A 55650-nucleotide genomic window follows, 5' to 3' on the forward strand; every position below is an offset into this window, starting at 1 on the left:
CGAGATGGGCCTTTCCCCAGTCGGCGATCAGATCGTAGTCGTCGCAATCGCAGATCGTGCCGCAGACGACCAGGAACAGCACTTCGCTCAGCGGATGGGCGACTCGCCACGGCTCGCGCGGGTCCTCTATGGCGGCAAAATGGTCCAGAAGCGCCTTCAGGCGCGGCTTCTCGAACCCCTCGAGGGCAGCAATGGTCATGGCGGGCGCTCCGAATCAATGAGCGCCCATGGAATCAGCCAATCGACAACAGCGAAAGCGCGTTAACCTGAGTTCGGAGCCCTGGCCCCTTGCCCGACATGGTTGACAAAACCTTTCGTTCATCCTCCGTTCAGGCGGGAAGTTCCATGAATGGCGTTCTTCCTCGGGGTGTTCCGGGCGTGGGGCCTGAAATCTCATGGAGAGTGCAATGAACTCGCTCTTTTCTTCCACAGTCAAATCCGGGCTGATAGCCCTGGGTCTCATCTCCGGTATCACCGTACCGTCCACCGCCGGCCCGATCATGCAGGCGGATCTCTCGATTCCCGCCAGCGCCGCTGCGCCGACGATCACGCCTGTCCGCGACAGCTGGGCGGGCGGCAATGACCGGCAGTTCAACAACTGGCAATGGCGTCGCCATGACGGCCGCCGTTTCTCAAGGTCGGGCAATTGGGACCGCGGTAACTGGAATCGCAGACACTGGAATCGCGGGGATGACTGGCGTTGGCGCCATCATCGCCGCCATTACCGCGGTGGCTACTACGACAATGGTGCGGGCGCCGCGATTCTGGGCCTGGGCCTGGGGCTCGGCCTCAGCAGCATGTACAACAATTACAACTACTACGACGCGCCGGCACCGCGCCGCTACTATCGTGCAGGGTCCAGCGCTCACGTCCGGTGGTGCTATAATCGTTACCGCTCGTATCGCGCCTGGGACAACACTTTCCAGCCTTATGGCGGTCCGCGCCGGCAGTGCTGGTCGCCCTATAGCTGATCGACTGATGCATTCCAAACGGCGCCGCCCTCGCGGCGCCGTTTTCCGTTCGGCCGGGCCCCGCCAAATTGTTTTCGCCGCCGCCGATGATAACGCTATGTTTAGCAGGCAGGCCTATTCATCTTGCCAATACGACCAGATATGCGACGATCGCCCGGGAATTGTGCGCGATGGCTGAAGAGGAAAACAGGAACAAACGCAGGCAGCGCGTCTTCAAGGGCGCGACGATCCTGACCGGCATGACCCATTCCGAGGTCACATGCACGGTGCGCAACATGCATGACGGCGGTGCCGAACTGAGGGTGTCGATCGATGCACGCGTGCCCGACGAGTTCCTGCTCTATGTGCCGACCGACGGCATCGCCTACAAGGCGGTGGTCCGCTGGCGCCGAGAAGACCGCGTCGGCGTGATGTTCACCGGTACGGAACGGAAGCCCCACTGGCACTACGGCTGAACACAGTGTTGGCGCCAGCGGGTCGCCCACCGGTTTGATGCTTCGACACAGGAAGCCCGCGCGCCCGCGGGGCGAAGCCCGAGGACGCGCAAGGAAACGAACGATCAGTTCTTGGCCTTGTCGACCAGCTTGTTCTTCGAAATCCACGGCATCATCGCGCGCAGTTTGGTGCCGACTTCCTCGATCTGGTGGCTGTCGTTGATGCGGCGGATGCCCTTGAAGCGCGACATGCCGGCACGGTATTCCTGCATCCACTCCGAGGTGAACTTACCGGTCTGGATGTCCTTCAGCACGCGCTTCATCTCGGCCTTGGTATCGGCGGTGATGATGCGCGGGCCCGAAACGTATTCGCCCCATTCGGCGGTGTTCGAGATCGAGTAGTTCATGTTTGCGATGCCGCCTTCATAGATCAGGTCGACGATCAGCTTGACCTCGTGCAGGCACTCGAAATAGGCCATTTCCGGGGCGTAGCCGGCTTCCACCAGCGTCTCGAAACCGGCGCGGATCAGCTCGACCAGACCGCCGCAAAGCACCACCTGTTCGCCGAACAGATCGGTCTCGCATTCCTCGCGGAAATTGGTCTCGATGATGCCCGACCGGCCGCCGCCGACGCCGCAGGCATAGGACAGGGCCAGATCGAGCGCATTGCCCGAAGCGTCCTGGTTGACCGCGACCAGGCACGGCACGCCGCCGCCCTTCTGGTATTCGCCGCGCACCGTGTGGCCAGGCCCTTTCGGCGCGATCATGACGACGTCGACCGAGGCCTTCGGCTCGATCAGGCCAAAGTGCACGTTGAGGCCGTGGGCGAAGGCGATCGCCGCGCCATCGCGGATGTTCGGCGCAATCTCATTCTTGTAGATGTCGGCCTGCAGTTCGTCCGGCGTCGCCATCATCATCAGGTCGGCCCATTTGGCGGCCTCCGCCACGCTCATCACCTTGAGCCCGTCGGCCTCGACCTTCTTGGCGGTCGCCGAGCCAGCCTTGAGGCCGATGGCGATATCCTTAGCGCCGGATTCCTTGAGGTTGAGCGCGTGCGCCCTGCCCTGGCTGCCGTAGCCGATGATGGCGACCTTCTTGCCCTTGATCAGGTTGAGATCGGCGTCGCGATCGTAATAGACACGCATTTTTCTTCCTTCCCGTTTTGAATTCAGAGGCCTTGCGGCCCGGTTTTTGCTCCGTAAAGAGCGAGAAACTGCTGCGTTGCCCGGACGGCATCGCCGCCGATCGCCGCATCAGTCAATTCCAGCCGATCGCCGAGCAGAAGGCGAATCTGCACGTCGCGGGCGACCAGTCCGAAAAAGGTGCGGAACGCCGCTTCGGCATCCGAAAATTCGAGAAGTTCGGCTTGCCGACCGGCCTCCAGCACCGGCTTCAGGCGCCTGGCCAGCGCGAAGCGGCCGTTCTCCAGCACGATGGCGCCGAGATCATCCTTTCCAGAGCTGGCATGACTAACCGCCACACGGTTCAGCGCGATCGACGTGTCGCTTGAAATCACCTTGAGCCAGTCGGACGCAAAGCGTTCGAGGCTCGCCGTCAGCGAAGCAAGGTCGAGCCCCTTGCGGTCGACCGGCATCACCCGCACCTTGGAGGCCTGCCACTGCACCGTTGCCGTCAAAAGCCCGTCGCGATCGCCGAACCATTTGTAGAGCGTTTCCTTGGAACAACTCGCCCGCCGAGCCACCGCGGTCATGGTCAGGTGATCGCCCTCTTCGACCAGCAGGCGAAGTGCGGCGTCGAGGACGACTTTCTGCCGCTCCGTCAGCGCTTCGCCAGTGTCGATGTCGACGCTTGCCTGCAACAAACTCTTTTTCCTGCTCGATGACGGCAGCGCCCGCCCGTGCGTACCGTACGTTACGGTTCGGCTTATTGCGCAATCCGGTTCCCGGCGCAAGAGGGTCGACACACAAAATAGTCGGGAGCAGACGTGTAACACATGCCCAGGCAGGCTTTAGGTCAATCGCTGGCGGTTGGATGGCGAAGCCGCCTAAGCAGCCTCGATAATGCGTCGAGCTCGCTTGTCGAAAGCCTGGCGCCGACCAGTTCCGCGATCGATCGTCCGTAGACGGCCCACATGCGGCGGCGCGTCTCGCGCCCCTTCCCTGTAATGCGGATTGTCTGTCCTCGCCCGTCATCAGCAACCCTGAGCTTCTCGACCAGCCTGTCCGCTTCGAGCCGCGCCAGCAGCCGGGAGATATTGTATTGCGCAAACAGTGTGCGCTCGATCAGCTGGAATGGCCGCAACCCGCCCTCGCCCGCTTCGGCAAGCTCATGCAACACGTCGTACCAGGCAAGCGGCGGCAGGCCGCCGTCCTTCAGCGCGTCTTCGGCCCTTTCCACGAGCTGGCGCGAAACGCGCATCAGGCGGGCCCACGCCTTGATGGCTTCGGGCGAAGGGGTGGCTCTCTCCGACATGGTTGCAGCATAGGCGATAGATGCAGTTGCATCAAGATTGACAACTAGATGCAGATGCATCCATATGTAGATGCAATTGCAACTATATGCGGGAGAATGAAATGACCGACAAGCTCGTTATCGTCAGCCATCATCTCTGTCCCTACGTGCAGCGCGCCGCCATTTCGCTCCGCGAGAAGGGCGTGCCGTTCGAGCAGATCACCATCGATCTCGCCAACAAGCCGGCCTGGTTCAAGGCGATATCGCCGCTCGGCAAGGTGCCGCTGCTGCGCGTGCAGCAGAATGGCGAAGAAACGGTGATCTTCGAATCGGCGGTCATCCTCGAATTCCTCGAGGAAACGCAGGCCAGCCCACTCCACCCTGCCGACCCGCTGGCCCGCGCCCGGCATCGCGCCTGGATCGAGTTCGGCTCGGCCATCATCAACGCCATCGGTCGGTTCTATTCCGCACCGACCGAGGCCGCCTTCCTTGCCGAAAGCGAAGGTCTGTCGGCAATGTTCGATCGTCTCGAAGCGGAACTGGCGGCTGGCCGAACCGGACCATGGTTCGCCGGCGAAAGCTTTTCACTGGTCGATGCGGTCTATGGCCCAATCTTCCGCTATTTCGACGCCTTCGACCGGATCGGCGATTTCAGCATCCTGAGCGGTAAGCCGCTTGTCGAGGCCTGGCGGAAGGGATTGCACGAACGCAAGTCGGTGAACGACGCTGTCACCCCGGACTATCCACGGCGCCTTCATGCATTCCTGCAAGCGAAGGGTTCGCATCTTTCGAAAATCATCCGCCGCAACGATGCGGCCACTGCGCTTCCTTGGCCCCGATCCGCCTGAACGGATCGACCACCGTTCCAGCCACCATCGAGGCAAGGATACTTGGCATTGATGGTTTCACGCTTGGGTGTTGTCAAAAGCGGCGCGCGCGTCGCGCACGGCACCATGATTGCGCTCGGCCCACTGGAGCAGTTGATGCAAGGGCCCGAACATCGAACGGCCGAGATCGGTCAGACTATACTCGACGCTCGGCGGTTTCGTCGGGAACACCTCACGATGGACGTAACCGTCGCGCTGCAAATCATGCAGCGTCTGGGTAAGCATGCGCTGTGAGATGTCGGGCACCAGCCGCCGCAATTCGCCGAAGCGGTACGGCTTTTCGGCCAGCGCCATCATCAGCAGCGAACTCCATTTGTTGTTGATGCCCTGGATCACATCGCGAACCGGACAGTCCGCAATGTTTCCCCCGCCGCTGTCCGCTTTGTAGATCTCGAGCTTCGATCTCAGATTGACGATCTTGCTGTCCATCGCTGGTTCCCTGCACCTGCCTACCTCCCGCAAAACTGCCTTCTTTACGAGGGTCGGTCAATTCCTATTTTAGTGCTGGTCTCTTTTTGAGACTTATATAAGCACCCGCCGCTCCGGCGCAACGACAGGACTTCCCATGACCGAAACCCTTCTCGTCACCGGCGCCTCCGGCCAGCTCGGCCGCGGCGTCATCCATCATCTACTGGAAACGCTCAAGGTTGCGCCCGCGCGCATCATCGCCACCACGCGCAATCCGGAAAACCTCGCCGACCTGGCGGCGCGCGGTGTCACCATCAGGCAAGCCGATTTCGATGACACAGCGTCGCTCGTCGACGCATTCAACGGTGCCGACAGGGTCCTGATCATCTCGACCGGCGAGATCGACCTCGGGGGCAAGCGCCTCAAGCAGCATGAGAATGCAGTCGCAGCTGCCAAGAAGGCCGGCGTTTCGCATCTGCTCTACACCTCGATGCCCAATCCTGAGCCGGGATCGCCGGTGCTGTTTGCCGGCGATCACTACGGCACCGAGCAGGCGATCAAGGCGAGCGGCATCCCCTACACGATCTTCCGCAACGGCTGGTACCAGGAGAACCTGTTCATGTCGCTGCCGCACGCCATTGCCTCTGGATACTGGTATACATCCGCAGCCGACGGCCACATTGCCCATGGCGCCCGCGACGACATGGCCGCAGCGATCGCCGCCGGTCTTGCATCGGGCGCTGTCGAAAGCACCACATACACGCTGACGGGTCCGCAGGCCCATACGGTCGCCGAGATCGCGGCCCTGGTGACCGACGTCACCGGCAAGCCCATCGAGGTCGTCCAGCTTTCGGATGAAGCGCTGACCGAGGGACTGATGGCGGCGGGCATTCCCGAAGGGTTCGCCCCCATCATCGTTTCCTTCGATACCAACACGCGCTCCGGCCGTATCGGCATGGTGACCGACGCGATCGAGACGCTTTCAGGCAAGAAGCCGCAATCGCTCAGGCATTTCCTCGAGGCGAACAAGGCAGCTCTGGCTGGCTGAAGACGCAGAGGTTCTGACAGAGGCCGTGTCTTTCGACGGGCACGGCCTCTCGTCTATATAGCCACCTGCGTTCCTATCTCGACCACACGTCCGGTCGGGATCTGGAAATACTCGGTCGCATCCGCCGCCGTGCGCGCCAACCCGATGAACAGCTTGTCCTGCCACACCGGCATGCCGGAATTGGGTGACGCCTTGAGTGAGCGCCGCGACAGGAAAAAGGAGGTCGTCATGATGTCGAACTTCCAGCCTTGCTTGCGGCAGATCGCCAGCGCACGCGGTATGTTGGGCTGCTCCATGTAGCCGAAGGTCAGCGTCACCCGCATGAACAAATCGTTGATCGTCTCCATCTTGACCCGGTCGCTGTCTGGCACGAGAGGCTGCTGCGCAGTGACCACCGACAGGATGACATTCTGTTCGTGCAGCACCTTATAGTGCTTCAGGCTGTGCATCAGCGCGGTCGGCGCGCTTTGCGGGTCGCTGGTCAGGAACACGGCCGTGCCGGATACCAGCTGCGGCTTCTTCTTCAACAGATTGCCGGCAAGGAAATCGAGCGGAATCTCGTTCCTGCGCGTCTTGTCGAACAGATAGCGGCTCCCACGTATCCAGGTTCCCATGATGAGCCCCATGATGCAGGCAACAGCGATCGAAACCCATCCGCCCTCCACGAATTTCACGGCATTTGCCAGGAAGAAGCCGGTATCTATCGTGCCAAAGAGCAGCGCGAGCGCTGCGGCGAGTGCGACCTGCCATTTCCATTGCCACCGCATCACCACGAATAGCAAAATAGTCGTCATCAGCATCTCGCCTGTCACCGAAATTCCATAGGCGGAAGCCAGGGAGCTCGAACTGCCAAAGCCGACGACCAGCAGCATCACGCCGAGCGCGAGAATGAGATTCACGCGCGGCATGTAAATTTGGCCGAGCTGCATCTCGGACGTATGCTGAACCTCGATTCTGGGCAGAAGATTGAGCTGCACCGCCTGCCGGGTCAGCGAAAACGCCCCAGAGATAACGGCTTGGCTGGCGATGACGGTCGCGGCTGTTGCGAGCGCGACCATCGGTATCAGTGCCCAATCTGGCAGCATCTGGAAAAACGGATTGTCGGGCAGCCCACCATGAGCAAGAACGAATGCGCCTTGCCCAAAATAGCTGAGTAGCAAGCAGGGGAAGACGATCCAGAACCAGGCGAGCACGATTGGACGGCGACCGAAGTGGCCGAGATCGACGTAAAGCGCTTCAGCACCGGTGACCGCCAGAAAAACCGCGCCGACCGTAAGAAATGCGCCCGTTTTGGCTTCGGCAAGGTAGACGACCGCATAGTAGGGGTTAATTGCCAAAAGTACCGACACATCGTCAAGAATATGCACCAATCCGGCAATGCCGATCGCCAGAAACCAGAGTGCCGTCACCGGCCCGAAAACGGAGGCCACTCTACCGGTCCCGAAGCGCTGCACGGCAAACAGGATGGCAAGAATCACCAATGTAATGGGAACCACGTATGGATCGAACGCCGGCGTCACGACGCTCAGGCCTTCCACCGCTGAAAGCACCGAGATGGCCGGCGTTATGATCGCGTCGCCGAAAAACAGTGCGGCTCCGCAGAGACCAATGCCAAGAATGATGCTGGAACCAGCCGGATAAGCTTTCCGGGCCAGCGCCATAAGCGACAGGGTACCGCCCTCACCCTTGTTATCCGCCCGAAGCACGAAGGCGACGTACTTGATTGTCACGATAATCGTCAGTGCCCAGACGATCAGCGACAGAATGCCCAGAACGGCGCTGCGCGGATCGGTGCCGGACGAAGCATGCAGCGCTTCGCGAAGCGCGTAGATCGGGCTGGTGCCGATGTCGCCGTAGACAACGCCCAGCGCGCCCAGCATCAAGACCTTGGTGCTGTGCTTTTCGACCTCAGGATGGCTCGATTGTTCGACGGGTTCTGCCTCACTACCAGTGTTGGTAAGGGCCATAGGCGACACTCCGATAAGCGGGCGGTGCTCTACGCTTGCTGCGATGCAATATCAAGTGCCCCAACGTGATGGCTGCCATGTCCGCAATGCGAGGCTTCCATCTCTACCACCCACAAGCCTTCAGGTATCTCTTGACCGTACCTGCCATGCCATACTCCAACGCATCGGCTGTCAACCCGTGTCCGATCGACACTTCGGCCAATGCCGGGATGCGCTTTGCCAGTGCCGGCAGGTTCGCCACCACCAGATCGTGGCCGGCATTGACCTGAAGTCCGGCGGCAAGCGCGGCGTCAGCGGTTTTTCCCAATCTTTCCAGCTCTTTCTCCGCTTTTGCAGAATCGGAATGATAGCTGCCATACGGCCCCGTGTAGAGCTCGATCCGGTCGGCGCCGGTGTCGCGCGCGGCCCTCACGCCTGCCGGATCCGCATCGGAAAACAGCGACACGCGAACGCCGCCTTTCTTCAGGCGCTTGACGATCGGTTTCAGGAACGCAGCCTCGGCGGCGAAGTTCCAGCCATGGTCCGAAGTGGCCTGGGCGGGGTCATCGGGCACCAGCGTCACTTGCTCCGGCTGGTGCTTTTCCACAAGCGCCAGGAATTCCTCGCTCGGATAGCCCTCGATGTTGAATTCAGCCTTGTGGAATTCGTCATCGATCAGCGCCCTGATCTCCGGCAGGTCGGAATGCCGGGTGTGCCGCTCATCGGGCCGCGGATGCACCGTCAGCCCATGCGCCCCCGCGGCCAGCGCCAGACGCCCGAGCCCGATGACGCTTGGCCACGGCAGGTCGCGCCGGTTGCGCAGCATGGCGATGGCATTGAGATTGACGGAGAGTTTTGCGGGCATGGCTTTTCGGGTCCGGATGTATTTGCGGCCATCTATACCGCCTTTGGCGGGAACAGACAGGGGGTTTCCGGTGTTCCAGAAGGGCGGATAATGTCCAGCAAGAGGAAGGCCCCGTGAATTATCTTGAAGAAGTGCCGGCCGTTCGCCGCATCGACACCGACCGCGACGACCTTTTCGCCATCGACGTGGTTGGCCATGTCGCGGCGGCCGACGCGGAAAACCTGTTCGGATTGCTGGAGGCGGCTTATGCGCTGCACCCGAAAATCGACGTGCTGGTGCGCCTGATCGACCATGACGGCGTCGATTGGGCCGATGTGTCGGACGAAACGCTCGAACAGGGCACGGCCCATGCCGTGGAGCATGTCGGCCGCTGCGCGGCGGTCGGCGAACCGAACTGGGTGCCCGACGCGCAGGGTTTGCTGCCTGCTTCGTTGCCCGTCGAACTCAGGCATTTCGAGAGCGAGGATGAAGCGGCCGCCTGGCAATGGCTCGAAGCCAGGCCGATAGTCCCGCGGTAACGCAGTCGATCGGCCTATCTGACAATCGTCAGCCGCTCGGCCGCGCGTGTGATTGCGGTGTAGAGCCAGCGCTGGCGGGTTTCCTTGAACGCCCAGCTTTCGTCGAAAAGCACGATCTCGTTCCATTGCGAGCCTTGCGCCTTGTGCACGGTCAACGCGTAGCCGTAGTCGAAATCGTCGAAGCGCTTTTTCTGCTGCCAGGGAATGTCAGCGTCCGGATCCTCGAACGCCGCCTTGAGCAGCTTGATCTTGGCGACGCCGCGGTCCGGGTCGTCCTCCTCCGGCGAAACCAGGAGGTTGATGCCGGGCTTTACCGTCTCGCGCGACGAGGTCATCACCTTCCACAGCGAGCCATTGAGCAACCCCTTGGCCGGGTCGTTGCGCAGGCAGACGAGCTTGTCTCCGGCCTGCGGGTAATCGGAATTGAACCCCTTCAGTTCGCGCAGCCGCTGGTTATAGCGACGCCGCGTCCTGTTGGTGCCGACCAACACTTGGTCCGCCTTCAGCACCAGTTCCTGGGTGACGTCTTCCTTGCCGATCACCTGCGCCGTGCCGTAGTCGCCGCGCATGAATTCGCGGCCCTCGCGCACGTCGAGCGCCAGCCGGATGATCGGATTGTCGCGCGCCTGCCGGTGGATTTCGGTGAGCAGGATATCCGGCTCATGGTCGGTGAAGAAGCCGCCGCCCGAGATCGGCGGCAACTGGCCGGGGTCGCCGAGAACAAGGATCGGCGTGCCGAAACTCATCAGGTCGCGGCCAAGCTGTTCATCGACCATCGAGCATTCGTCGATGACCACCAGTTTCGCCCGCGAGATCGGGCTCTGCCGGTTGAGCGAAAAGGTTGGCGACATCGAGGTCTTGCCGGTCACCTCGTCCGACACCGATTCCTCACCCTTCGGCCGGTAGATCAGCGAATGGATGGTACGGGCGTTCACCGCGCCCTTGGAACGCAGCACTTGCGCCGCCTTGCCGGTGAAGGCTGCGAACTGCACCTGGCCGTCGACATGCTCGGCGAAATAGCGCGCCAGCGTCGTCTTGCCGGTGCCGGCATAGCCGAACAGCCGGAAGAGCTGCGGCCGGCCTGTCTTGAGCCAGTTGGCGACCGCTTTCAGCGCATCGTCCTGTTGAGGAGAGAATTCCATCAGCGCGAGAGACCGGATTCGCGAGGGAAAGACAAGGTCGGCCGTCACCATCGATGCTATCGTTCGCACCATGGCACCGCGATAAATCAGGCTATCAGGCAAGGATCGGAACGTAAAGAGAACAAAAGATCGGTCTCGCCACGACCTATCCGATCCGGCCGCCTCGACCTTCGGTCGGGCTGGGATCGTTCTGCAGCAGGACTGGCTTGCCATGCGGTGTTGCATGCGCGGCGCGTTCCCAGGCAGCGGCAAGCGCATCGACGTCGCCCTTGCCGGCAACGCCTTTCGCCGACAGCAATTTTTCCAGCGCCGCCAGCCAGTGTTCGTAATAGTCATGGCCGTCGCTTGCGGCACCGGGCCTCTTGACCTCGGCGGACAAGGCATCCGCCCATTCGCTCCAGGAAAACAGACCCTTGTCGTGCAGCGCGACCGTCATGGCGAAGGCTGTCGCTTGCCATGGCTCGGCGAACACCGGCGCATCGACGCCCGCCGGCAGCATGGCAGCGTGTGAGTTCGCCTCACGCCGGTTCAAGATAGCTCTCCCAGGCGTCGATCGATATTGTCAGCGTCGGGTCGGCGCCCTCGCCCCAGATCTCCGCGCCGTCGAAGACCACCGTATAGACCCATTGCGGGTTCTCGCCCTGGCCGTGCGCATTGTCATCGGGAAAGACAAAACCGTCGCGCACCGCCTCGACGACGCCTTGCTTGCCGCGTGCGTAGCGTGGCAGCCGCGTATGGCCGGTCGGATGAAAATTCTTCGTCCGCACGAGGTCGCCTGGCCCAAATCGCGCCGGCGTGGCAACCGGCCGGTCGCATGGGCCGCCCTTGGCCAGCACATCAGGCACATTCTCCGCCTTCAGCACCCGCTTTGGCGTCGTCGCTGGATCGACTGCCTTGCCCGCGGCCAGATCGCGTTCGCTGACGAAACCATGGCGCTTGAGCAGGGTTTCCAGCGCCTTGATCCAGATCTGGTAGTAGCTCGAGGAATAGTAGTCGGCGGGGTGCAGCGATTCGCGCGCATGCCGGCTTTCGTCGATATTCCAGGCGCCCATGGCGCCAGCGCACAGCGTCACGCCAAGCGCCCGCCTTTCCCAGGCGGCATGGAAATACGGCTCGTCCTTTTCGGGCGCGACCGAACCGAACCCCATCTGCCCGCCGAGATCCTGCGGCCCGTTCATGCCGGCACCCGCGCCAGTCCGGTGCCGATCATCGCGTCGCGCGTCACCAGATCCGCCAGCCGCTCCTCGCTCCAGTCCTCGGTGCCCTTCGGCCGCATCGGCACGACCAGATAGCGCAGCTCGGCGGTCGAATCCCATACCCGGATTTTTGTCGTTGCCGGCAAGGTCAGCCCGAATTCCTCGAGCACGCCGCGTGGATCGATAACCGCGCGCGAACGATAGGGCGGCGCCTTGTACCAGACCGGCGGCAAGCCGAGCACCGACCACGGATAGCACGAGCACAGCGTGCAGACGACAAGGTTGTGCGTGTCCGCCGCGTTGAACACGGCCTGCATGTGCTCGCCCTGCCGGCCGGTGTAGCCGAGCGAACCGATCGCAGCCGTCGCGTCGCGTTTCAGCCAGGTGGCAAAGTCAGGGTCGACCCACGCCTTCGCCACCACCTTGGCGCCGTTGCGCGGACCGATTTTTGTCTCGTAGGTGTCGACGATCACGTCGATCGCGGCCGGATCGATCAGCCCTTTCTGGGTGAGGATCGTCTCCAGCGCCCGCACCCGTGCGGCAAAAGGATCAAGCTCGTTGTCGTGGTCGTGATCATGGGACATGGGGTCAAATTACGATCGCGAGCCCCCGGCCGCAAGCGCGACGGCTTGGGCCAGCATAGGGCGAAACCAACGACCTCGCGGCGGCATGTTCCGCGGCCGCCTTCTGCGGCTCGTTCAGCGTTCAGGTGTGTTGAGATTCAAGGTCAGGCCGAGCCAGTTTCGAAGACAGGCGCGAAGCGGCCAAAATGATGGCTTCCGAAACGAAACGGAACGGAGCGTATAGTTTGGTACCAGAGTACCGTAAGCGCATTGCAGGCCGGCATCATCTGATATCAATGCACCTAGCGCAGCATCGGCCATAGCGTCGCCGCCAGCAATACGCCCATGGCGATGTTGAACCATTTCAGCCGCGCCGTATCCGACAAAAAACCGCGCAGCGCCGTGCCGAAACCTGCCCACACCGAAACGCTCGGCAGATTGACGATGGTGAAGGCTATCGAGATCAACGCCACCGACAGGAACGGGTGCTCCGGATTGGCGTAGACGGCCATGGCGGTGATCGCCATTACCCATGCCTTGGGATTGACCCACTGGAAAGCCGCCGCGTCGATGAAGCGCATCGGTCGCGCCTTGGTCTCGCCCTTACCACTGAGCGAACGCGACCTGGCGATCTTCCAGGCGAGATAGAGCAGGTAAGCGCCACCCGCGATCTTCAATCCGGTATGAAGAACCGGAAATGCCGTCAGCACCGCACCTAGACCAAAGCCCACGGCAAGCAGCAGCACGAGGAAGCCGATGCCGATGCCGAGCATGTGCGGAATGGTTCTGGCGAAGCCGAAATTCACGCCGGAAGCCAGAAGCATGAAGTTGTTCGGGCCCGGCGTGATCGACGTCACGAAGGCGTAGACCAGCAGAGCGAAGAATGCGTCGGGGGTCATGGCTTCCTCTCAATTAGGTCAGCATTATTGTCCTTTTACGACAGGCGTACAAAAGCCACCCCACGGCTGCAGCTGGGCCAGACGATCAGGATCTCAAGCGAGAGATATGCGCCGCGCCAGGGCGTCGTTTGGGAGAACCCAACGCTCGAAAAAAGACGGGCGCAGGACGACTACATCCCCTGCGGACCGCGGTTCATCGCCGCCACGCCGGTGCGGCAGATCTCCACCAGGCCGAGCGGCTTCATGATGGCGATAAACTGGTCGAGCTTGGAGCCCTTGCCGGTGATCTCGAAGATGAAATGCTCGGTGTTGGCGTCGATGACGCTGGCGCGGAAGGCGTCGGCCAGCCTCAGCGCCTCGACGCGGGCTTCGCCGGTGCCGGCTACTTTCACCAGCGCGAGTTCGCGCTCCAGCGGCCGTTCCTGGCCGAGCTCATGCGAGCGCACGGTGAGATCGACGACACGGTGCACCGGCACGATGCGCTCGAGCTGGTGCTTGATCTGCTCCAGCACATGCGGCGTGCCGCGCGTCACGATGGTGATGCGCGACAGGTGCTTCTCATGCTCGGTTTCGGAGACCGTCAGGCTCTCGATATTGTAGCCGCGTCCGGAAAACAGGCCGATGACCCGGGCAAGCACGCCCGGCTCATTGTCGACCAGCACGGAAAGCGTGTGGTTTTCCGGTCTTTCCGTCTCCTTGGCGATGAAGTAGGCGGAACCGGTGGGTTGAAGGTGCTGTGCGTTCATGACATGAGTCTCGATTTCAAACTTTTGAGCTAATTCTCTGTTTCCGCACGGCTTCTCCCGACAAGCCCTGCCTCGGCTTGGGCGTTACACCAGTTCCCTGCCCTTGGCGTCGATGGCGTTGGCCACCGCCTCGTCCGTCGCCTCGTCGGGCAGCAGCATCTCGTTATGGGCCTTGCCTGACGGGATCATCGGGAAGCAGTTGGCGAGCGTGGCCACGCGGCAGTCGAAGATCACCGGCTTCTTCACCGAAATCATCTCCTTGATCGCGTCGTCCAGCTCGTCCGGCTTCTCGCAGCGGATGCCGTGGCCGCCATAGGCTTCGGCCAGCTTGACGAAGTCCGGCATCGCCTCGGTGTAGGAATGCGACAGCCGGTTGCCGTGCAGAAGCTGCTGCCACTGCCGCACCATGCCCATATACTGGTTGTTGAGGATGAAGATCTTGATAGGCGCTTCGTGCTGCACCGCCGCGCTCATCTCCTGCATCGTCATCTGCACCGAGGCGTCGCCGGCGATGTCGATGACCAGCGCATCCGGGTGCGCGATCTGCACGCCAAGCGCCGCCGGCAGGCCGTAGCCCATCGTGCCCAGCCCGCCAGAGGTCATCCAGCGGTTCGGCTTCTCGAAATGATAGTGCTGCGCCGCCCACATCTGGTGCTGGCCGACCTCGGTGGTGATGTAGGTGTCCATGTCCTTGGTCAGCGCATAGAGCCGCTGGATGGCGTATTGCGGCATGATCACGTCGTGATTCATCTTGTAGGCGAGCGAATCCCGCGCGCGCCATTTCGCGATCTGCTCCCACCACGGGTGGAGCGCCTTCTTGTCGGCCTTGGCGGTCGCCCGCCACAGCCGCACCAGATCCTCCAGCACCCGGCCGACATCGCCAAGGATCGGCACGTCGGTATGGACGTTCTTGTTGATCGACGACGGATCGATGTCTATATGGATCTTCTTCGAGTTTGGCGAGAACGCGGTGAGCCGGCCGGTGATGCGGTCATCGAAGCGCGCGCCGATGCAGACCATCACGTCGCAATCATGCATCGCCATGTTGGCCTCATAGGTGCCGTGCATGCCGAGCATGCCCATCCAGTTCTTGCCCGACGCCGGATAGGCGCCAAGGCCCATCAGCGTCGAGGTGATCGGGAAGCCGGTCAGATCGACCAGCTCGCGCAGCAAATGGCTGGCCTCCGGGCCGGAATTGATGACACCGCCGCCCGTATAGAGGATCGGCCTTTTGGCGCCGGCCATCAGTTCGACCGCCGCTTTGATCTTCTCCAGATCGCCCTGGACCTTCGGCTGGTAGCTCGTGCGCGGCGCCGTCTGCGGCGGCACATAGATGCCCTTGGCGAACTGCACGTCCTTCGGGATGTCGACGACGACCGGACCGGGACGCCCGGTCGTCGCGACATGGAAGGCCTCGTGGATGATTGCCGCGAGCTCGTTGACGTCCTTGACCAGCCAGTTGTGCTTGGTGCAGGGGCGCGTGATACCGACCGTGTCGCACTCCTGGAAAGCATCCGAGCCGATCAGCGAGGTCGGTACCTGGCCGGTCAGGCAGACCAGCGGGATCGAATCCATCAGCGCATCCTGCAGCGGCGTCACCGCGTTGGTGGCGCCCGGCCCCGAGGTCACCAGCATGACGCCGGCCTTGCCGGTCGAGCGCGCATAGCCCTCCGCCGCGTGGCCCGCGCCCTGCTCGTGACGGACGAGGATGTGCTCGACCTCGTCTTGTTGGAAGATTTCATCATAGATCGGGAGAACCGCGCCGCCCGGATAGCCGAAAACATGCTTGACGCCATTGTCCTTCAGCGCCTGCACCACCATTTCGGCGCCAGTCATTTCGGATCTTGGCATTTCGCGCCGCTCGTTCTGTCCACTGCTCATCGGTCTGGTCCCGTACTGTCCGCCATCGGCGATTGCTGGTCGTTTAGTCGTGTTTCGGGCAATAAAAAAGGCCCCCAAGGGAGCCTGTGTCTTGCGCATGGGAGGTTTTCGCCCGGCGGTTACACCGCCTTGCCCACGCGCCTTCCTACTACGAGAATGAGTGCCGTTTTCATTGTGGCGGACAATAGAATTGGTTTTGCGCCGCTGTCAACGGCGAATGTACGCTTGGCTCACCGCTTGTGGGCCAACTCAAGACCCACATCCGCCCTTGAACAACCCGCGCGGCCTCTCGGCCGCGCGGGTCTTCCGTTTCAGGCCCTGAGCACCACGCCTCTCGCCTTGGCCCAGCGCTCGACGATCTTGCGCTCCTCCAGCGAGGCGAGACGATTGCTAAAACCACGCATCTGCACCGCACGGTTTTGCGGGTCGAGCTCGATCGTCAGCAACCGCTCGATCTTGCCGAGCGCTGTGCGTCGCAGCACCCAGATCGAGGCGTTGCCGGCGATGCATTTGGCCGCATACATCGAGACGCAATGATGCATCGCCCGGCTCTCGGCAACTAGATCCTCGGCTGTCTTCAACTGGCGAACAAAGAAACGCTCGCCATGCGCCTTCGCCTCCTTGGCCGATGGCTGCCAGTCCCAGTCCTCGAGGCGCGAGCCATCCCAGGCGCGGCCCTGCGACTGCATTGCGGCAGTACGCGGAGCCCGCCCGGCAGCGCGGCGGCGCATTGCCTCGATGCGTTCGATCGCGGCAATGTCGCGGTGCAATTCCAACATCTGCCGACGCAGCGAGGCGAGTGTGCGACCCTTCAGGCTGTACGCTGCATCGCGCTGGTGCATCGCGCCGATATAGTCGCACAGATCGTCGATCTCCTCCTTCGACGCCGGATGCCCGCAGAAAAATCGCGTCACCTCGCGCCAGAAGACCAACTCCCCGCGCGGCGTGCGCGCGATTTTGGTCCGCGCAAGTCGGGCCGCCAACCCCGGATCTTCCGTATAGGACCGGGCGATCGCCAACCAAAACGCCTCGTCGAAGGTGAAATCGCCGGACACGTTCAGGAAGCAATGCACCTCCTTGCGGGACAGCCAGGCATTGGCACCCGCCTTGTAGAGCGAGTCGCCACGTGCAACCGCGATATACCACGCCTTACGGAGCGCAATCCCATCGGCATCCAGCCCCGAACTGTCCAGCCAGATGCCCTCGAGCGCGGCCGAAACCGGGTAGCGCGCATAGAGATGGCGCGCCGCAGCCAGTCGCAAGCGCGCGCGGTCGCGCGTCTTCAGCTTTGGACGCCACAGCGCGCCGTCGCGGATCGCCAGACCAGCAAAGCCCCGGCGTGCTTCGTCAAGCGCCCGCTCGAAATCCGGAGCGGGACGCGGGACGGCAGAAACCCGCCGCAGCGTTACGGCATATGCTTCAATGCGTTCGCGCTCGGCTTCCTGCCTGCGCTGGATCATGGACTTCGCCATGGCCGTTCTTCCTGATTGGGCCCCTGTCAGCCGCACGCAATTCCAGCGTCGGCACGGAATGTGTCGATCTGGATTGCCGGGTCATTGACAGGTCTCCTTTCAGGACGAAGGGTTAGAATGGGCGGCTTCCATAAGCTCACAGCAAACTTGAGGCAAGGGCCATTCTTTCAACATTTACGATGGTGTGATGGGGTGTTGCAAAGGTGCATCTTTGGTCTTCAGGCAGCCACGATCGTCGCCGGAGAACTCTCGGCTCCCCGGTGCGCGCGAAATGTGGGCGAATGGTTCGCCGCCGCACGGACCAGCGCATGCCACAGTTTTTGCGATAAGCCATTGAAACCGCGCCAGACTATTTGACGACGTGACGCGGCGCTTTTGCCGCGATACTCCGATCGACGGGCTGGGAGGGTCCGGCAAAGCCACAATGACGACCAGGACTTCACGGGAGGAAATTTGATGCTCGACAAGGCTCCAGCCAAGAAACTGTCCGACCTGCTCGACCAATTCGGCGCAGCGCTTAGCGCCGGCGACATCGACAAGGCGGTCGGGTGCTTTCAGGAAGACTGCTACTGGCGCGACCTGGTGACCTTCACCTGGAACATCAAGACCATGGAAGGTCGCGACCAGGTGCGCGACATGCTGGTGAGCCAGTTGGCGAAGACAAAACCTTCGAATTGGGCGCTCGCCAAGGGCGAGGACGCCAGCGAAAGCGGCGATCTGCTGGAGGGCTGGATCAGCTTCGAAACGGAAGTTGCGCGCGGCTTCGGCCATATCAGGCTGAAGAACGGCAAAATCTGGACGCTGCTCACCACCATGGTCGAGCTGAAAGGGCATGAGGAAGCCGCCGGCTTCGCCCGGCCGTTGGGCGCCAAGCATGGCCACGGAAAAAACCGACCGACCTGGAAAGAAGAGCGCGAGAAAGAGGCGGCTGAACTCGGCTTCAAGACGCAACCCTACACGCTCATCATCGGCGGCGGCCAGGGCGGCATCGCACTCGGTGCCCGGCTGAGGCAGCTCGGCGTGCCGACCATCATCGTCGAGAAGAACGAGCGTGCCGGCGATTCATGGCGCAAGCGCTACAAGTCGCTCTGCCTGCACGACCCGGTCTGGTACGACCATCTGCCCTATATCGACTTCCCTCGGAACTGGCCGGTCTTCTCGCCCAAGGACAAGATCGGCGACTGGCTGGAAATGTACACCAAGGTCATGGAGCTGAATTATTGGTCCTCCACCGAGGCAAAGAGCGCCACCTATGACAACGAGAAAAAGGAATGGACGGTCGTCGTCCATCGTGACGGCCAGGACATCACGCTGAAGCCCAAGCAGTTGGTGCTGGCCACCGGCATGTCGGGCCGGCCTAACCTTCCGAAGTTCAAGGGCATGGAGAATTTCAAGGGCGATCAGCACCATTCCTCGAAACATCCCGGTCCGGACAAGTATATCGGCAAGAAGGTCGTCGTTATCGGCTCGAACAATTCCGCGCATGACATCTGCGCCGCACTCTGGGAAGCCGGCGTCGACGTCACCATGGTGCAGCGATCGACCACGCACATCGTCAAATCAGACACGCTGATGGATATCGGGCTGGGTTCGCTCTATTCGGAGCAAGCCTTGCAAAACGGCATGACCACCGCCAAGGCCGATCTCATCTTCGCCTCGCTGCCCTACAAGATCCTGCACGAATTCCAGATCCCGCTCTACCAGGAGATGAAGAAGCGCGATGCGGCATTCTACGAGGGACTGGAAAGGGCCGGCTTCATGCTCGACTGGGGTGACGACGGTTCCGGCCTATTCATGAAGTATCTCAGGCGCGGCTCCGGCTACTACATCGACATCGGCGCCTCACAGCTGATCATCGACGGCGCCATCAAGCTGAAGAGCGGCGTCGATGTGGAGGAGATCAAGGAACATTCGGTCCTGCTCAGCGACGGCACCGAGCTGCCGGCCGATGTCATCGTCTATGCCACCGGCTATGGCTCGATGAACGGCTGGGCGGCGGAGCTGATCTCGAAAGAGGTCGCCGACAAAGTCGGGAAGTGCTGGGGCCTCGGCTCGAACACCACCAAGGATCCCGGCCCCTGGGAGGGCGAACAGCGCAACATGTGGAAGCCGACGCAACAAGAGGCGCTCTGGTTCCACGGCGGCAACCTGCACCAGTCACGCCACTATTCGCAGTTCCTGTCGCTGCAGTTGAAGGCACGGCATGAGGACATCGAGACGCCGGTCTACGGGCTGCAGCGGGTCCATCACAAGGGATAGGACGCGACGCCTAGCTTGGCTTGTGGCTGATATCTTTATCTGGAGCGGCGGCGCTTACGGGCCGCCTTGATCTCGGTGATGCGCATGGCATCTTCTTCCTGCAGGTGGTGCCCGCGCTCCAGCAGTTCGAGCGTGTATTCCTCATAGGTCAGGCCCAGCCGCTCGGCCTTGTCCAGCCGCATCAGCATGACGTCACGGCTTGGCGCCTTCCAGGCCTTGGCATGAGCAGCCTGCCAGGCAAGGAAGATGTAGGCGTCGCCCTCGCCCCATGGCGGGCCATCATAGTCGTCGAGAGGCGGACCGCCATTGTCGGTGCGTTTCGGGCGACGCACCATCGCCTCAGCCTCTGGCCAGTGCGACCAGGTAGTCGGCGGCGTCCGGTCCGGGAGCGTGGAAGGCGCAATCCGACGGCGCGCCAAGCGCCAGGCAGTCGCCGGGTTCAAGACTGTGCACGATATCACCCTCGGTGAATTCCAACCGTCCGGAAATCAGCCAGATCTGCTGTCTGATGAAGGCATAGGATGCTGCCGGAAAACTTACCTTGGCTCCCACCGGCAACTGCACTCTGATCAGCTCGAGCGGCATGTCGGAGACCGGCGAAAGATGCCGCCTGATATAACCCGTGGCGGGATCGCGCCAGACCGGCTGATCGCTTTCGCGAAGCAGCCCACCGCCTTGCAGCTCGGCCCGTGCGATGAGGGTGGAAAGCGTCATGCCGAAGGCCGCCGCGATGCGCACGAGAAGCGCTGCGGTCGGGCTCGTCTTGCCGCGCTCTATCGTGCTGAGCATGGCTTTCGACACGCCGGAGCGATCCGCGAGCTCCGCCAGCGACCAGCCCCTCAAGGCTCTTTCGGAGCGTATTCTCCTGCCGATGGTCGAGGAGATATTGTTCGCTATATCATTCATTAATCCAGTATATTGAATTCACGGAGTCGAGCAAGAGGCCCGTTTGAGTCAATTTTCGCGAATGGCTTAACGGCCCCTACACCATCCGACCTCACCCCACCTTAACCCCGTCGGCGTAAAGTCGATCGCCTGGGGAATGGGAACACAGCCTGGCCATGTTCATCGACCGCGAAGTCTCCGTCGGAGAGCCGACATCGCAGGAGCGCCGCAAGGCCGACCAGAGCGACAAGCGCGTTCTGGGCAATGTCGTGCAGTGCGACGGCGCGCGCGCGACCATCAGCGCCTATGCCGACGATGTCGAAGGCACGGTCACCGGCCTTTGGACCGTCGGCAAGATGATCTCCATCAATCTTGGCACAACGCGAACCGTCGGCCTGGTCTACGAGATCGGCAAGTCGGATCGCGCCTGGAGCGATGAGGGCCAGAACCCGATCGAAGTCAGCATCGAGCTCATCGGCGAAGTGCGCGACGGCGCCGAGCCCGGCACCCAGCCGATCTTCGATCGCGGCATCACCACCTATCCGCATATCGGCGCCATCGCTCACCGCATCCGCAGCCGCGACCTGCAAGCGGTCTATGATCTCGCCGGACGTCATTCGATCACCATCGGCACGCTTTCACAGGACGAGGCGATCGACGCCAACATCGCCATCGACGACACGCTGGCGCGCCATTTCGCCATTGTCGGCACCACCGGCGTCGGCAAATCCACCGCCGTCTCGCTGCTTTTGCGCAAGTCGATCGCCGCTCGACCCGACCTGCGTGTCCTCATCCTCGATCCGCACAATGAGTTCGCCGCGTCCCTGCCCGAACACTGCGTCAAGGTCGATTCGACGACGCTTGACCTGCCCTTCTGGATGTTCAGGCTCGAGGAATTTGCCGAAGTGCTGTTTCGCGGGCGCGAGACGGTGCCGGAAGAGGTTGATGCCTTGCGCGATCTCATTCCCGCGGCCAAGAACCTGTATCGCAACCCGAATTCGGCTACCTATCTCAGGCGCGGCGTCGATGCGCTGACCGCGGACACGCCGGTGCCCTATCGCGTTGTCGATCTCATCAAGCAGATCGACGAGCGCATGGGATTGCTGGAAAGCAAGAACGACCGCCCCACCCTCAAATCGCTGAAGACGCGCATCGAGTCGGCGGCCTCGGATCCGCGCTATCGCTTCATGTTCAACTCGCGGCTGATCGAGGACACCATCCACGAGACGATCGGCAATATTTTCCGCGTGCCGCACCACGGCCGCCCGGTGACCTGCTTCGAGATGGCCGGTATGCCGTCGGAGGTGGTCAATTCCGTCTGTTCGGTGCTGGCGCGCCTGGCCTTCGACCTTGCGCTGTGGAGCGAAGGCCGGCTGCGGCTGCTTGTGCTGTGCGAGGAGGCGCACCGCTACATGCCGGCCGATCCGCGCCTCGGTTTCGCGCCGACCCGGCACGCGCTGTCGCGCATCGCCAAGGAAGGCCGAAAATACGGCTGCTACCTCGGCGTCGTCACCCAGCGTCCGGGCGAGCTAGATCCCACCATCCTGTCGCAGTGCTCGACCTTTTTCGCCATGCGGCTTGCCAATGAGCAGGACCAGGCGATCATCCGCTCGGCGATCGCCGATTCCTCGGCCTCGACGCTGGCATTCCTGTCCTCGATGGGCCAGCGTGAAGCCATCGCCTTCGGTGAAGGCGTGGCGACGACCATGCGGCTGAAGTTCGAGAAGCTATCCGAAGGCCTGATTCCCGGAACGATCAAACGGGAAGAAGCCAAGCCGTCCGAGGACGGCAACGATGTCGACCTGGCGGCGATCGTCGAGAGGCTGCGCAACGTGCCGAAGCCGCAACAGGCGATGGCTTTCGCCGAAGTCGTTGACACCAGCAGGCAGGCCGGCGATCCCGACTATCGTAAGCCGCCCGTCGCGCGCGTCCAGCCCGACGACGATTTCGACATGCGCTATGGCCTCAAGCCGGCGACCTTCGGCCTGCGCCCGCAAAACGATTGAGCGCCGCGTCAAACTTCTGAGATTGCGGCCTCGCTGGCCTACTTGGGTAAATCCCGCCAGGAAATTCGTCAGGCTGAGTCGGATGCTGCCATTTTCGAGAACCGGAGCGGAGCCTACTTAAAGTACGCGAGCACCGGCCTACGCCGGCCGCAGCCTTAGCTGCCACGACGCTCATTAATGGCTTCGGCCGGCGAAGGCCGGAAGCGCAGAAAACGGCGGCAGGCGGCCAGCCTCACGAATTATTTCCTGGCGGGATTTTAGGCGCAGACGCGGTTGCGGCCCTGCCTCTTTGCTTCATAAAGCTGGCGGTCGGCGCGGCGATAGAACTCCTCGGCCGTTTCCTTGCGGTCCCAGACGGCAAGACCGACGCTGGTGGTGATCTTCAGGCGAACATTGCCTGACAGTATCGACATGTTGGCGATCGCCTTGCGGATGCGCTCGGCGAATTTGGACAGAAGGTCGGCATCCATGTTGGGCGTGACCACGGCGAACTCCTCGCCACCCAGGCGCGCCACCACGTCGTGATAGCGCGTCATGTCCTTGAGACAGTTGGCGACCGCCCGCAATACCTCGTCGCCGACATCATGTCCGTGGGTGTCGTTGACCTGCTTGAAATGGTCGAGATCAAGAATCATCAGCCCGACCGGCTTCTCGATACGACGGAATTCCTCGAGATACTCCCTCAGCGCATCGTCGAAATAGCGCCGGTTCTGCATACCGGTCAGGCCGTCGGTCAGCGCCGCATGCTCAAGCGTTTCCGAACGGGCGCTGAGCGAAACCGTCATGGCGCGAAGCTTGCCTTCTTCCGTGGCCTGCTTGCGGATCAGCGGGTAGATGAAGAATACGCCGAAGAACAGCGCGGTTGCCAGAAGCACGCCGGTCGCGAACAGCAACTTGTTGAGGTAGGAGATCTGCTCGACCCGGTCCGGTGCGCTGACGCCGTCGGCGAAGGCTTGCAGAAGCGCATAGGCGTGCAGCGTCACCAGGCCAGCGGCAAGGATCACAAAAATGAAGACAAAAAAGGCTGATTCCGCCTTGTGGAAACGCATCTGCCCGCCGTTGGAAGATTCCTACGGACGTTATGGCATGGAGGGCCTTACGGACGGTTAACTTTGGACAACTTGGGCGGGAGTCTCCCCGCAAGATCAACTTTTTAGGTTGCACTAGAAAGAAGATTCAAGATCGTGGATTCCGCACGATCTTCGGGGCGCAATCGCAGCCATTCCGGACCCAATTGATGCCTGAACCAGGTCGCCTGCCGCTTGGCATATTGTCGCGTCGCGATCTTGGCGCGCTCGATCGCTTCGGGAAAACCCAGCTCCCCGGCCATTGCGGCCTGGAGTTCGCGAACGCCGATCGCTTTCATCGCCGGCAAGTCGGGATCGAGCCCAAGATCGGTCAACCGCCTGACCTCGTCGAGGGCGCCCTTGTCCAGCATGCGGTCGAACCGCGCCTCGATCCGCTCCACCAGCGCCGCCCGGTCCGGTTCGATCACGAAGAAGTGCGTGCTGGCCCTGTCGATCATGGGCCGGCCGCGCGCCGCCTGCCATTCCAGGATGGAACGGCCGGACGCGTCCAGCACCTCCAGCGCCCGCACGATGCGCTGGCCGTCGGTCGGCTTCAGCATCATACCGGCCGCGGAATCCTCGCGCAGCAGGATGCGGTGCAGCTTGGCCGCGCCCTGCTCCTGAAGCTCGTAGCGCCAGCGGTCACGGATCGACTGCGGAATGTCGGGCATTTCCGAAATGCCCTCCGCAAGCGCCCGGAAATAAAGCCCGGTGCCGCCAACGAAAATCACCGGCCGTTCGAAGAACGTGCCATCTGGCCGTTCGAAGAACGTGCCGCCTGGTCGTTCGAAGAACGTACCATCGTCGATGAGCTTCATCACGTCGCGCAGCCAGGCGCCCGTGGAATAGGCGGTGGAGGGTTGGACATGCCCGTAGAGATAATGCGGGACGCGAGCGAGTTCGGCGGCGGTCGGCCGCGCGGTCAGCACGTCGAGCACCGAATAGCCTTGCATGGAATCGGTGTTGACGATGACGCCGCCCTTGCGCTCGGCGATATCGAGCGCAAGGGCCGACTTGCCGCTGGCAGTCGGCCCGGCTATCAGGATCGCGTTCTTTACGCGGCCCTCGCCCGCCTGCCCGCTGGAATTTTCGATGCCCCCGCTTACTACGCCCTTGATCGCCACGCTTGTGTCCCATCCCGCCGGTCGTGCATTGTCGCCGGCGCTTGCGAATATGGCGTCACGGTCGGTCGGCGCAAGCATTGTTCACTGGCTGGCCGAGGGCATTGCCTGCGAATTCGTTTTGCCCGAGGCGGCCGAAGCCGCTGAAACGACCGCCAGCCTGCGCGCCGCGCTTGCTACCGAACCGGTCGACGTGATCGTGCAGCAGGCCGAGGGACGGCGAAAGAAGATCCTCATGGCCGATATGGATTCGACTGTCATCGACCAGGAGTGCATCGACGAGCTTGCCGACGAGATCGGCGTCAAGGATTACGTCGCCGCCATTACTGCGCGATCGATGAATGGCGAGATCGCTTTCGAGCCGGCCTTGCGCGAGCGGGTGGCGCTGCTGAAAGGCCTCGACGCTGCCGTGGTCGAACGCATCATCGCCAACCGCCTGACGCTGGCCTCCGGTGGCCGCGCCCTTGTCCAGACCATGCGGACCAACGGCGCATGGACTGCGCTCGTGTCGGGTGGCTTCGACGTCTTCACCTCACGCATCGCCGCCATGGTCGGCTTTCAGGAGAACCGCGCCAACCGCCTGATCGAGCAGGACGGCCGCTTCACCGGGCTGGTTGCCGAGCCGATCCTGGGGCGCGCCGCCAAGGCCGATGCGCTGCTTGAGATTTCGGCGCGCCTCGGGCTGGCCACCGCCGACGCCATCGCTGTCGGCGACGGCGCCAACGATCTCGACATGATCCGCCTTGCCGGCACCGGCGTGGCACTTCATGCCAAGCCGGCCGTGGCGGCTGAGGCAAGGTTCCGCATCGACCACGGCGACCTGACCGCGCTTCTCTATCTGCAGGGCTACCGGCGGGAGGAGTTTGTGGGGTGAAACCGATCCGCACCGAACGCCTGATCCTGCGCAACTGGGAGGATCGCGACCGCGAGCTCTTCCACCGGATCAATTCCGACGAACGCGTCATGGAGTTTTTTCCATTTCGCCGCGACCGCGCCCAGGCCGACGCCAAGATGGATGAATTGCGCGCCGTCATCGACCATGACGGTTTCGGCTTCGCAGCCGCCGAAATCGTCGCAACCGGCCAATGCATCGGTTTCGTCGGCATAACGCCAACCGATTATTTGCCTTTCTTGCCTGCCGGCACCATCGAGATCGGCTGGCGGCTGGCTCCCGAATTCTGGGGCCGTGGCTACGTCACCGAGGCAGCCGAAGCCTGGCTCGGCTATGGCTTCGAAACCCTTGGCCTCGACGAAATCGTGTCCTTCGCCGTCAAGGACAATCGCCGGTCCACGGCCGTCATGGAGCGTCTGGGCATGATCGCCGACCCGGCCAGCGATTTCGAGCACCCCGGCATTCCGGACAGCCACGCCAGACTCAAGCGGCATGTGTTCTTCAGGCTCTCGCGCAGGGAATGGCAGGCAAGAAAAAAGGCAGCTCGCTAGCCGCCTTTTTCCTTAAAATCAAAGAGCTCCAGACTTTACCGGACTCAATCCATCCGGATCGTCACAAACCGCAATTCGCCGGTCTTCGACGCCAGCATCAGCAACGCGTTCTTGCGCCCCTGCTCCTTTAACGCACCAATCCTGTCCATGACATCCTTGGGCGTAGCGACCGATTCCTGCGCGATCTCGGTGATCACCTCGCCGGCCTGGATGCCGCGTTCGGCAGCGGCCGAATCCTTGGCGACTTCGGTGATGACGACGCCGGAAACTTCGGCGGCGATGCCGAATTTCGTCCTCGTCTCGTCGTTGAGCTCGCCAACCGTCATGCCAAGCACGGAAGCCGCCGAAACGGCAGGCGCCTCGTCGCCATTGTCCTGGTCGGCGTTGCCGTTCTCGCCGCTGGCAAGCTTTTCGCCATCTTCGAGCCGACCGAGCGTCACCTTCACGGTTTGCTCGACACCTTTGCGCACGATGACCACGTCGACAGCCTTGCCGACCGTGCTTTCCGCGACGACGCGCGGCAGGTCGCGCATTTCATTGACGTCCCTGCCGTCGAACTTGATGATGACGTCGCCCGCCAAGATGGTGCCATTATCGACGGGCCCGCCCTTGATGACGCCAGCGACCAGCGCGCCCTTGGCGGTAGCCATGCCGAGGCTTTCGGCAATGTCGTCCGTCACCGGCTGGATGCGCACGCCGAGCCAGCCGCGCCGCGTCTCGCCGAACTGGCGGAGCTGGTCGACGACGCCCAATGCGAGCTGCGAGGGAATGGAAAAGCCGATGCCGATCGAGCCGCCGGACGGCGATATGATCGCCGTGTTGATGCCGATCACCTCGCCGTCGCTGTTGAATAGCGGTCCGCCGGAATTGCCGCGGTTGATCGCGGCATCGGTCTGGATGAAATCGTCATAGGGTCCGGAATTGATATCGCGGTTGCGGGCCGAGACGATGCCGACCGTCACGGTGCCGCCAAGGCCGAACGGATTGCCGATCGCCATCACCCAGTCACCGACACGCATCTTGCTGGAATCGCCAAATTTCACCGCCGTCAGCTTGTGCCCTTTCGGATCGACCTTCAGCACCGCCACGTCGGTCTTGGTGTCGGTACCGACCAGCGTTGCCTTCAGCGTCACGCCGTCGGAGAAATTCACCTCGATGTCGTCGGCATCGGCGATCACGTGGTTATTCGTCACCACGATGCCCTGCTCGGCGTCGACCACGAAGCCGGAGCCCAGCGACTGCACCTTTTGCGAGGGATTGCCCTGCTCGCCGGGACGGTTCTTGAAGAAATCGTCGAAGAAATCCTGGAAGGGCGAGCCTTCTGGAAGCTGCGGCATCGGCACCGCGCCCGGACCTTCCGTGCCCTTCACCCTCTGCGAGGTCGATATATTGACCACGGCGCCGAGCAGGCCCTGCGCGAGATCGGCGACCGATTCCGGGCCATCCGCGGCTACCGTCGGCGACACCAGCGACGGGACGGTAAAGGCGGCGATGAGAAATGCCGCAGCACCCGCGGTGGCCGTCCGCCGCGCCGCGCGCAAAAAGCTGTTGGATGTCATCGAGAAGTCTCCCGGTGTCTCTGAAAAGAAAAGCGCTCGCCGAAAACGCTGCGTCGAGTCATGTTGGCAAGAAATACGGCACGTTTGCGGCTATGGCTATCGGCATAGGATAAATCCTGCGTTATCCCGAAATCACAGACCGACCATGTCATCCACCGCGCACCAGCCAGACGACGCCGACGCCAACGGCGATTGCGATCAGCCCGGCAATCCGCAGCGCATTCTCCGGCATCGACAAAACTTCGCCGGCTAGCTTCTTGGCGAGGCCGGGAAAGCCGCCATAGACCAGGCCCTCCACGACGAGGACCAAGCCTATTGCCGCCAGAAAGTCCTGCATCGGCCGTTACTGGCCGGTGCCTGGCTGCGCTGGTGCTGCCGGTGCAGCAGGTGCTGCCGGCGTGTCCGCGCCGGCGGGATTGCGGAAGAAACGGAAGAATTCCGAATTCGGCGACAGCACCATCGTCGTCCCGGTATTGTCCAGCGCCGTGCCATAGGCATTCATCGACCGGTAAAAGCCGAAGAAGGCCGGATCGCGCTGGTAGGCGTCGGCGAAGGTGGCGCTGCGTTGAGCTTCGCCTTCGCCACGCAGGATTTCAGATTCCCTCCGTGCCTCGGCGACGATCTCCACCACTTCACGGTCGGCGCGAGCCTTGATGCGCTGCGCCGCCTCGTTGCCGCGCGCCCTCAGCCGCTCGGCTTCGGCCAGACGCTCAGCCTTCATGCGGTCGTATGTCTGTTGCGAGACTTCCGCCGTCAAATCGGTTCGGCGAATGCGGACATCCTCGATCTGCAGGCCGAGCGACGTGGCGTCGGGCCTCAGCTGATCGCGCACTTCACGCATCATCACGGCTCGCTCTTCCGAGAGCGCCGCCTCGAAGTCGCGCAGGCCGTAAACACGGCGCAAGGCGGCGTCGAGGCGCGTCCTCAACCGTGCCTCGGCCAGCTCGATCTGACCGGACACTGCGGAGCGGAACACGCGCGGATCCGAGATGCGATAGGCGATGAAGGCGTCGACCTCATAGAACTTGCCGCCCGAAACCTGGACGCGGATGTTGTCGAGGTCGAAGCGCAGCACCCTGTTTTCGATCAACTGCACGCTGTCGGCATCGAAGAAGGCGAACGGCGCCTTGAAATAGATGCCCGGCTGGCTCTTGACGTCGACGATCTCGCCGAACCTGAGCACCAGCGCCTGCTGGCGCGCATTGACAACGAAGACCGACGAATAGAGCAGGAACAGGATGACCGCGGCGATGACTGCGATGACGGGAAGACGGTTGGCCATCACTGGTTTCCTCCGAGGACCGGCGCTGGCGCCGGCGCCTTCTGCTGCAACGCCGGCAGCGGCAGATAGGGAATGACCCCTTGCCCGTTGCCTTGCTCGACAATGACCTTGCTGGAATCCCTCAGAACCCTCTCCATCGTTTCCAGATAAAGCCGCTGGCGCGTCACGTCCGGCGCCTTGGCGTATTCGTCATAGACCGAGATGAAGCGCTGCGCCTCGCCTTCGGCCTCCTGCACGACCCGATTCTTGTAGGCGGCCGCGTCCTCGCGGATCTGTGCGGCCTCGCCGCGTGCCTGACCAAGCTTCTGGTTGGAATACTGGTTGGCCTGCTCGACGAACTTGTCCTCGTCCTGTTCGGCGCGCTGCACCTCGTCGAAGGCGTCGGCCACTTCGCGCGGTGGTGCGGCATCCTCGATCGAGATTGCGTTGACGTTCAGGCCGGCCCTGTAGCCGTTGAGCGTCGTCTGGATGAGTTCGCGCACGGACGCAGCAATGCCCTCGCGATCGTCGCGGAAGATGTCCTGCGCCGGTCGCCGACCCACCGCTTCGCGCATGGCGCTTTCGGCGACCTGCCGCAGCATGCCGTCGGGATCGGACACGTCGAACAGATAGGCCCTCGGATCGGAAACCTGATAGGCCACCGAGAACTGGACGTTGACGATGTTCTGGTCGCCCGAAAGCATCAAACCGGAGCCGTTGCCGGTGGCCGTGCCGCCGCCGATGTCAACGAGCTGTTCGGAGATGTTGGCCGTCTCGACCGTTTCGACGGGCCACCAATGGAAATGCAGGCCCGGCTGCGAGAACTCCGCCTTTGGCACGCCGAATCTGAGTTCGACCGCAACCTCGTCGGGCTGCACGGTATAGACCGCCTTGAACGCCCACAGCGCGACAAGCGCTGCCGCGATCAGCCCGAACACGGCGGGGCTGGCGCCACCGCCGCCCGGCAAAGCACGCCGCAACCTGTCCTGGCCGCGCCGAATGATGTCTTCGAGATCGGGGGGCGAGCCCTGCGGGCCGCTGGGTCCCCTTGGCCCTTGCCCCCAGGGACCCTGATTGCCGCCGCCGCCCCATGGGCCGCCGCCTCCGCCACTCTTGTCATTCCAGGGCATGAATGTCCTTTCGCTCCCTCACGCGCCGGCCTGACGACGCAAAAATCCAGTATCGTCCTTCTATAGGGACGCAATGGCGCGCTTTCAACGCGATCGGTCGTCGACGCAGTCCGTTTTGGACCGTCGCGACCCCTTTGTCGTCTCTCAATGCACGTTGCGGCGTCGCTCGTAAACCGAATAGCGTGTCGCATGGCTGTCCTTTTCACCAGCCGGAACGTCCTGAGAGCGGACCGTGCGCCACAAATCCGGGTCGATCGGCGGGAAATGCGCGTCGCCGTCGACGGGACCAAGGATATGGGTGACATGCAAGCGGTCAGCCAACGGCAGCGCCTGGGTATAGATCTCGCCGCCACCGATGACGCAGATTTCGTCGGCGCCGGCCATGCAGCGCCCGCGCACCTTCGCCAGCCTGATCGCCTCGTCGAGCGAATGCACGACTTCGACGCCCTCGGCGCGCCAGGCCTTGTCGCGAGTCACCACGATGTTGAGCCTCCCCGGCAGAGGCCGGCCGATGCCTTCATAAGTCTTGCGGCCCATGATGATGGGTTTGCCCATTGTGTCGGCCTTGAAGCGCTTGAGGTCGCTGGAAAGCCGCCACGGCAACCCGCCATCGCGCCCGATCACGCCGTTTTCGGCGATGGCGACGTAGATCGCGACGTCCATCAGCCGCCGCTCCCGCTGTCGCTGTCCGACGGCACCACCAGGAGTATATCGATGTCGCGTTCGGGATAGAAATCCTGCGCCGTCATTTCGAACGTCGTCGGCCCAACCTTCTTGACGTTGTCGCCGCAGAACGAGACCAGGCTCTTCGGATTGCCCTTGTCGACGGTCAGCTTGAACTTGCCGATAGTGCCCGCTGCCCAGTTGCCGCCCGTGGTCAGAATGTAGGAGATGCGGCTCTCGAAATATCTCGGGGTGCCGTCGGGATCCTCCTTGACTGCCTTGCGCACTGCGTTTTCGAACGAGTGGTCCATGCAGTAGCGGGTCTTGTAGGCGGCGTATTGGCCCTGGCCGTCAGAGAAGGAGCTGACCGAGGACGTGCCGCCGACGCTGGGCTTGTAGCGGTGGGCGACGTGGACGGCCTTGTTGGCTGTAAAGGTCGAGCGCCACCAATAGGTCGAGCGCAATTGCCAGAACGGCGCATAGACGGTCTTCATGCCCGTACCGTCGTCGGCGGTGTCCTCGATGATGATGCCGCGATCGACCCAGTCGTCGGCAACCGCTTGCGGCAACTTTGCCAATGCCGCCTTGGCCGCGTCGCCGAACGGATAGAACGGCACGTTCTGCGCCTTCAAATCGGCGCCGATATCGATGCCGAGCGCGAAAACCTTCTGCTCGAGCTGTGGCTTTACCGCGACGCCGTCGATCGTCACCTCGAAGCCAAGGAAGTTGTCGCTCTGGTCGTCGGGAATCGCCAGCATCTCGTAGGGATCACCTTCGATATCCGGCATCGGAAAGGCAACGATAGCATCGACGTCCTTGTCGGTATTGTTGCGGAAGACATAGTCGACCGTCACCTTTTCCGACGAGATGTAGAGGTCCTCGCTCTCCATGGCGATGGCGTCGCTGCGTGACAGGATCAGTCCGCCGGTACCCAATTCGGCGATCGAATCATTGGCGAAGACGGGCGTGGCCAAGAGTGCCAGCGCTGCAGTCAGGACATAACGTAACATGGACGCTCCTCGGCAGAGAATGTCCTATGACCCTAACCGTTTCGATGTGGCGTTCAAAGCCCTTCCGCGCGCCGCGGAAGCTTGCCCACCGTGCCAGGCTTGTCTGGACACCGACGTTGCGATCGGGCAGGAGTTCGCCCATGCGCAAGCTTCTCGTCATCGGCATCGGCGCCGGCAATCCCGACCACATGACCGTCCAGGCCATAGACGGCTTGAACCGCGCCGACGTGCTGCTCATTCCCGACAAGGGCGCGAAGAAGAACGATCTCGCCGAACTGCGCCGTCATATCTGCGACCGCTTCGTCACCAACCCGAACTCGCGCCGCGTCGAATTCGACGTGCCGGTGCGAGCCGAGCCGGCGCCCTCTTATCGCTCGACCGTCGATGACTGGCACGAGGCGATCGCCGCGATCTATGAAGACCTGATTCGCGACGAGCTTTCGCAAGATGGCTGCGGCGCTTTCCTGATCTGGGGCGACCCCTCGCTCTACGACAGCGCGCTGCGCATCCTCGAGCGCGTGCGCATGAGGGGCAATGTCGACTTCGAACTGGAGGTGATCCCCGGCATTACCGCTGTTCAGGCGCTTGCCGCCGGCCACAAGATGGCATTGAACCGCATCGGCGATGCCATTGCGATCACCACCGGCCGCCGGCTCACCGAGGAAGGTTTGCCCGACAATGCCGGCAGCACCGTCGTCATGCTGGACGGCAAATGCGCCTTCAACACGCTGGACGACAAGGACCTCGTCATCCACTGGGGCGCCTATCTCGGCACTCCCGACGAAATCCTCATTTCCGGCCGCCTTGGTGACGTCGGCGACGAGATTATGAAGACACGCGAAGAGGCCCGCCGGAAAAAGGGCTGGATCATGGATACCTATCTGCTGCGCAAGCCCGGCGAGCCGGAGGATGTTGATTCATAGCTCAGCCTAAGAGTCCGTTCGAAAATTCGCTCCGCCGCGATCGATGGCGCGATTTTCGAGAACCGGAGCGGAGCGGACATTCAAGTCCGTGAGCACCGGAAGCGCAGAAAATCACGTCAGGCATCCGGCGGAGTAGAGTTTGCGTAGGCCTCTTACCCGGCGTCGATTTCCGCCTGTAATGCCTCCATATGCGTCGCAGCCGCGGAAGCCGCGGCCCGTTCGATGGCGCGAAAGCGGCTGACCACCGCAAGCCCCACCGAGGTCAACTGGGCGCCACCGCCCTTTTTGCCGCCAGTCTGCGCCGCAACCAGCGGCTTGCCGAACACCCGGTTCATGTCCTCGACCAGATCCCAGGCGTGTTTGTAGGACATTTCCATGCCGCGCGCCGCGGCCGAGATCGAGCCGAAGGCGGCGATCTGCTCCAGAAGCTCGACCTTGCCCGGCCCGATGCGGCCGTCTGGATCGAGGTTTATCCGCAAGCTCAGCGACGGCATTTGCTCCTCCGCAGTCACGCCACGTCCATACTAAAAGCTCTCCGGCGATACCGCTATTCCAAAATGATATAGCGACAATCATCCGCCACTCATCCATCCGCCTCGACAGGCAAGCCGGCGCTCGTATTCGCTCGGTCGAAGCTCACCGTCTTGACCACGGCATAGACGTTTCGACCGAGCCCAAGGTTCAGCGTCTGCCGCGATTGCTCGGTGATCCGGGCAAGCACGGTCGCGCCATTGCAGTCTACAGCGATCTCGACCGTCGGCCCCTCGCCAGGCTCTATCGCCACGATCGTGCCCGGCAAGATATTGAGCGCGCTCAGGCCCGTCGGCTGCTCGGTGGCGATCATCACGTCGCGGGCACGGATGCGGAGGCGGACCGGCGCACCGGCCGGCGTTGCCAGAAGCGGCACGCGGATGTCGCCCGCCGCCGAGCCAAGCACGGTCATGCCAAAGGCTTCGTCATGGCGCAGCACCGCGGTATCCAACACCGCGCCGCCCTCGCCGCGTTCTTCCGTCGGCAACAGGTCGAGCCGCTGCATGATCGTCCCGGTCGGGCCGGTGGCAGCGACCTTGCCTTGCGCCAGCACAACGACGTCGCTTGCCAGCCGCACCACCTCCGAGATCGAATGACTGACATAGACGATCGGGATTTTCGTCTCGTCGCGCAACCGCTCGATATAGGGCAGGATTTCGGCCTTGCGGGCCTCGTCGAGTGAGGCCAGCGGCTCGTCCATCAGCAACAGCCTTGGACTGGCGAGCAGCGCCCGGCCGATCGCCACGCGCTGTTTCTCGCCGCCGGAAAGCTTTGCCGGCCGCCGGTCGAGCAAAGGACCGATGCCGAGCAGGTCGACCACGGCACTCATGCTCGCATATCGTTCCACCGTCGGCGTGAACCAGCGACCGTAGCGCAGATTGCTGGCCACGCTCATGTGCGGAAATAGCCGCGCGTCCTGGAACACCATGCCGATGCGGCGCTTATGCTTCGGCACGAAGAGGCCGGCATCCGTATCGACCAGCACGCGGCCGTCGGCCTCGATCCGCCCCTTGTCGGGCCGGATCAGTCCGGCAATCATGTTGATCAGCGTCGTCTTGCCGGAGCCCGAGGGCCCGAACAGCGCGGTCAGCCGTCCGGCGCTTTCGAAGCGGGCGTCGATCTCGAAATCGCCAAGCCGATGGCTGATGTCGACCACGACCGTCATTCGATATCCATCCGCTTGCCGACGCGACGCGCCAGCACCTCCGACGCGATAAGTGCCGCCATCGAGATGACGATCGAGATCAGCGTCAGCCTGAGCGCGCCGGCATCGCCGCCCGGCACCTGCGTGAACGTGTAGATCGCCGACGGCAGCGTCTGCGTCTCGTTAGGGATGTTGGAAACGAAGGTGATCGTCGCGCCGAATTCGCCCATCGCCTTGGCGAACGAAAGAATTGCACCGGCGATCAGGCCGGGCAGGATCAGCGGCAGCGTGATCGTCCCGAATACCCAGAGCGGATTGGCGCCAAGCGTTCCGGCCGCCGCCTCGATCCTGCGGTCGACCGCCTCGATCGACAGCCGGATCGCCCGCACCATCAGCGGAAAGCCCATCACGCCGCAGGCCAATGCCGCACCCGTCCAGCGAAACGAGAAAACAATGCCGAAATGTTCGGCAAGGAAGGCACCGGCCGGACCGCGCCTGCCGAAAGAGAGCAGCAGCAGATAGCCGGTGACCACCGGCGGCAGAATCAGCGGCAAGTGAACCAGCCCGTTGAGCAGCGTTTTGCCCCAGAATTGTCCGCGGGCAAGCACGAGCGCGATCAATATGCCGGGCGGCAGGCTGGCGATCATCGCCACCGTCGCCACCTTGATCGACAGCCGGACCGCATTCCATTCGTCGGGAGTGAGGTCCAGCAGCCAGTTCATCTTTTGGCGTCGTGCCTCAGTTGCTCGGCGTAAGGACCGTAAAATCCTGTGCCTTGAAGAGCTCGCCTGCCTTAACGGACTGCAGGCATTTCAGGAATGCCGGCGCATCCTTGTCCTTCGAATCCGCCGTCTGGGCAACCGGGTAGACGATCGGCGGATGCGAATCCTCCGGGAAGGTGCCGATCACTTTCACGCCGGGCTCGGCGTGCGCGTCGGTAGCGTAGACGATGCCGAGTGCTGCTTCGCCTGTCGAGACCAGCTTGAGCGCGGCGCGCACATTCTCGGCCTGTGCCACCTTGCCTTCCACCGAGGACCAGACGCCGAGCTCTTCAAGTGCCGCCTTGGCATATTTGCCAGCCGGCACCGCCTTGGAATCGCCCATGGCAAGCCTGCTCTCGCCGATCAGCCTGGCAAGATCGAAACGCTTTTCGATCTTGGTTTCGGCCGTCGAATCCTTCGGCGCCACCAGCACGATCTCGTTGCCGAGCAATTTCACTTCCGTGTCCGGCTTGATCAGCTTCTTGTCGGACAGATATTTCATCCAGTCGAGATCGGCCGAGATGAAGATATCGGCCGGCGCGCCGCCCTCGATCTGCTTGGCCAATGCGGAGCTTGCCGCATAGGAAATGGTCGCCGCCTCGCCGACGTCGGCCTCGCAGGCGGTGTTCACGGCGTCCAGGGCGTTCTTCATGCTTGCCGCGGCGAAGACGATCAGCCTGTCGTCCGCGTGGGCAGCCGGCATCGCGGCGATCAACATTGTCGCGAGGCCGCCAATGGCGGCCGCCTTCAATCCAAAACCCTTGCGCACCAGCATGAAACTCTCCTGGACTTGAAATCCGATCGGCGCAAGGCCTGCCAATCGATATATCCGCAAGAATATAACAAGGGAAGGATTTTTGCCAGACTTAGCCCGGATAATGGCCCAGCCAATGGCATTGTGTATCGCTGCCACCGCTCGCGATCAATTGAGGTGGATACAGCGCAACGTTGTGGGCCGATGCCGTAGGTCAACGCATCGGATATCGCGGTCGGCATCGACGAGCGGACGGCATCCGAGCGATTTTGAGACAGGGTGGGTAGAAGCCCAATGTTTGCGGCTCACACCGCGATCGGCGCCTTGATCGTCGCGTCGGCGAGATAGTTTTCCAGCCGGAAATCCTCGAAGCGGAAGGCAAAGAGGTCCTTCACCTCCGGATTGATCCATAGCGTCGGCAGCGCCTTGGGCGTGCGCCGCAACTGTTCGCGGGCCTGCTCGAAATGGTTCGCGTAAAGATGCGCGTCGCCCAGCGTATGGACGAAATCGCCAGGTTTGAGCCCCGTCACCTGCGCCACCATCAGCGTCAGGAGCGCATAGGAAGCGATGTTGAACGGCACGCCGAGAAAGATGTCGCCGGAACGCTGATAGAGTTGGCAGGACAACCTGCCTTCCGAGACATAGAACTGGAACAGGCAATGACAGGGTGGCAGCGCCATGGCTTCCACTTCGGCCGGGTTCCACGCCGAAACGATCAGCCGTCGGGAATTAGGATTCTTGCGTATCTCCTTCCGAAGATTCGCAATCTGGTCGATGGCGCCGCCATGGCCGTCCGGCCATGAACGCCATTGTTTGCCATAGACCGGGCCAAGGTCGCCATTCTCGTCGGCCCATTCGTCCCAGATCGAGACGCCGTGGTCGTTGAGGTATTTGATGTTGGTGTCGCCGGCCAGGAACCACAGAAGTTCATGCACGATCGACTTCAGGTGAAGCTTCTTTGTGGTGGTGACCGGAAAGCCGCGCGCAAGGTCGAAACGCATCTGGTAGCCGAACACCGAGCGCGTTCCGGTGCCGGTGCGGTCGCCGCGATCGGCGCCATTTTCCAGCACGTGCTTCAAGAGGTCGAGATATTGGCGCATCGGCTTCGGCTCGATTCGGGTTACGTCCATCATAACCGACTGGCTGCCGGCCGAACATATCAAAGCGCAGAATGTTCCTACAAGCGGCTACACTCTGGGCTGGCGCGGAAATAGCGCCAGCATTCCGCCTGATGCAGGATGATTGTCAAAGGCTGGCAAGCTTGCCCAGGTCCTTGGCGACCAGGTAATAGAAGGTCACGCGGCTCTTGGTGTTGTCGGCCTCCATCGCCTTGCAGGTCTTTTGGATGGCCGCGTCCGCCTTGCTGCCGTCGGCGATGCCGAGCTTCTTGGCAACCCAGTTGTCCTTGACGCGCTCGAGTTCCTTGGGATCCGTGCAGGACACCAGCGAGGAATCGCGGTTCCTGAGCGCAATGCCCAAATGCTTCACGATCTTGGCGACCGCGTCGGCATCTGCCGCGGAATCGTATTTCTTCACGTCTGCGAGATAGTCGGCCATCAAATTTCCCCTCGTCGGCGCCACCGGATCCGGTCGATGAGGGTTGTGGCGCGCTGCCGCAAAATGTGCGCTAGGTCGGTAACTCCTCACCGCCGCAAAGCTTCGGTTGAGACCGTTCACAAGTCAACCCTTGGCGGTACTGTTTGACACAGCGACAAAGCGCCGTTGAGGCCTTTCATTTTCCACGATCGATCCCTATATTCGCGTTGTCGGCTTGACCGACTATGGCGATAAACAGGCGATGAAATAAGCCGTTCGGACCCGGGGGCGGTACCCGGCGCCTCCACCAAAAACCGCTCTTCGAAGAGCGGCTTTTGCTGGGGGCGAAATAGGATCGACGAAGGTGTAAAGATCGTACTTTTGCCCGGCATTGTACCACCGTTATCGGGCTAAACTTATAGTTGCCAACGACAACTATGCGGAAGCACGTCTCGCCGCGTAAGCGGTGCGATAGCTTCAATTCAAGCCCTAGTGGTTCGCACTTCTAGGCGGGGTTCGGAGGTACCTGGCAACAGAAACCTCCACTTCCCCTCTGATCCCCATCTCCCCTCGATATTGTAGCGGCAGCAGGCTTGCTGGCCGCGCTTCTTGCGCTGCGTCCATCGCGACGCTGTCTTGCCGGCAAATGCGGGCGGCCGCATCCATCCAAAGGACTGAAAAATGCAAAACGATTCCGATCGATTCTTCGTGCTGACCGGCGGTCCGGGTTCCGGCAAGACCACGTTGATCGAAGCCTTGCGGTCGGCCGGCCTTGCAACCGCGCCCGAAGCCGGACGCGGCATCATCCGCGACCAGTCGGCGATCGGAGGGCCGGCCCTGCCCTGGCACGATCCGGCGCAGTTCGCCGAACTGATGCTGTCCTGGGAACTGCGCTCCTATCGAGCCGCCCTCGAACGGAACGGTCCCGTCTTCTTCGATCGCGGTGTGCCGGACACTCTTGGCTATCTGCGCCTCACCGGCCTGCCGGTGCCCGACCATGTCAGGAATGACGCCGAATGCTTCCGCTACGCCGGTCAAGTCTTCATCGCACCGCCGTGGCCGGAGATCTTTCGCCAGGACAGCGAGCGAAAACAGACCCTCGAGGAGGCCGAACGCACCTATCACGCGCTGACCAGCGTCTACACGGAATTGAGCTATAAGCTAGTCCCGCTGCCCTTGGCGCCGGTCGAGGCGCGACTGCGATTTATCCTCGCCGAGGCAGGCTTGTAGTTTGAGCCCGGACATGAAAAGGCCGGGACTAACCCGGCCTTTTCATGCTCTCGTTGGACGGCATCTATTCCGCCGGCGCTTCGACAACTTCCCGCCCGCGGCCGAGCGTCACCTTGGCCAGCATGAAGGAGATCACCGCGCAAAGCGTGATGCCGGCCACCATCGGCAGCGGCGTGCCGTCGAAGAACACGCCGGCGATGCCCATGGCGACCGCACCGATGGCGAAGTGCAGCGTTCCCATCAGCGCCGAGGCCGTGCCGGCGATCGCGCCATGCTCCTCCATGGCCAGCACCGAAGTCGTCGGGATCACCAGACCGAGGAACCCGTAGCCGACGAACAGCAGTACCGCCATCACGTCGAGCCGGTCGACGCCGGATGCCATCACCGCGAACAGCACCACCATCGTCGTCGCATAGCCGACCACCGCGACCCGCACCACGGGCCTCAGCCCGAACCGTTCGGACAGTACCCCCGTCAACTGCGACATGCCGATGAAGGCAACCGCGTTGATCGAGAAGAACACGCTGTAGACCGACGGCGACAGCCCATAATGGCCGATCAGGATGAAGGAGGAACTCGACAGATAGACGAAGAAGCTCGCGATCCCGAAGCCGGCGATAGCCGTCAGGCCAAGGAAATTGCGGTCGCCCATCAGAAAGCGGTAGGCCGTGAGCGCGGTACCGAACGAACTGCCTGCACGCGCCTCGACCGGCCGCGTCTCCTTGAGCGAGGTCGCCAGCAGGATGGTGGCGAGCACCGCCCCACCCGTCACTGTCCAGAACACGGCACGCCAGCCGAAATTCTCGATGATGACGCTGCCGGTCAGCGGCGCCAGGATCGGCGACACCGAAAACACCAGCATCAAGAGCGACATCAGCTTGGCAGCGTCGGTGCCGGTGTGCAGGTCACGCACGACGGCGCGCGGCACCGCCATGCCTGCGCTGGCGCCGAGACCTTGCAGGAAACGGAAGGCGATCAGCCATTCGATCGAAGGCGCCAGCGCCGAGCCGATGCCGCCGACCATGAACAGCGCGAGACCGCCATAGAGCGGCAGCTTGCGCCCGACCATGTCGGAGATCGGCCCGACGACGATCTGGCCAAAACCCATGGACAGAAAGAAGATCAGCAAACTCATCTGCACGGCAGCGGTGCCGGCCTCCAGATCCGCGCCGATCGAAGGCAGCGCCGGAAGATACATGTCGATGGCGAACGGGCCGATGGCGGTCAACAGGCCGAGCACGACCGCGATGCGGAGGAATTGGGGACTCATGATAGCAGGCTTCTTTCAAGTCTGGTTACCGCCGTCGACCGGCGTAAACCCTAGGACGTTCCATCCCGTGAAATTCAGACTCTACTACCGAGTCGAAATCCCTTCGTGTTAAGTCCACAAATTTAGACACTCTTGTCTAATTCGTCAATCACCTCTATATAGTTTTCATGAAGCTCAACGTTTCTCCTGACACGATCCCGCCACGCGGCCATGAGGCCAAGCGCGTCTCCATCATGGACGCTGCCGGCAAGGTGTTCTGCCGCGAGAGCTTCGCCGGCGCCAACATCGACATGATTGCCGCCGAGGCCGGCGTTTCGCGCCAGACGATCTACAACCACCATGGCGACAAGGAGAACCTCTTCGTCGCCATCGTCCGCGACCTCACCGAACGCTGCAATGCCGGCATCTTCGCCACCATTTCCACCTTTCCGGACCAGCCGAAGGATCTCGAGGCCGATCTGATCGCCTTTGCCGTGCGCATGAACCGCAACTGTGTCTGCAACCGCGATGGAAAATTCCTGCGCAAGCTGATCCAGACCGAGGGCGAGCGCTATCCCGAGCTCTTCGCCGAATGGCGCGAACAGGGACCGGGCAGGACATGGCCGGCGATCGCCGCCCGTTTCGCCCGCCTCGCTCATGCCGGTTTCCTCGACATCGAGGATCCCGATGTCGCGGCTCGCCAGTTCCTGGCTCTTGCCAATGCCGAACTGCAGACGACCTTCATGCTCGGCGGCACGCCTGATGACGATGAGGTGCTGCAATCCGCGACGCATGGCGTCCGCACCTTCCTGCGCGCCTTTGGCAAGCGCCAGCAGGTGGCCGATGCACAAAAGCACAGCCCGCCCACTGGCGCCTGAGCGATCAAATCTCGGACATTGCCCCTTCGCATCTGCGCGATCGGCTTCTATATCCGGTTTACGCCGCCCTCAAGCTTGATTACAGCTATGCGGGACGATTCAACGGAACCCGACAGCCACATGGCCGACGACCATATCCGCTACGACATTTTGGCCCAGGAGGCGTTGCGCGGCGTCATGCGCAAAGTCCTGGCCGAGGTCGCACGCACCGGCCTTCCCGGCAACCATCATTTCTTCATCACGTTCCTGACCGGCGCCCCGGGCGTGCGCGTGTCTTCGAGGCTGCGCGAGCGTTATCCCGAACAGATGACGATCGTCATCCAGTTCCAGTATTGGGACCTGAAGGTGAGCGACACCGGCTTCGAGGTCGGGCTGTCTTTCTCCGACGTGCCGGAAAAGCTGGAGATCCCGTTCTCGGCGGTACGCGGCTTTTATGACCCGTCCGTTAATTTCGAGCTCGAATTCGACGTGAAGACGGAAACCTCGGCGGACGAGGAACCGGCCGGCGGGCCCGCCCCCGAAGCGCTGGCCGTCGTCGCCGAGAAAAAGCCTGACAAGAAGAAGGCCACCGAGGCCGAAAAGAAGCCTGCCGTGGCCGACGCCGCCGCCAAGGGCGCCGACGTGGTATCGCTCGACGCCTTCCGCAAGAAGTGAACCGACGGGCCGCGCGGCATGGCCGACATCGTCAATCTCCGCCAGGCCCGCAAGCAGAAGGCTCGAGCGGAGAAGGAGCGCCTGGCCGAACAGAACCGGACGCTGCACGGCCGCTCCAAGGCCGACCGGGAGCGTGACCGTCTGATCGCCGACAAGGCGGAAAAATTCGTCGCCGGCCATCGCCGAGAAACCTCGGGCGATCCGGATTCCCCGAGCATCGGACCGAAAAGTGCGTTGCGGTTTTCGGATAAATCCGATGCCTGAGATTGAATGAGTCACGTCCGGTGAGCCCGGTCGAGAAACGCTCGGTGACCATTCGCGGCCATCGCACCAGCTATTCGCTCGAAAAGCCCTTTTTCGACGATCTCGTCGCCATTGCGGCTGCGCGAAAACTGACGCTCGCCGCTCTCGTCGCCGAAATCGACGAGGCCCGGCCGCGCGATGCCAACCTGTCCTCGGCACTCAGGCTGTATGTGCTGGGCTGGGCGAAGCGAGGGACGAAAAATTCTTTCTAGACCACGATCACGAACCGAAGGCCCGCGTCAGCAAAAAGTGGGAACCTCGGATAAGATCATGGTCAAACAAGAAGATAGAGCCCATTCCGTTTCTGTCGGGATGGAACGGCGCAGGCTCTAGATCGAGCTATCCACCGCCCAGCGACTTCAGCAGATTGTCGATCGACGAAGGTTCGAGCTTTGGCGCGGATTCAGCTGGCGGCGGGTTGTCATTGGCCGGCGGCTGAGGCGCACGCTCCATTTTCTGCGCCCGCGCCGCGGCGGCCCTGCGTTCGGCGTCGAGCTTCGCCTTTTCTTCCGAAGCGATCCGCATCGCCTCTTCCGCCCTCTGGCGTTGCTGTTCCTCGACCTTCGCCGCCTCGTCGGCCGCCTTTCGCGCCGCCTCGGCCTTCGCTTCGGCATCCGCCTTGGCCTTTGCGTCCGCCTCGGCCTTGGCTTTGGCCTCGGCTTCAGCCCGCGCCTGCGCATCCGCCCTGGCCTTCGCCTCTGCTTCGGCCCGAGCCTTTGCTTCGGCCCGAGCCTTTGCCTCGGCTTCAGCCTTTGCCTTGGCCTCTGCCTCGGCCTGCAGTCGCGCCGCTTCCTCCCGCTTGCGCAATTCCTCGGCTGCCCTGTCACGCTCGGCTTGCAGGGCCGCGTAGTAACGCACCTCGCGCCGCAGCCGCTGTTTTTCAAGCAGTGCCGCCTGCATGGCCTCGACCCGCTGCTGCTCCTTTTCCAGCGCGCGCTGGGTCAGGAATTGCGCCAGCGGCTCGCTGTCGAACTCCCGTTTCGCGGCGCCGAATGGCCCGCCGACGCTGAAATTCACAGTTGGATCGGAGCCGACCAGCGCTTCGTCGCCGGGCCGATACGTGATCGAACCACTGGTGGCGACCGTGCTGGCGTTCAGATCCGCCGTGACGTCGGCGGACAGCGTCGCCGCCGGATTTTCAAGGTTGACCGGCGGTGCCCTCAACGTGCCGCCGGCGATTGTGAACGCGATGTCGGTATCCCCAGCCGGAAAACTGCCGTCCGCTGCGATCTGCGGCGCGAAGCCGGCGGTCTTGGCCGCATCGATATCGCGCCCGATCGCATCGGCCTTGGCGATGAAGGCGCCAAAGGCGTCGGGATTGACGCCGGCAATGGTCAAGCCTTTCAGCGCCGCAGTGCCGGAGCCGGACAGCGCCGCAACCATCGCATCGACCGATTTGCCGCCGGTCGAAAGCGCCGCCGAGAAATCGCCGCTCCCGCTGATGCCGGCCTGTGGCAGCACGGTCGCCAGATCGGCGCCGGCAAGTTTCATCTGGCCGGAGAAAAGCCCGGTGCCGTCATTGTTCTTCAACTCGAACAGCCCGGAAAGCGCGCCACCGGAGAACTTTGCCTTGAGATCCGAAACGCGGATGCCTTCCTGGTCGAGCTTCAGCGCCAGCGCCGCATCATAGGCCGTGGCGAGCGGGCCGACGGCCAGCGATGCCGCGGTCAGGTCGAGGTCGGCGGTGAACGGCAGGCTGGACTTCTGGCTGAATGGGGCGGTCGGCCAGGCGCCGCCGGTGCCCAGGAAGGCCTGGTCGCCCAACAGCGACACCGCCATCGGGTCGAGATCCAGTTCATCGAGCGCCAGCGCGCCGGCAAGATGCGGCAGCCCGTCCTTGACGTCGACATTGACGTCGCCGGAAACCGCCGCCTCGTTGATGGCGCCGTTGAGGCCGGACAGCACCAGAAGGCCGCTGCCGAAGTCGGCGTCGGCCGCAAACCACGTCGACATCCCTGTCCCCATGCCCGGCAGGCCGACGCCTGTCGTCATCAGCCACGGCTCGATGTCGGCGGCCTCCAGGCTGACCTTGCCCTTGGCGGTGGGGCCTTGGGGCGTACCGGCGACCGTCCCGTCGAAGCCGGCCTTGAAGTCGTCGCCGGCTAGGTTGAAGCTCGTCGCCATGCCGCCGCCAAGCGTGCCTTTCGCCGAGACATCGGTGGTCGCCTCGCCAACCATGCCGAGCGGCAGCGCCGGCAGGCCGTAAAGCGCCAGAAGTGCGGTGGCGTCGGCATTCCTGGCGTTGAAGGTCAGCGCCACCGGCGCCTCGAGAAGCCGCTCGGCCACCCCTTTGCCGGACAGCGATGCCGAAAACGCCGAGCCGCCGGCCTTGCCTTGCGCGCTGACCGCGAGCCCTGTCGTCCCATCGCCATTGGCGGCGGCACTCGTCACCAGATCGATGCGCGCATCCTGGAACAGCTCGGGATAGGCCGCCACGCGTGCCGCCAGTCCCTTCAGCGCGGCATTGTCGGGATAGTGCCGCGCCGCCACGTCCACCAACGGCTTGAGGTCGACGGCGACGACGGAGGCATCGAGCTTGCCGGTCGGGCTCACTGGGAAATCCTTGATCCGGCCGGTGGCGCTGATCGAAGCGCCGGCAAGCCCACCGAGCGAAAGCCGGTCGATTTCGAGCAGCCCGTCGCGCAATCTCAGCGCCGTGTCGACCATATCGGCGGTCAGCCCGCCGGCACTGACCGGCCCGGCCTTGATCTGGAAATCGAGGTCGCGGTCGGAAAAACGGTTGGCGCCCTTGTCGCTGATGAAGATCGAGGCGAAGGCAGCGAGCCCATCGACATCGAGTTCGCCACCGTCGAGCCGCATAAGCACCGACGGCCTGGCGTCGTCGGGCTGGCTGGAATCGATGCGGCCGGAAAATCTCGCCTTGCCGAGAACGAGCTCGAGGTCGCTGAAGGCCTGGCGCTTTTCGCTCAGCTCGACCTCGGCCTTGAAGCCGGCGGCCGGCAGCCGGCGGATCGCTTCGTCGACATCCTTCGACAACCAGGCGGCAAAGCCGGAAGGCTGCCCCACGGCCAGAAGCAGCGAACCGGTGAAGCCGAAATGATCCTCGACGCTGAGCATGCCGTTTGCTTCGAGCTTGGTGCGGCCGGGGAGCGTCGCGGCCAGCGACTTCACCGACCAGCCGCCATCGGCCGGTTCGGCGGAAAGGCGCACATCGCGAACCGTTGTGTCGCCGGCCAACACCGCCGGCAGCTTCACCTCGACGGTGCCCGGTATGGTCGGCTTGGGCAGATCGAGCAGTGCCTGCTCCAGCGCCGCGACACGCGCCGACAGCGTCAGCCCGGTGCCGGCTGGGGCGCCGACGGCTTCATCGAACTGCACCTGAGCGCCATGGGCCTCGATCGAAAAGCTTGGATTCGGCCCAAGGTCGACGGCAGCCTTGCCATCGGCGGTGTAGGGATTGTCGAGCGGCCCGGTCTCGAAGCGGAATTCGTCGACACCAAGCTTCCGGTGGTCGAGCGAAAATTTGCCGTTCAGCCTGAACCCCGGCTCCACCTTGCCAGCGCTGGCCTGCATCGTCCCACCGGCCGTGCCGTTAGGCTGCGCCGAACCCTTGTCGGCACCATTCTTGTCGGAACCTGCGACCTTGAACTGGCCCGAATAGATCGCGGCACCGTTGACGATACCGGCATTGCCGTCGGCTTCGATGACCAGCGGATAGGCATCCGGATCGGCCTTGAGCCGAACCCGCATCTGCCCGTCGTCACCGGCCTTGCCGGTGGAGGCGATGACCGTGCTGCGCAGGCCGTCGAGCCGGAGCGAACCATCCATCCGCCAAGGTCCGGCCAGCGATTTGGCGGAGATCGTCGAATTGATCTCGGAAAGGAGATGGCTGCGCCCGCCGGCGGCATGGCGCAGCGCGATCTCTCCGTCCGTCACCGTCAGCTTCTCGATCGAGATCTGATTGGGATCGAAGGGCGAGGACGGGCGTATCGCCCAGTCCACCGTGCCGTCGGCGGCAACATCGATTGTCGCCTTCGGCCGCACCAGCCGCATGTCGAAGATCAGCACCTCGCCGCTCAGGAAGGGCGCCAGTTCCGCATCCATCGAAAAGGTCTCGACGGTCATCGCCGGCTGGCCGCCGGGGCCGCCGGCAACGGTGACGTTCGAGAAGGTCACCGAGGGAAACGGCAGCAGCCTCGCCGTCGCATCGCCCCGAACGATGACCTTGCGGCCCAGGATGGCGCTCGCCTCGCGCTCGAAATCGGCACGGTAGCCCGTCCAGTCGATAAAATACGGCACCACCAGCGCCGCACACAGCACCAGCACGAAAAGGCCACCGAAGATCACGAACAGGCGTGCGAGCATCAGCTCCCGAGCAATTGATTGAAATCAGCCGCACTCTACCTGCATCAGCGTGTCGATAAAGAGGCAATTCCGTTGTCGATCGCCCCAAGAGCAAAGCGGCTCTAGTCGGCGGGCAGTATCTTCCCAGGGTTCATGATGTTCTGTGGATCGAGCGCCTGCTTGATCGTGCGCATGATGTCGACGCCGTGGCCGAGTTCGTGGCGCAGGAAGCCGACCTTGCCTTGTCCGATGCCGTGCTCGCCGGTGCAGGTCCCATCCATGCCGATCGCCCGCATGTTCAGCCGCGCGACAAACTCTTCCGTCAGCGCGATTTCCTTCGGATCGTCCGCGTCCATCAGCACCAGCACATGGAAATTGCCGTCGCCGGCATGGCCGACGATCGGCGCGATCAACCCCATCTCGGCGATGTCGGCCTCGGTCTCGGTGACGCATTCGGCAAAGCGCGAGATCGGCACACAGACATCGGTCGAAAGCCCCTTGGCGCCAGGCCGCAGCGTCAGCGACGACCAATAGGCGTCGTGCCTGGCCTTCCACAGCTTCGTCCGCTCCTCGGCGACGCTGGTCCACAGGAACGGGCCGCCGCCATACTCGTCGGCGATCGCGCCGAAGGTCTCGGCCTGTTCGGCAACGCCGGCGTCGCTGCCATGGAACTCGACGAACAGGCACGGGCTTTCGGGATAGTCGAGCTTCGAATAGCTCTTCATCGCACGCATCTGCAGCGCATTGACCAGTTCGATGCGCGCCACCGGAATGCCCATCTGGATCGTCGCGATCACCGCGTTGCAGGCCGCCTCGACGCTGGGAAACGGGCAGACGCCGCCGGAAATCGCTTGCGGAATGCCCTGCAGCTTCAGGGTCAGCTGGGTGATGATGCCGAGCGTGCCTTCGGAGCCGATCAGGAGCCGCGTCAGATCGTAGCCGGCCGAGCTCTTTTTCGCGCGTTTTCCCGTCGTCACCGTCTCGCCGTCGGCCATCACCGCCGTCAGCGACAACACGTTCTCGCGCATCGTGCCGTAGCGCACCGCATTGGTGCCCGACGCCCGCGTCGCCGCCATGCCGCCGAGCGATGCATTGGCGCCCGGATCGATCGGAAAGAACAGGCCGGTGTCGCGCAGATGCCGATTGAGGTCCTCGCGCGTCACGCCGGGTTCGACGGTGCAGTCGAGATCCTGCGGGTTGACCGTGAGGATGCGGTTCATCCGCGAGGTATCGACGGAGATGCCGCCGCCCGGCGCGTTGGTGTGGCCTTCCAACGAGGAGCCGACGCCGAAGGCGATCACCGGCACGCGGTGCGCGGCGCAGGCCGACACGATCTCCTGCACTTCCGCCGTCGTCTCGACAAACGCAACGCCGTCCGGCGCCTGCGTCGGGATGTAGGTGGTGGTATGCGCGTGCTGGGCGCGGATCGCCTCGCCGGTCTGGAACCGCTCGCCCAGCCGCTGCTTGAGGATGCCGAGCACCGCGGCGATTCCTTCCTCGTTGCGTTGGACCGGATTGAGGTCGCTCAGAGCCATCGATTCCTCCGCGAATGGACCAGTGCCCACCCTTGTTATGGATTTATGGATGCGTAGTCTCGCCTACCACGCTCTGTCCAGCCAGAAGGAAGTTTTCGATGCCCATCCCCGCCCCCTTCGTCTCCCGCGCCATGGACATCGAGAAGGACTGGATCGACTACAACGGCCATCTCAATATGGCCTACTACAACGTGCTGTTCGATCGCTGCTCCGACGAAGCGTTCGAGAGGATGGGGATGGGGCTGGACTATGTGAAGCAGCGGCGGCTGACGATCTACACGGCGGAGGTCCATGTCTGCTATATCCAGGAGCTGCATCTCGACCACAAGGTCAATGTCTCCTTCCAACTCCTCGACCATGACGACAAGCGGCTCAGGGCCTACCAGGAAATCCGTCATGTCGACGGCTGGCTCGCCGCCACCTCCGAATCACTATCGCTGCATGTCGACATGTCCGGCCCGAAAGTGGCGCCCTTCCCGGCCGATGTCCTGGCCAAGGTGGAAGCCATGCGCGCCACCCATGCCGCGCTGCCGATGCCTGAGCGCGCCGGCCGTTCCATCGGTATCCGTCGCAAGACGCTTGAACCGCACTCGGACCGCCGTTAACCTTACCGAGGTTTTAACGTGAACAAGCCGAATTGAGGCGTTGAACGACTCAGCGCGGCGTTGGAAAACCCCCCGCATCGGATTGATACGGGGGGCGGAGCTGAAGCGGTTCGGGGAACGTGCATGAAAACCGACATCAAGGTCGAGGCGGACAGGCTGGCGGCGGACCCACGCATCACCGACTATGATTTCTGGCGCTCGCTGAAGAACCTCAACAACGAGATTTTTCACATCGCCAACAACAACGAGCCGATCCCTTTCGCCATGATCCGCTGGCGCGCCATCCTGAAGCAGGCGCGCTCGAAGCGCGGGCATGCCTAGCGCCGCCATTGTGAAATAGTTCCCGGCCGCGCCGCCTCATCCGCTTGCCGGCACCTACTCGCCATCGCGCCAACGCGTTCCCGAGACGGTTACAGCGTCGGTGAATTGCATTGTATAATCCCTGCCGATATGGATTGCTGGCGGATCGCGATGGAGATGCGGGATGGCGAAGGGCTCGCTATCTGAAATCGAAGCAGGATTGCCGATATGGGCGGCGGCAATCGCCAATAGACTTGACTTCTTCCGGCGCAGGCATTCCAGCAAACGCAGCATTGGCGAGTTGACAGTCGTTCTGGCCGCGCTTCGCCGCCGCGTCGCCGCACCAGATGGCGGGCATCAGGCTCTCCTCGCTTTTCTGCACGCCTGCCTAGCGTTGCTTGAGGAGGCAGCGGCCTCGCGAGCGGACCTCGCGAGTATCGCCCGTGACTTGGCAACGCTGAGTGATATGGCGCGAACATCCCTTGACGGCGATTGCGACGATCGGCCGTTGATCGCCCACGAGGACAATATGAAGGGTTTGTCTGGTGCATCACGCTGGGCCGCCCAAGTGCCAGGTCGCGTGGTTTGGTTGGCTGCTATGGCTGCCGAAGCACCTGATGCAGAAGCCGAAGCCGCCATTATGCTGGTGAACGACCTAGCTTCCGTTGATTCGGACTTTCCTCTGCGCGCCCTTCGCACGGCTGTACGAGCTTGAGCGTCGTCCTGCGGCTTCTGGCTCTGCTCCGGTGCAACCGCTGTTGCCAACTCACTCACGAAATGATCGCCTCTCTCTTGAACATCAAGGCAGCCGCTTCACCGCCTCCAGCGGCGAACGTGCCACCACCGGCGACGACTGGATGATCGCGGTGTTGGTCATCGCAAACGGGATGATCCGGTCGATCACTCTTTCGAGTTCGGCCACCGAGCCGACATGCGCCAGCGCGATGAAACAGTCCTCGCCGGTCACCCGGTCGCATTGCGCGATTTCCGGCAAGTCGCGGATGATCTCGGCCACAACGGCCAATTGCCCCGGCACCGGCCTGATCCGCAGCCATGCCGACAGCTTCATGCCGAGCGCGGCCGGGTTGATCCTGACCGTGTAGGCCACGATCACGCCGCTCTCCTGCAGCCGCCGGATGCGCTCGGCAACGCTCGGCGCCGACAGGCCGACCGAGCGCGCCAGTTCGGCGGTGCTGGTGCGGGCGTCCCTTTCCAGCAGGCGCAGGATTTTCAGATCGGCCGCATCCAGGTCGGCATTTTCGTTTCGAAGGCATTTCAACGAAAACTCCTTGTCTTTGGAAAGGTAACCGCCTCCCTTGCTGACTATCATCCATATAAACCAGCAAGATCGCCTGCGATAATGACCGCATGGAAGATCGAACACAAGCACCCGCTGCGGTCCCTGCCCTCGCCGGCCCCGCCTTTGGCAAGCTGGCGACCTCGCTGCCGCCGCATGTCTGGTTCGGTGTCAGCGCCGTGTTCCACTATCTCGGGCCGGCCTTCGCCGTGCTGCTTTTCCCGCATGTCGGCGTGCTCGGCATGGCCTGGCTACGCATCGTCACGGCCGCCCTTGCCTTTGCGCCGCTAACCCGGCCCTGGACGGTCTTCGCCCGCGCCGACCGGCCGACACGACTGCTGCTCCTCGCCTTTGGCGCCTGCCTCGGCGTGATGAATTGCTCCTTCTACCTGGCGCTCGACCGTTTGCCGATCTCGCTGGTCGCGGCGATCGAATTCGTCGGGACCATCGGCGTCGCGCTTGTCGGCGTCAGAAGCCCGCGCAATCTCGCGGCCCTTGCCGTCGCCGTCACCGGCACCTTGCTGCTGATCGATGTGAAATGGTCAAGCGACCCGATCGGCCTGTTCTGGGCCTTCCTCAACGGCGCGCTGTTCGTTGGCTACATCGTGCTTGGCCATCGCGTCGCCCGCGCCGGCGACGGCATCGCCGGCCTGGGTGCCGCCATGGCGGTCGCCTTCCTCATCGTGCTGCCGATAGGCTTCACCGATGCGCTGCCGGCTTTCTCGGCGCCGCCACTGCTCATCGCCGCGATCGGCGTCGGCATCTGCTCGTCGGTCATCCCCTATATATGCGACCAGCTTGCCATGTCGCGGCTGCCGCGGTCGAGCTTCGCGCTGATGCTGTCGTTGCTGCCGGTCACCGCCACGCTGATCGGCGTCATTGTGCTCCGCCAGATACCCAGCCCTACCGATTGCCTCGGCATCGCGCTGGTGGTGGCCGGCGTCGCTTTCCACAAACCGGCAAATGCCTGATCAAGCAAGCTTTTCCCTGAGGAAGGCGCTCGTGCGGCCCCAGGCGAGATCCGCGGCGTTCTTGTCGTAGCGAGCCGCGGACGTGTCATTGTTGAAAGCATGATTGGCGCCTTCATAGACATAGGCCGTGTACTCGACCTTGGCCGCATCGAGTTCCTTCTTGAAGGCGTCGATACCGGCATTGATGCGGGTGTCGAGCCCGGCATAATGCAACATAAGCGCCGCCTTGATCTTCGGCACATCCTCGGCCTTCGGCTGCATGCCGTAATAGGCGACAGTGGCGACCAGATCGGGCGCGTTGGCAGCCAGCGTGTTCACCGTTCCGCCGCCCCAGCAGAAGCCGACCGCGCCGACCTTGCCGTTGCCATCCTCGTAGCCTTTGAGAAAAGCGACAGTTGCGACCGCATTGGCAACGGTCTGCGCCAGATCGAGCTTGGAAAACTGGTCCCGTGCCTTGTCCTCGTCGGCCGGCGTGCCGCCGAGCGGCGACAGGAAGTCCGGGGCGAGCGCCACGAACCCTTCCAGCGCCACGCGCCGCGCCACATCGCGTATATGCGGGTTGAGACCCCTGTTCTCATGCACGACGATGACGGTGCCGAGCTTGCCGGACTGGCCGGCTGGCTTGACCAGATAGCCCTTCATCTCGCCACCGCTGCCAGGATAGCTGATGTCCTCGCCCGTCACGCGTGAATCGTCCTCGGCGACGATCGCCGCCCGGGCCGAATTCGCCGCCAGCAGCGGTGCGATCGCAGCGGCCGCGGCACCTGATCCGGCAAGCCTGGTCAACTGTTCCATGAAGCGGCGCCGGTCGAGCGTCAGATGCGTGTATTCGTCATAGGCGTCGATCATCGCCTGGGTGATGGCAGGTCTCGTGACGGCCGGGCTGGCAGGGGTCGATTTTGTCATGGCGCTCTCCTCGGCTTCGGGAAACACTCCCGCCGCGCAAGATAGGGCAGAAGCCCACATGGTCCAGTCACGGATGAGTGAGGCCCGGCATGCAACGCGCCCCGCAACGTCCTCAGAATAATCCAGGAGGACGGCCGTGGCCTTATTCGGCGCCGTCGCCAAAGCCTGTCTGCTGGTGTCGGCATGAAAGCCGTGACGCCATCTCGGGCTTTAAACGATGCCCTACTTCGGCAGCGTATAAGCCATCACATAATCCCCCGGCTTGGTGCCGACCGAGCCATGGCCGCCGGCGACGATGACCACGAACTGGCGTCCGTCGGCGACCGTGTAGGTCATCGGCGTCGACTGACCGCCGGCCGGCAGCCGGGTCTGCCAGAGCTGCCTGCCGGTCGTCAGGTCGTAGGCGCGAAGGTAATCGTCGACCGCGGCGCCCAGGAAAGCGACGCCGCCGGCGGTGATCATCGGCCCACCGATGCCTGGCACGCCGACCTTGAACGGCAGCGGCAACGGCGTCATGTCGTAGACGGTTCCGTTCCTGTGCTTGTAGACGATCTTGCCGGTCCTGAGATCGGCGCCCGCCACATAGCCCCAGGGCGGCGCCTGGCAGGGAATGCCGAGCGGCGACAGGAACGGTCCCATCACCACCGCATAGGGCGCGCCCTCGTTGCGGTTCAAGCCTTGCTCGCTGCCGCGCCCCTCGTCCGGCGGCGGCACCTGGTCGCGCGGAATGAGCTGCGACTTGAACGCCAGATAGGTCGGCATGCCGAACATCACCTGCCGCACCGGATCGACGGCCACGCCGCCCCAGTTGAAGGTGCCGAAATTACCGGGATAGATCAGCGAGCCCTGAACCGAAGGCGGCGTATAGCGACCCTCGTAGCGAAGGCCCTGGAATTCGATCCGGCAGGCCAGCTGGTCGAACATGGTGATGCCCCACATGTCGGCGCCAGTCAGCGGCTTTGGATTGAAGCTCAGGTCCGAGGCCGGCTGTGTCGGCGATGTGTGGTCGCCCTCGATCGCGCCGCCCGGCGCCGGGACTTCGTTGACCGGGACGATCGGCTCGCCGCTGCGCCGGTCGAGCACATAGAGGTCGCCCTGCTTGGTCGGCCCGACCAGCGCCGGCACCACGCCATTGAGCGTGGTGATGTCGACCAGGGTCGGCTGCGCCGGCACGTCCATGTCCCACAGATCGTGATGCACGGTCTGCCGCACCCAGCGCAGTTGTCCGGTGGCGAGATCGAGCGCGGTGATCGAGGAGGAGAATTTCTCGACATTGGCGCTGCGCCCCATGCCGAGCTGATCCGGCGTCTGGTTGCCGAGCGGCACGTAGAGCAGGCCGAGCTTCTCGTCGGCACTCGCCGTCGACCACATGTTGGGCGAGTTGTGGGTATAGGTCTGGCCCGGCGACAGTGGCGTCGTCTGGTCCGGATTGCCCGAATCCCAGTTCCACACCAGGGCGCCAGTATCGACGTCGAAGGCGCGGATGACGCCTGACGGTTCCTCCGTCGAATAATTGTCGTTGACCGCGCCGCCGACAATGATCTTGCCGCCTGATATCAGCGGCGCCGAAGTCGAATAGTAATAGCCCGACTTCGGATAGGGCATGTTGGCGAGCAGGTTCAGCGTGCCGCCTTCGGCGAATGCGGGACAAACCTGGCCATTCGCGGCGTCGAGCGCGATCAATCGCGCGTCGGATGTCGGCAGATAAACGCGGGCCGCGCAAGGTTGGCCAGCGGCGATCTTGGCATCCGCATAATAGGACACGCCGCGGCAGGTCTGATGCTGGCGATCCTTGTCCAGCTTGACCTGTGGATCGTAGCGCCACTTCTCCTTGCCGGTCGCGGCGTCGATGGCGATGGCGAAATTATGCGGCGTACAGATGTAGAGCGTATCGGCGACCTTCAGCGGCGTCACCTGATAGGTCGTCTCGCCGACATCGTCGGGCCCCTTCACGTCGCCGGTGCGGTAGGTCCAGGCCGGCTGCAAATTGGCGACGTTGTCTGATGTGATCTGGTCGAGCGGCGAATAGCGCTGGCCGTACTGCGTGCGGCCGTAATAGTGCCATTCGCCGGCGGGTACATTGCCGCCGAGATCGGCGGTCGGCGTGATCTCGTCGGCGTTGAGTTGGCCGGCAATATCCTTCGGATCGGCGGTCATCGAATAGCCGGCGACGCCGAGCGAGGCCAGCACCGCCAGGATCAGCGGCGCCCGACCGTCTGGGCCGGTGAGACCCCGCCTCGCCCATGGCGTCAGCAACCACAACGCGACAAGGACGATGATGCCGCCGCGCGGGCCGAGTTCCCACCAGTCGAAGCCTGTCTCCCAGACCGCCCAGCCAAGCGTGCCGATGACGATTGCCGCGTAGAGCCACAGCGCCATCGACTTGCGCCTGTAGAGCAGCCAGGCGGCAACGAGGAAGGCGATGCCGGCAATGACATAGTACCAGCTGCCGCCCAGCGAAGCTAACCAGATGCCGCCGCCGCCGAGCACCAGGCCAATGATGAAGAGGATGAGGGAGGTGATGACGACCGCCAAGACGATGCTCCTTCGACTGGTGCGCTCCGCGACACGCCCATGGGCAACCCCGCATTGCGCTCCCACCCCGACGCAACTTTCTCCGGCCCGCTGAGCCTGTCAAGCAGGCCCGGCGCCATAGGTTGTGTGCTACCGGATTTACAGGTCCCCGGCGTGGATCGAGAACAAAACGGAGACACTTCTGGCCTTTCGCCGCCGAATCACTACATTCGGGGGCAATGTCCGGCTTTTCGGAAGACATGCCCTTTTTTGACGAACCGAATGCGCGGCCCCCGGCCCCGTCCGGCATCGCCGCGCGCGCCATGGCTGCCCGCAGCGGCCACAACAATGCGCCCGACTATCTGAACGGCCTTAATCCCGAACAGCGGCTGGCGGTGGAAACCACCGAGGGTCCGGTTCTGGTGCTGGCCGGCGCCGGCACCGGCAAGACGCGCGTCTTGACCACCCGCATCGCCCACATCCTCGCCACCGGCAAGGCATTCCCGTCGCAGATCCTCGCTGTCACCTTCACCAACAAGGCGGCGCGCGAGATGAAGCAGCGCATCGGCCTGCTAGTAGGCGAGAAGATCGAGGGCATGCCGTGGCTCGGCACCTTCCACTCGATTGGCGTGAAGCTGCTTCGCAGACACGCCGAGCTTGCCGGGCTCAAATCCGACTTCACCATTCTCGACACCGACGACGTCGTGCGGCTGATCAAGCAGCTCATCCAGGCCGAAGGGCTGGACGACAAGCGCTGGCCGGCCAAGCAGTTCGCCCAGATGATCGACGGCTGGAAGAACAAAGGGCTTGGCCCCGCCGACATTCCCGAGGGCGACGCCCGCGCCTTCGCCAACGGCAAGGGTCGCGAGCTCTACAAGGCCTATCAGGAGCGGCTGAAGACGCTGAACGCCTGCGACTTCGGCGATCTTCTGTGCCACCCGATCCGCATCTTCCGCGCCAATCCGGACGTGCTGAAGGAATATCACAAGCGCTTCCGCTACATCCTCGTCGACGAATATCAGGACACCAACACCGCGCAGTACATGTGGCTGCGCCTGCTGGCGCAGCGGCCGGAAGGAGCGGGCAAGAGCGCCGGCGCAGGAGGCAAGCCAGTCTCCCCCCATGTGGGGGAGATGTCCGGCAGGACAGAGGGGGGCGCGCAAGATCGCGGCGCCTCCAAGGATCACAATGGAAATGCCGGCGGGACAGCGCCCCCCTCTGTCGGCTCCGCCGACATCTCCCCCACAAGGGGGGAGATTGGGCACTCTTCGGCCGAAACCCGCGCCACCGTAAATATCTGCTGCGTCGGCGACGACGACCAATCCATCTATGGCTGGCGCGGGGCCGAGGTCGACAACATCCTGCGCTTCGACAAGGATTTTCCCGGCGCCACCATCATAAGGCTGGAGCGCAACTACCGCTCGACCGCGCACATACTTGGCACCGCCTCCCACCTCATCGC

57 protein-coding genes and 1 other RNA gene (1 of these 58 only partly in view) are annotated in these 55650 nt (G+C 63.0%); 21 read left to right on the forward strand and 37 right to left on the reverse strand.

The features are described 5' to 3' along the window. Positions 1-199 (reverse strand): transposase family protein (locus tag IQ26_RS19220; protein ID WP_420846400.1); only part of this gene is annotated, 199 nt, incomplete at its 3' end. Positions 200-407: 208 nt separating this feature from the next. Here IQ26_RS19220 and IQ26_RS19225 point away from each other — a divergent pair. Further along, on the forward strand, positions 408-971 hold the full coding sequence (locus IQ26_RS19225) for a BA14K family protein (protein WP_145719936.1): 564 nt from the start codon (positions 408-410) through the stop codon (positions 969-971). Positions 972-1141: 170 nt separating this feature from the next. Next, complete coding sequence (locus IQ26_RS19230; RefSeq protein WP_145719937.1) at positions 1142-1426, forward strand: PilZ domain-containing protein; 285 nt, start codon at positions 1142-1144, stop codon at positions 1424-1426. A 104-nt stretch (positions 1427-1530) separates the two neighbouring features. On the opposite strand, the gene ilvC is transcribed toward IQ26_RS19230, so the two are convergent. The 3 genes from ilvC to IQ26_RS19245 form a co-directional block, all read right to left on the reverse strand. Continuing rightward, complete coding sequence (gene ilvC, locus IQ26_RS19235) at positions 1531-2550, reverse strand: ketol-acid reductoisomerase (RefSeq protein WP_145719938.1); 1020 nt, start codon at positions 2548-2550, stop codon at positions 1531-1533. Positions 2551-2573: 23 nt separating this feature from the next. Further along, the gene (locus tag IQ26_RS19240) at positions 2574-3224 is read right to left on the reverse strand and encodes a TetR/AcrR family transcriptional regulator (RefSeq protein ID WP_407660325.1); all 651 of its coding nucleotides are present in this window, start codon (positions 3222-3224) and stop codon (positions 2574-2576) included. A gap of 155 nt (positions 3225-3379) precedes the next feature. Next, complete coding sequence (locus IQ26_RS19245) at positions 3380-3838, reverse strand: MarR family winged helix-turn-helix transcriptional regulator (RefSeq protein WP_145719939.1); 459 nt, start codon at positions 3836-3838, stop codon at positions 3380-3382. Between the two features lie 101 nt (positions 3839-3939). Here IQ26_RS19245 and IQ26_RS19250 point away from each other — a divergent pair, with 101 nt between their 5' ends. After that, positions 3940-4665: a glutathione S-transferase family protein gene (locus tag IQ26_RS19250; protein WP_162458015.1), complete on the forward strand. Its 726-nt coding sequence runs from the start codon at positions 3940-3942 to the stop codon at positions 4663-4665. A 57-nt stretch (positions 4666-4722) separates the two neighbouring features. On the opposite strand, the gene IQ26_RS19255 is transcribed toward IQ26_RS19250, so the two are convergent. After that, on the reverse strand, positions 4723-5133 hold the full coding sequence (locus tag IQ26_RS19255; protein ID WP_145719941.1) for a winged helix-turn-helix transcriptional regulator: 411 nt from the start codon (positions 5131-5133) through the stop codon (positions 4723-4725). Positions 5134-5269: 136 nt separating this feature from the next. Here IQ26_RS19255 and IQ26_RS19260 point away from each other — a divergent pair, with 136 nt between their 5' ends. Beyond that, positions 5270-6160 (forward strand): SDR family oxidoreductase, encoded by an 891-nt coding sequence (locus IQ26_RS19260; protein ID WP_145719942.1) that lies wholly within the window; start codon positions 5270-5272, stop codon positions 6158-6160. Between the two features lie 53 nt (positions 6161-6213). On the opposite strand, the gene IQ26_RS19265 is transcribed toward IQ26_RS19260, so the two are convergent. Beyond that, positions 6214-8127: a potassium transporter Kup gene (locus IQ26_RS19265; RefSeq protein ID WP_145719943.1), complete on the reverse strand. Its 1914-nt coding sequence runs from the start codon at positions 8125-8127 to the stop codon at positions 6214-6216. 103 nt (positions 8128-8230) lie between these two features. Then, positions 8231-8971: a pyridoxine 5'-phosphate synthase gene (locus IQ26_RS19270; protein WP_145719944.1), complete on the reverse strand. Its 741-nt coding sequence runs from the start codon at positions 8969-8971 to the stop codon at positions 8231-8233. A gap of 113 nt (positions 8972-9084) precedes the next feature. On the opposite strand from IQ26_RS19270, the gene IQ26_RS19275 reads away from it, so the two are divergent. Next, a complete protein-coding gene (locus tag IQ26_RS19275) occupies positions 9085-9489 on the forward strand; it encodes a SpoIIAA family protein (protein ID WP_145719945.1) in 405 nt (134 codons plus the stop codon). Positions 9490-9503: 14 nt separating this feature from the next. Here IQ26_RS19275 and IQ26_RS19280 read toward each other — a convergent pair whose 3' ends face one another. The 8 genes from IQ26_RS19280 to IQ26_RS19315 all read right to left on the reverse strand — a co-directional run bounded on the left by IQ26_RS19280 (position 9504) and on the right by IQ26_RS19315 (position 17388). Beyond that, on the reverse strand, positions 9504-10631 hold the full coding sequence (locus IQ26_RS19280; RefSeq protein ID WP_145720033.1) for an ATP-dependent DNA helicase: 1128 nt from the start codon (positions 10629-10631) through the stop codon (positions 9504-9506). Positions 10632-10776: 145 nt separating this feature from the next. Beyond that, on the reverse strand, positions 10777-11130 hold the full coding sequence (locus tag IQ26_RS19285) for a nitrile hydratase accessory protein (RefSeq protein WP_145720034.1): 354 nt from the start codon (positions 11128-11130) through the stop codon (positions 10777-10779). A 19-nt stretch (positions 11131-11149) separates the two neighbouring features. Next, positions 11150-11809, reverse strand: a complete 660-nt coding sequence (nthB, locus tag IQ26_RS19290) for a nitrile hydratase subunit beta (RefSeq protein WP_145719946.1) — start codon at positions 11807-11809, stop codon at positions 11150-11152. Next, positions 11806-12411: a nitrile hydratase subunit alpha gene (gene nthA, locus IQ26_RS19295; RefSeq protein WP_145719947.1), complete on the reverse strand. Its 606-nt coding sequence runs from the start codon at positions 12409-12411 to the stop codon at positions 11806-11808. The genes nthB and nthA overlap by 4 nt, the downstream gene beginning before the upstream one ends. Before the next feature lie 281 nt (positions 12412-12692). Next, positions 12693-13289, reverse strand: a complete 597-nt coding sequence (locus IQ26_RS19300; RefSeq protein WP_145719948.1) for a LysE family translocator — start codon at positions 13287-13289, stop codon at positions 12693-12695. Positions 13290-13459: 170 nt separating this feature from the next. Continuing rightward, entirely contained in the window at positions 13460-14035 is a 576-nt protein-coding gene (ilvN, locus tag IQ26_RS19305) for an acetolactate synthase small subunit (protein ID WP_145719949.1), read from the reverse strand. An 84-nt stretch (positions 14036-14119) separates the two neighbouring features. Continuing rightward, the gene (locus IQ26_RS19310; RefSeq protein ID WP_145719950.1) at positions 14120-15916 is read right to left on the reverse strand and encodes an acetolactate synthase 3 large subunit; all 1797 of its coding nucleotides are present in this window, start codon (positions 15914-15916) and stop codon (positions 14120-14122) included. 311 nt (positions 15917-16227) lie between these two features. Beyond that, entirely contained in the window at positions 16228-17388 is a 1161-nt protein-coding gene (locus IQ26_RS19315; protein WP_145719951.1) for a PcfJ domain-containing protein, read from the reverse strand. Between the two features lie 456 nt (positions 17389-17844). Between IQ26_RS19315 and IQ26_RS19320 the strand changes: the two genes are divergently transcribed. Next, on the forward strand, positions 17845-19647 hold the full coding sequence (locus IQ26_RS19320; protein ID WP_145719952.1) for an NAD(P)/FAD-dependent oxidoreductase: 1803 nt from the start codon (positions 17845-17847) through the stop codon (positions 19645-19647). Between the two features lie 35 nt (positions 19648-19682). Here IQ26_RS19320 and IQ26_RS19325 read toward each other — a convergent pair whose 3' ends face one another. Then, entirely contained in the window at positions 19683-19982 is a 300-nt protein-coding gene (locus tag IQ26_RS19325) for a hypothetical protein (RefSeq protein WP_145719953.1), read from the reverse strand. A gap of 4 nt (positions 19983-19986) precedes the next feature. Further along, positions 19987-20553, reverse strand: coding sequence for a helix-turn-helix domain-containing protein (locus IQ26_RS19330; protein WP_145719954.1), 567 nt, complete (start codon positions 20551-20553; stop codon positions 19987-19989). A gap of 155 nt (positions 20554-20708) precedes the next feature. Here IQ26_RS19330 and IQ26_RS19335 point away from each other — a divergent pair, with 155 nt between their 5' ends. Then, positions 20709-22538, forward strand: coding sequence for an ATP-binding protein (locus IQ26_RS19335; RefSeq protein WP_145719955.1), 1830 nt, complete (start codon positions 20709-20711; stop codon positions 22536-22538). Between the two features lie 257 nt (positions 22539-22795). Here the strand turns inward: IQ26_RS19335 and IQ26_RS19340 are convergent, their stop codons facing one another. Together IQ26_RS19340 and miaA are read right to left on the reverse strand one after the other, a co-directional pair. After that, entirely contained in the window at positions 22796-23587 is a 792-nt protein-coding gene (locus tag IQ26_RS19340) for a GGDEF domain-containing protein (RefSeq protein ID WP_145719956.1), read from the reverse strand. Positions 23588-23691: 104 nt separating this feature from the next. After that, positions 23692-24729 carry a tRNA (adenosine(37)-N6)-dimethylallyltransferase MiaA gene (miaA, locus tag IQ26_RS19345; RefSeq protein ID WP_240547175.1) on the reverse strand — a complete coding sequence of 346 codons (1038 nt, stop codon included), beginning with the start codon at positions 24727-24729 and terminating at the stop codon, positions 23692-23694. Between miaA and serB the strand changes: the two genes are divergently transcribed. Further along, positions 24698-25600, forward strand: coding sequence for a phosphoserine phosphatase SerB (serB, locus tag IQ26_RS19350; protein WP_145719958.1), 903 nt, complete (start codon positions 24698-24700; stop codon positions 25598-25600). The two genes, miaA and serB, sit on opposite strands and share 32 nt — an antisense overlap. After that, entirely contained in the window at positions 25597-26169 is a 573-nt protein-coding gene (locus IQ26_RS19355) for a GNAT family N-acetyltransferase (protein WP_145719959.1), read from the forward strand. Before serB ends, IQ26_RS19355 begins: the two co-directional genes overlap by 4 nt. A gap of 44 nt (positions 26170-26213) precedes the next feature. On the opposite strand, the gene IQ26_RS19360 is transcribed toward IQ26_RS19355, so the two are convergent. From IQ26_RS19360 to IQ26_RS19385, 6 genes are all read right to left on the reverse strand, one after another. Continuing rightward, positions 26214-27728 (reverse strand): DegQ family serine endoprotease, encoded by a 1515-nt coding sequence (locus IQ26_RS19360; RefSeq protein WP_145719960.1) that lies wholly within the window; start codon positions 27726-27728, stop codon positions 26214-26216. Positions 27729-27876: 148 nt separating this feature from the next. After that, positions 27877-28065 carry a DUF2065 domain-containing protein gene (locus IQ26_RS19365; RefSeq protein WP_145719961.1) on the reverse strand — a complete coding sequence of 63 codons (189 nt, stop codon included), beginning with the start codon at positions 28063-28065 and terminating at the stop codon, positions 27877-27879. Positions 28066-28071: 6 nt separating this feature from the next. Then, a complete protein-coding gene (hflC, locus tag IQ26_RS19370) occupies positions 28072-29010 on the reverse strand; it encodes a protease modulator HflC (protein WP_145719962.1) in 939 nt (312 codons plus the stop codon). Further along, positions 29010-30119: an FtsH protease activity modulator HflK gene (hflK, locus tag IQ26_RS19375; protein ID WP_145719963.1), complete on the reverse strand. Its 1110-nt coding sequence runs from the start codon at positions 30117-30119 to the stop codon at positions 29010-29012. The genes hflC and hflK overlap by 1 nt, the downstream gene beginning before the upstream one ends. Positions 30120-30263: 144 nt before the next feature. Beyond that, complete coding sequence (locus IQ26_RS19380; protein ID WP_145719964.1) at positions 30264-30782, reverse strand: dihydrofolate reductase; 519 nt, start codon at positions 30780-30782, stop codon at positions 30264-30266. Next, positions 30782-31792, reverse strand: a complete 1011-nt coding sequence (locus IQ26_RS19385) for a DUF4424 domain-containing protein (protein ID WP_145719965.1) — start codon at positions 31790-31792, stop codon at positions 30782-30784. Before IQ26_RS19385 ends, IQ26_RS19380 begins: the two co-directional genes overlap by 1 nt. Before the next feature lie 140 nt (positions 31793-31932). Here IQ26_RS19385 and cobF point away from each other — a divergent pair, with 140 nt between their 5' ends. Beyond that, the gene (gene cobF, locus IQ26_RS19390; RefSeq protein ID WP_145719966.1) at positions 31933-32715 is read left to right on the forward strand and encodes a precorrin-6A synthase (deacetylating); all 783 of its coding nucleotides are present in this window, start codon (positions 31933-31935) and stop codon (positions 32713-32715) included. 152 nt (positions 32716-32867) lie between these two features. Here cobF and IQ26_RS19395 read toward each other — a convergent pair whose 3' ends face one another. The 6 genes from IQ26_RS19395 to IQ26_RS19420 form a co-directional block, all read right to left on the reverse strand. Further along, the gene (locus tag IQ26_RS19395; protein ID WP_145719967.1) at positions 32868-33209 is read right to left on the reverse strand and encodes a winged helix-turn-helix domain-containing protein; all 342 of its coding nucleotides are present in this window, start codon (positions 33207-33209) and stop codon (positions 32868-32870) included. Positions 33210-33298: 89 nt separating this feature from the next. Next, positions 33299-34411, reverse strand: coding sequence for a molybdenum ABC transporter ATP-binding protein (modC, locus tag IQ26_RS19400; protein WP_145719968.1), 1113 nt, complete (start codon positions 34409-34411; stop codon positions 33299-33301). Continuing rightward, positions 34408-35112, reverse strand: a complete 705-nt coding sequence (modB, locus tag IQ26_RS19405) for a molybdate ABC transporter permease subunit (RefSeq protein ID WP_145719969.1) — start codon at positions 35110-35112, stop codon at positions 34408-34410. The genes modC and modB overlap by 4 nt, the downstream gene beginning before the upstream one ends. A gap of 16 nt (positions 35113-35128) precedes the next feature. Next, positions 35129-35926: a molybdate ABC transporter substrate-binding protein gene (modA, locus tag IQ26_RS19410; protein WP_208760184.1), complete on the reverse strand. Its 798-nt coding sequence runs from the start codon at positions 35924-35926 to the stop codon at positions 35129-35131. Positions 35927-36210: 284 nt separating this feature from the next. Next, on the reverse strand, positions 36211-37005 hold the full coding sequence (locus IQ26_RS19415; protein WP_145720036.1) for a thymidylate synthase: 795 nt from the start codon (positions 37003-37005) through the stop codon (positions 36211-36213). 145 nt (positions 37006-37150) lie between these two features. Continuing rightward, positions 37151-37462, reverse strand: a complete 312-nt coding sequence (locus tag IQ26_RS19420) for a DUF2853 family protein (RefSeq protein ID WP_145719970.1) — start codon at positions 37460-37462, stop codon at positions 37151-37153. A gap of 169 nt (positions 37463-37631) precedes the next feature. Here IQ26_RS19420 and ssrA point away from each other — a divergent pair. Further along, positions 37632-37988: a transfer-messenger RNA gene (ssrA, locus tag IQ26_RS19425) on the forward strand. 134 nt (positions 37989-38122) lie between these two features. After that, entirely contained in the window at positions 38123-38671 is a 549-nt protein-coding gene (locus tag IQ26_RS19430) for an AAA family ATPase (protein WP_145719971.1), read from the forward strand. Between the two features lie 64 nt (positions 38672-38735). Here IQ26_RS19430 and IQ26_RS19435 read toward each other — a convergent pair whose 3' ends face one another. Beyond that, a complete protein-coding gene (locus IQ26_RS19435; protein ID WP_145719972.1) occupies positions 38736-39941 on the reverse strand; it encodes a multidrug effflux MFS transporter in 1206 nt (401 codons plus the stop codon). A gap of 167 nt (positions 39942-40108) precedes the next feature. Here IQ26_RS19435 and IQ26_RS19440 point away from each other — a divergent pair, with 167 nt between their 5' ends. The 4 genes from IQ26_RS19440 to IQ26_RS19455 all read left to right on the forward strand — a co-directional run bounded on the left by IQ26_RS19440 (position 40109) and on the right by IQ26_RS19455 (position 41967). Then, positions 40109-40798 (forward strand): TetR/AcrR family transcriptional regulator, encoded by a 690-nt coding sequence (locus IQ26_RS19440; protein WP_145719973.1) that lies wholly within the window; start codon positions 40109-40111, stop codon positions 40796-40798. A gap of 120 nt (positions 40799-40918) precedes the next feature. Next, complete coding sequence (locus IQ26_RS19445; protein WP_145720037.1) at positions 40919-41452, forward strand: SspB family protein; 534 nt, start codon at positions 40919-40921, stop codon at positions 41450-41452. A gap of 18 nt (positions 41453-41470) precedes the next feature. Next, complete coding sequence (locus IQ26_RS19450) at positions 41471-41716, forward strand: DUF4169 family protein (RefSeq protein ID WP_145719974.1); 246 nt, start codon at positions 41471-41473, stop codon at positions 41714-41716. A 20-nt stretch (positions 41717-41736) separates the two neighbouring features. After that, a complete protein-coding gene (locus tag IQ26_RS19455; RefSeq protein WP_145719975.1) occupies positions 41737-41967 on the forward strand; it encodes a ribbon-helix-helix domain-containing protein in 231 nt (76 codons plus the stop codon). A gap of 127 nt (positions 41968-42094) precedes the next feature. Here IQ26_RS19455 and IQ26_RS19460 read toward each other — a convergent pair whose 3' ends face one another. After that, a complete protein-coding gene (locus IQ26_RS19460) occupies positions 42095-46081 on the reverse strand; it encodes an AsmA family protein (protein ID WP_145719976.1) in 3987 nt (1328 codons plus the stop codon). A gap of 101 nt (positions 46082-46182) precedes the next feature. Further along, on the reverse strand, positions 46183-47595 hold the full coding sequence (locus IQ26_RS19465; protein WP_145719977.1) for an FAD-binding oxidoreductase: 1413 nt from the start codon (positions 47593-47595) through the stop codon (positions 46183-46185). Between the two features lie 98 nt (positions 47596-47693). Here IQ26_RS19465 and IQ26_RS19470 point away from each other — a divergent pair, with 98 nt between their 5' ends. From IQ26_RS19470 to IQ26_RS19480, 3 genes are all read left to right on the forward strand, one after another. Next, a complete protein-coding gene (locus IQ26_RS19470) occupies positions 47694-48200 on the forward strand; it encodes a thioesterase family protein (protein ID WP_145719978.1) in 507 nt (168 codons plus the stop codon). Between the two features lie 123 nt (positions 48201-48323). Then, the gene (locus tag IQ26_RS19475; protein ID WP_127853331.1) at positions 48324-48521 is read left to right on the forward strand and encodes a hypothetical protein; all 198 of its coding nucleotides are present in this window, start codon (positions 48324-48326) and stop codon (positions 48519-48521) included. A 163-nt stretch (positions 48522-48684) separates the two neighbouring features. Further along, the gene (locus IQ26_RS19480) at positions 48685-49215 is read left to right on the forward strand and encodes a hypothetical protein (RefSeq protein WP_145719979.1); all 531 of its coding nucleotides are present in this window, start codon (positions 48685-48687) and stop codon (positions 49213-49215) included. 84 nt (positions 49216-49299) lie between these two features. On the opposite strand, the gene IQ26_RS19485 is transcribed toward IQ26_RS19480, so the two are convergent. Next, positions 49300-49779, reverse strand: coding sequence for an Lrp/AsnC family transcriptional regulator (locus IQ26_RS19485; protein WP_145719980.1), 480 nt, complete (start codon positions 49777-49779; stop codon positions 49300-49302). 89 nt (positions 49780-49868) lie between these two features. On the opposite strand from IQ26_RS19485, the gene IQ26_RS19490 reads away from it, so the two are divergent. Beyond that, positions 49869-50768 carry an EamA family transporter gene (locus IQ26_RS19490; protein WP_145719981.1) on the forward strand — a complete coding sequence of 300 codons (900 nt, stop codon included), beginning with the start codon at positions 49869-49871 and terminating at the stop codon, positions 50766-50768. Here the strand turns inward: IQ26_RS19490 and IQ26_RS19495 are convergent, their stop codons facing one another. Together IQ26_RS19495 and IQ26_RS19500 are read right to left on the reverse strand one after the other, a co-directional pair. Beyond that, positions 50769-51674, reverse strand: a complete 906-nt coding sequence (locus tag IQ26_RS19495; RefSeq protein WP_145719982.1) for a dienelactone hydrolase family protein — start codon at positions 51672-51674, stop codon at positions 50769-50771. It lies immediately after the preceding gene. Between the two features lie 222 nt (positions 51675-51896). Continuing rightward, positions 51897-54209: a glucose/quinate/shikimate family membrane-bound PQQ-dependent dehydrogenase gene (locus IQ26_RS19500; protein WP_145719983.1), complete on the reverse strand. Its 2313-nt coding sequence runs from the start codon at positions 54207-54209 to the stop codon at positions 51897-51899. Positions 54210-54427: 218 nt separating this feature from the next. Between IQ26_RS19500 and IQ26_RS19505 the strand changes: the two genes are divergently transcribed. Next, positions 54428-55650, forward strand: partial view of an ATP-dependent helicase gene (locus IQ26_RS19505; protein ID WP_145719984.1) — the start only. 1534 nt of this gene lie beyond the right edge of the window; 1223 of the gene's 2757 nt are visible here — the first part of the coding sequence; the start codon lies at positions 54428-54430; its stop codon lies beyond the right edge, outside the window.

Source organism: Mesorhizobium tianshanense (genome assembly GCF_007830515.1).
Taxonomy (GTDB): Bacteria; Pseudomonadota; Alphaproteobacteria; order Rhizobiales; family Rhizobiaceae; genus Mesorhizobium; species Mesorhizobium tianshanense.

Bases quoted from the DNA above. Each gene is read 5' to 3' on its own strand.
- IQ26_RS19225 (WP_145719936.1), top strand. From the start codon at position 408: ATGAACTCGCTCTTTTCTTCCACAGTCAAATCCGGGCTGATAGCCCTG.
- IQ26_RS19230 (WP_145719937.1), top strand. From the start codon at position 1,142: ATGGCTGAAGAGGAAAACAGGAACAAACGCAGGCAGCGCGTCTTCAAG.
- ilvC (WP_145719938.1), bottom strand. From the start codon at position 2,550: ATGCGTGTCTATTACGATCGCGACGCCGATCTCAACCTGATCAAGGGC.
- IQ26_RS19245 (WP_145719939.1), bottom strand. From the start codon at position 3,838: ATGTCGGAGAGAGCCACCCCTTCGCCCGAAGCCATCAAGGCGTGGGCC.
- IQ26_RS19250 (WP_162458015.1), top strand. From the start codon at position 3,940: ATGACCGACAAGCTCGTTATCGTCAGCCATCATCTCTGTCCCTACGTG.
- IQ26_RS19255 (WP_145719941.1), bottom strand. From the start codon at position 5,133: ATGGACAGCAAGATCGTCAATCTGAGATCGAAGCTCGAGATCTACAAA.
- IQ26_RS19260 (WP_145719942.1), top strand. From the start codon at position 5,270: ATGACCGAAACCCTTCTCGTCACCGGCGCCTCCGGCCAGCTCGGCCGC.
- IQ26_RS19265 (WP_145719943.1), bottom strand. From the start codon at position 8,127: ATGGCCCTTACCAACACTGGTAGTGAGGCAGAACCCGTCGAACAATCG.
- IQ26_RS19270 (WP_145719944.1), bottom strand. From the start codon at position 8,971: ATGCCCGCAAAACTCTCCGTCAATCTCAATGCCATCGCCATGCTGCGC.
- IQ26_RS19280 (WP_145720033.1), bottom strand. From the start codon at position 10,631: ATGGAATTCTCTCCTCAACAGGACGATGCGCTGAAAGCGGTCGCCAAC.
- IQ26_RS19285 (WP_145720034.1), bottom strand. From the start codon at position 11,130: ATGCTGCCGGCGGGCGTCGATGCGCCGGTGTTCGCCGAGCCATGGCAA.
- nthB (WP_145719946.1), bottom strand. From the start codon at position 11,809: ATGAACGGGCCGCAGGATCTCGGCGGGCAGATGGGGTTCGGTTCGGTC.
- nthA (WP_145719947.1), bottom strand. From the start codon at position 12,411: ATGTCCCATGATCACGACCACGACAACGAGCTTGATCCTTTTGCCGCA.
- IQ26_RS19300 (WP_145719948.1), bottom strand. From the start codon at position 13,289: ATGACCCCCGACGCATTCTTCGCTCTGCTGGTCTACGCCTTCGTGACG.
- ilvN (WP_145719949.1), bottom strand. From the start codon at position 14,035: ATGAACGCACAGCACCTTCAACCCACCGGTTCCGCCTACTTCATCGCC.
- IQ26_RS19310 (WP_145719950.1), bottom strand. From the start codon at position 15,916: ATGAGCAGTGGACAGAACGAGCGGCGCGAAATGCCAAGATCCGAAATG.
- IQ26_RS19315 (WP_145719951.1), bottom strand. From the start codon at position 17,388: ATGGCGAAGTCCATGATCCAGCGCAGGCAGGAAGCCGAGCGCGAACGC.
- IQ26_RS19320 (WP_145719952.1), top strand. From the start codon at position 17,845: ATGCTCGACAAGGCTCCAGCCAAGAAACTGTCCGACCTGCTCGACCAA.
- IQ26_RS19325 (WP_145719953.1), bottom strand. From the start codon at position 19,982: ATGGTGCGTCGCCCGAAACGCACCGACAATGGCGGTCCGCCTCTCGAC.
- IQ26_RS19330 (WP_145719954.1), bottom strand. From the start codon at position 20,553: ATGAATGATATAGCGAACAATATCTCCTCGACCATCGGCAGGAGAATA.
- IQ26_RS19335 (WP_145719955.1), top strand. From the start codon at position 20,709: ATGTTCATCGACCGCGAAGTCTCCGTCGGAGAGCCGACATCGCAGGAG.
- IQ26_RS19340 (WP_145719956.1), bottom strand. From the start codon at position 23,587: ATGCGTTTCCACAAGGCGGAATCAGCCTTTTTTGTCTTCATTTTTGTG.
- serB (WP_145719958.1), top strand. From the start codon at position 24,698: ATGCCCCCGCTTACTACGCCCTTGATCGCCACGCTTGTGTCCCATCCC.
- IQ26_RS19360 (WP_145719960.1), bottom strand. From the start codon at position 27,728: ATGACATCCAACAGCTTTTTGCGCGCGGCGCGGCGGACGGCCACCGCG.
- IQ26_RS19365 (WP_145719961.1), bottom strand. From the start codon at position 28,065: ATGCAGGACTTTCTGGCGGCAATAGGCTTGGTCCTCGTCGTGGAGGGC.
- hflC (WP_145719962.1), bottom strand. From the start codon at position 29,010: ATGGCCAACCGTCTTCCCGTCATCGCAGTCATCGCCGCGGTCATCCTG.
- hflK (WP_145719963.1), bottom strand. From the start codon at position 30,119: ATGCCCTGGAATGACAAGAGTGGCGGAGGCGGCGGCCCATGGGGCGGC.
- IQ26_RS19380 (WP_145719964.1), bottom strand. From the start codon at position 30,782: ATGGACGTCGCGATCTACGTCGCCATCGCCGAAAACGGCGTGATCGGG.
- IQ26_RS19385 (WP_145719965.1), bottom strand. From the start codon at position 31,792: ATGTTACGTTATGTCCTGACTGCAGCGCTGGCACTCTTGGCCACGCCC.
- cobF (WP_145719966.1), top strand. From the start codon at position 31,933: ATGCGCAAGCTTCTCGTCATCGGCATCGGCGCCGGCAATCCCGACCAC.
- IQ26_RS19395 (WP_145719967.1), bottom strand. From the start codon at position 33,209: ATGCCGTCGCTGAGCTTGCGGATAAACCTCGATCCAGACGGCCGCATC.
- modC (WP_145719968.1), bottom strand. From the start codon at position 34,411: ATGACGGTCGTGGTCGACATCAGCCATCGGCTTGGCGATTTCGAGATC.
- modB (WP_145719969.1), bottom strand. From the start codon at position 35,112: ATGAACTGGCTGCTGGACCTCACTCCCGACGAATGGAATGCGGTCCGG.
- modA (WP_208760184.1), bottom strand. From the start codon at position 35,926: ATGCTGGTGCGCAAGGGTTTTGGATTGAAGGCGGCCGCCATTGGCGGC.
- IQ26_RS19415 (WP_145720036.1), bottom strand. From the start codon at position 37,005: ATGCGCCAATATCTCGACCTCTTGAAGCACGTGCTGGAAAATGGCGCC.
- IQ26_RS19420 (WP_145719970.1), bottom strand. From the start codon at position 37,462: ATGGCCGACTATCTCGCAGACGTGAAGAAATACGATTCCGCGGCAGAT.
- IQ26_RS19430 (WP_145719971.1), top strand. From the start codon at position 38,123: ATGCAAAACGATTCCGATCGATTCTTCGTGCTGACCGGCGGTCCGGGT.
- IQ26_RS19435 (WP_145719972.1), bottom strand. From the start codon at position 39,941: ATGAGTCCCCAATTCCTCCGCATCGCGGTCGTGCTCGGCCTGTTGACC.
- IQ26_RS19440 (WP_145719973.1), top strand. From the start codon at position 40,109: ATGAAGCTCAACGTTTCTCCTGACACGATCCCGCCACGCGGCCATGAG.
- IQ26_RS19445 (WP_145720037.1), top strand. From the start codon at position 40,919: ATGGCCGACGACCATATCCGCTACGACATTTTGGCCCAGGAGGCGTTG.
- IQ26_RS19450 (WP_145719974.1), top strand. From the start codon at position 41,471: ATGGCCGACATCGTCAATCTCCGCCAGGCCCGCAAGCAGAAGGCTCGA.
- IQ26_RS19460 (WP_145719976.1), bottom strand. From the start codon at position 46,081: ATGCTCGCACGCCTGTTCGTGATCTTCGGTGGCCTTTTCGTGCTGGTG.
- IQ26_RS19465 (WP_145719977.1), bottom strand. From the start codon at position 47,595: ATGGCTCTGAGCGACCTCAATCCGGTCCAACGCAACGAGGAAGGAATC.
- IQ26_RS19470 (WP_145719978.1), top strand. From the start codon at position 47,694: ATGCCCATCCCCGCCCCCTTCGTCTCCCGCGCCATGGACATCGAGAAG.
- IQ26_RS19475 (WP_127853331.1), top strand. From the start codon at position 48,324: ATGAAAACCGACATCAAGGTCGAGGCGGACAGGCTGGCGGCGGACCCA.
- IQ26_RS19480 (WP_145719979.1), top strand. From the start codon at position 48,685: ATGGCGAAGGGCTCGCTATCTGAAATCGAAGCAGGATTGCCGATATGG.
- IQ26_RS19490 (WP_145719981.1), top strand. From the start codon at position 49,869: ATGGAAGATCGAACACAAGCACCCGCTGCGGTCCCTGCCCTCGCCGGC.
- IQ26_RS19495 (WP_145719982.1), bottom strand. From the start codon at position 51,674: ATGACAAAATCGACCCCTGCCAGCCCGGCCGTCACGAGACCTGCCATC.